Raw genomic sequence first — 56,629 nt, forward strand, 5'->3', positions numbered from 1 at the left:
GGCTGCGCGGCGAGCTGGCGGCCGGCGCGGCCGCGCCCGTGACCGCCGCGGTCGCGCACGCGGCGGAGCTGGCGCGGCTGCCCGAGAGCCACCGGCGCGCCAGCGACTGCCTGCGCCTGCTCGTCAACCTCGGCCGCGAGGGCACGACCGGCAGCGAGACGGAGCTGGCCCCGTACGCGCTGCTGCTGAGCGAGCAGGGCCGCGCGCAGGTGCAGGGCTTCGTCGCCGGCGCGCTCGCGCCGCTGGTCGCCTGGGACGAGCGGCGCGGCACCGAGCTGGTGCGCACGCTGCTGACGTACTTCGACTGCGGCCACAGCACGACCGCCGCCTCCGCCGCCCTGCACGTGCACCCCAACACGCTGCGCCAGCGGCTCGACAAGGCGACGACGCTGCTGCCGGGCTGGAACGACCCCGCGCGCACGCTCGAACTGCACCTGGCGCTGCGGCTGCACCTGCTCCAGTGAACGCGCGGATCGCGCGGACGCCAACCCGCGTCTGAGGACCGCCGATCGCGTTGCGCGCGTGGGGCACGAGGCGTAGCGTCGGCCGCCGCCGACCGCCATTCGCGCCGGCGATTCCGCCTGAGGAGGCGAGGCCACGATGCCAGGAACGCTGGGACGGCTCGCTGCCGTCTTCGGAGCGACGGTCGCGCTGTTGCTCACCACCTTCGCCACCGCGCACGCGCAGTCGGGCGAGCCGTGGAGGAACACGAGCCTCTCGCCGGACCGGCGCGCCGACCTCTTGTCCGACGCGATGACGCTGGAGCAGAAGCTGCGGCTGTTCGTCGCCAACCCGTCGCCGCCGAGTCCCGAGCTGGGGATCCCGTCGCGCAAGGAGAAGGACGGCTGCTGCGGCATCAGCCTCAGAACCGACCTCGGCGTGCCGACGACCAGCCTGCCGAAGGGCGTCGCGCTCGCCTCGACCTTCAGCGGCACGTTCGCGCGCCGCTTCGGCTTCCAGATCGGTCAGGAGTCGTGGCACACCGGCTTCGCCGGCTCGACCGCGCCGACCGCCGACCTCGTGCGCAGCCCGCACTTCGGCCGCCAGGGCGAGTCGTTCGGCGAGGATCCGCTGCTCGGCGGGCGGCTGCCGGCCGGGGTCGTCAGAGGGGTGCAGCGTCAGCCCGGCGTCTACTCGCTGGCGAAGCACTACATCGGCAACTACCAGGAGACCGCGCGCAGCGTCGTCAACGAGGTGCTCGACGAGCGGACACTGCGCGAGCTGTACGGGCGGCAGTGGGAGATCATCGTCAAGCAGGGCGATCCCGGCGCGGCGATGTGCGCCTTCCAGCGCGTCAACGGCACGTACGCCTGCGCCAGCCGCCACCTGCTGACGGACGTCCTGAAGGTCGACTGGGAGTTCCCCGGCTGGGTCTCCTCCGACTTCAACGCCTGCCCGGACTACGGCGCCTTCGAGCAGGGCGCCGACGTCTGCGCGCCCGACCTGGGCACGCTCGAAGGGCTGGCCGCGGCCGTCGCGGAGGGCACGATCTCGGCCGCGCGGCTGGACGACATGGTCCATCGCGTGCTGCGCACCTTCTTCGCACAGGGCGTCTACGACAACCCGCCGCCCGGCACGCTCGACACGCCTTCGCAGGACCTCCCGGCCGGCCAGGTGCCGGACCAGATCCTCGACCGCGGCGAGCGGCTCGCGCGCACGATCGCGCGCGAGGGCGCGGTGCTGCTGAAGAACGAGGGCGACGCGCTCCCGCTGGCCGAGGCGGAGGAGTCGATCGCCGTGATCGGCCCGGACGCCGACTGGTACATCGACATGTTCGGCAGCCCGTTCGTGCCCAACCCGGCACGGCTGACGACGCTGCTGGAAGGGATCGAGGACCGCGCCGGCGGTGACGTCTCCTACACGCCGGGCGCCGACCCGACGCGCTACGGCGACACCTTCGGCGGCCCCGCGCCGGTTCCCTCCGGCGTGCTGAGACCGGCCGACGGCTCCGCCGAGCAGGGCCTGAACGCCAGCTGGTACATCGGCTTCCGCGGCGACGATCCCCAGGGCGATCCCTTCCTGGCGCGCGTCGAGGACCAGGTCAACCTCCGCACCGGGACCGGCGGCCTGACAGCGTCGTTCGGCCTCAACCCGAGCCAGGCGCCGCTGTTGCCGCTGCCGCTGATCGTCAACCCGGTGACCGCGACATGGGAGGGCACGCTGACGCCGGCCCAGAGCGGCACGTACCAGCTCGGCATGCGGGCGATGGGCTCCTTCCGCGTCTTCGTCGACGGCCAGGAGCTGATCGCGCGCAACCAGGTCACGCTCGACAACTACCTCGCGCCGATCGAGCTGCAGGCGGGGGAGAGCTACGCGATCCGGATCGTCTACCGCACCGACGGGCCTTCGCAGTGCTGCGGTCCGCCGCGGCCGAACACGGCCGTGCGGTTCGCGTGGGTGCCGCCGAGCGCCGAGGCCTCGCCGCAGATCGAGGAGGCCGTCGAGGCGGCGCGCGATGCCGACGTCGCGGTTGTCGTCGCGAACACGTTCGAGGGCGAGGACGCCGACCGCCACTCACTGCAGCTGCCGCAGGACCAGGACCGCCTGATCAGCGCGGTCGCGGAGGCCAACCCGAACACGGTCGTGGTGCTGCTCAACGGCGGACCGGTGACGATGCCGTGGCTCGACGACGTGCCGGCCGTGCTGGAGGCGTGGTTCCCGGGCGAGGCGCAGGGCAGAGCGGTCGCCGACCTGCTGTTCGGCGACGTCAGCCCGTCGGGCAAGCTGCCTGTCACCTTCCCGGCGACCGAGGACCAGCCGGAGCAGCTCGGGATCGAGAACCCGTCGCTGCAGTTCGGCAACGAGGATCCGACGACGGTCTTCGACGAGGGCATCTTCATCGGTTACCGCGGCTACGACGAGCGCGGCCTCACGCCGCTGTTCCCGTTCGGGCATGGACTGTCGTACACGGAGTTCGGCTACAGCCGGCTGCAGGTCAGCAATCCGCGGCTGGCGACGAGAAGCCGCGCCGGGCGCGACGGGCGCGTGCGCGTGCTCGTGCGCAACGAGGGCGAGCGCACCGGCACCGAGATCGTGCAGGTCTACCACGGCGAGCTGCCGGCCCAGGTCGACACGCCGCCGCGGCAGCTGCTCGGCTGGGCGCGTGTGACGCTGCGGCCGGGCCAGCAGCGCTGGGCGACGATCCCGGTGCGGCTCGGGACCGCCGACCACCTGCTCAGCTACTGGAGAACGACCGCCGCCCCGCCGCGGTTCGGCGCCTGGGTGACGCCGAGCGGGAGCGTGCCGATCTACGTCGGCGCCTCCTCGCGCGACATCCGGCAGCAGGGGACGATGACGGTCAGATGACGGGGGACAGCGGAGCCGCGCGCACTCAGCGCGCGGCTCCGCGCATCACGCGTACGGCAATCGCGCGCGGACGTTGAAGGAGTCAACGTCCTTGGCGCCGGGCTCTGCGTTTCGGCTGGCGACGTGGGAAGTCACGCTCCAATTCCGCCCGCTCGCGGTCGCGAGCGGGCTTCTCACGACAGACACGAAACGCGTAGCTCATGGCAGCCATCAGCGCAACAGGCGTGGCAGAGACGTACGGGTCCGGGCACGGGCCGGCGCCGCCGTGGTGGCGCTGTAGGACATAGAGCCCCCTGGTTGGGTTCAGGCGCCGGAATGGAGCTGGGGGTGCGATCACGCTTGAGGTGACGCGACCGACCGCGGCTACTTTCGCGGCTTGATGGCAGATAAGGGCCCGCCGGAGCGCGCTCCGCACGAGCATCTCGCGCAGTGATCCCAGTGCGAGCACACCCGGATCATTCGCACCAGTAGGTGGGGTTTCGATGAACGGACAATGCTCGTCCCCACTTCAAGCGCCCGCGAGCTTCGGGCCGTCATTGCCGGTCTGGCATCAACAACGCGCCGGCCATCATCCTCATCTGCGGTCCTCGACGTAGACGAGACGGCCGTCGGCGAGGCGGTAGACCTCTCCGACCGCTCTGCCGCGGCCGCTGGCCGGCGGCGCGCTGGCGGGGCTGGGGAGGTCTCTCTGCTGCTGGGCGGCGCGCTGCGGTCTGCCGATCGCGGCTCTTCTCTGCGTCGAGGTGAGGCCGAGGCCGGCGATCAGGAAGGCGACGGCGAGCACGATGCCGACGTCGAAGAGGTTCACGAGGCCGTCGAGCGGGTCGCCGGCGGCGTCGTCGAGGTTGCCGTGGCGGCCGAGCCCGATCCGGCTCATGCGACGGCCTCGGCCGCGCGTTCGAGCGCGGTCAGGTCCTCGGTGTACATGCGCGTGCGCGTGAGCGTCAGCGCGAACGCGACGGTGCCGACGAGCAGGCCGACGACGGTTGCGGCGAAGGCGATCCGCAGATCGCTCGCAAGCTGGCCGATGTCGCCGTCGGAGAGCGCTTCGAGGCCCGGCGCGAGCGGGATCAGCGTCCCCATCAGGCCGATCGCCGGACCGGCGCGCACGAGCATGCGCGTGCGGTCGAGCCGCTTCTGCACCGCCAGCTCGAAGTCGGCGAGCGCGTGCTCGGCCGCCTGCGGTCGCGCGGCGCTGACGGCCGCCGCGAGCTGCGTGACCGCCGTCGCGGCGAACGACGACGGCGCGTGGGTCGCCAGCTGCGCCGCCTCGCCGGGGCTGGCGACGGCGCGTGCGGCGAGCGCCCGCAGCGGCCACCGCCGGCGGCGGCCGCGACGCTGCGATGCCTCCATCGCGAACCGCCCGCACTCCAGCGCGCACGCCAGCAGCGCGGCCAGCGCGAGCAGCAGCACCGGGATCGCGAGCACCGAGACGAGCTGCGCGAGCGCATCGCCGATGCGGTCGTGCAGCGAGACGGCGAAGGGGAGAGTCATCGGGGTTCGCTCCATCGGTCGGGTCGTCGCATCGGAGTCATGTGGTGAGCCGCCGCTCCCACAGGCCGCCGCCGGCGGCGGCCATCAGCAGGGCTGTCGCGATCGCAAGGGCGAGCTGCGGGCCGGTGTCGCCGCCGCGCTCGGCGCCGCGCAGCCCGTAGGCCCCGGCGAGCGCGCCGCCGTCCGCGCCGGCCGCGGTGCCGCCGCCGACGACGAGGCCGGTCACCCGCTCACCGCCGTCGCTGTCGCCGTGCTGCGACGCGTCGCGGCCGTCGCCGGGGCCGGGGGCAGCGCCGGGTTCATCGGCGCTCTCCGGCGCGGGCGCGGCGTCCGGCTCATCCGGCTCGTCCGCCACCCCCGGATCGCTGTCGGCGGCGTCGCGGTCCTGCTGCGCCTGGGTGCGCTCGCGGCCGCGTCTGGGCGTCGCGCGGGTCACGCGCGTCTGCCGCACGCCGCCGATCGTCGCGCCCTTGCTGTCCGGCCGCGGGCGGCTGAAGTTCGGCGCGCCCTCGCCGCCGCCGCCCGCCAGCACGCCGCCGCCGGGCGCGCGCTCGTCGCCGCCGCTGCCGCCGCCGGTCCCGCCGGCCGGTCTCTCGGGCGAGGGCGCGTTGCGCGGGTCGGGCGACCTGCCGCTCGGGGGGATCGCGGCGATCGGCAGGTAGCGGCCGCTGTATGCCGGCAGCGAGTACGACGTCATCCACATCGGGCTGGCGTCGTTGTCGGCCTTCCAGGCGATGTGGCCGTCGTCGCGCTGCAGCGAGGCGAGGAAGTCGAGCATGCTGCGGCCGGATCTGACCCACGCGCGAGGGTCTTCGCCGACCGCCCACAGCCCTTGGGCGACCCACGCGGTCGAGCCGGAGTTGCCGGTCTGCTCGCGCAGCAGCAGCGGGAAGCCGCCGTCATCGCGCTGCAGCGTGCGCAGCCACGCGAGCGCTCTGTCGACCGCCGCGCGCGAGGGCCCGTGCTCGGTGCCCGCACCCGCGCCGACCCGGCCGGCCGCGCGCAGCGCCTGCAGCGCCGCGCCGGTCATGTCCGTGCTCTCGTTCGTGTGCGCGGCGACGTCGGACCAGCTGCCGCTGTCGTTCTGCGCGGTCAGCAGCCAGTCGGCCGCGCGGCCGATCGCCGCCTCGACGGCCGGCTCTCTGACGAGCGAGAGCGAGAGGATCGCGAAGACCGTCGTGTTGACGGGGGAGTCGGCGCCGGCGCTGCCGAAGGTGCGCGAGAAGGCGCCGCTGTCCCGCTGCTGGCGCAGGATGCCCGCGACGAGGTCGACGCCGCCGAAGGCGCGCGGGTCGGTGCCGGCGGCGTTGACGACCAGCAGCGTGCGCTCGAGGTCGGTCGTGTTCGCGAGCTGGCCGGCGGCGGCCTCGATGCAGTCGAAGACCGAGCGGTAGCCGTCGGGGCGGAACTGCTCGCGCGGGTTGACCCCGGCAGCCGCGAGCGCCAGCGCCGTCCACGGGCTGGCCGTGACCGGGTCGGCCTCGCCGCCTGGAACCATCGGGAAGCAGCCGTCTCTGCGCTGGTGCTGCTGCATGTAGGCGACCGTGCCGTCGAGCACCCGGTCGCCCGACTGCGCCGGGGCGGGACCGCTCGCGAGCAGCGACAGCGCCGCGACCGTCGCGGCCAGCAGCACGAGCAGCAAGACGAGCGCCGACGGGCGTCGCGGGGCGGCACGCGCCCGCTGCGGGACCTGCGGATGAGGCGGCACGACTCGGTTCCTGCTCCTCTGCTCCGAACGGCCCGTTGCGCGAGGCCGCGTTGGCGGAACCCGCGCGGCCTATGGGCAGCGTGGGCCGAGTCGACAGGTTTTCGGGCTTGGATGCCTGCGGCGGCTCGCCTTCCCGGAGCATCGCTCCAGTGGCATGTCGAACCGTCGCCTCGCATCCCCACCGCTGCGCGCCAGCTCCGGATTCAGACCGGATTCCCTGACCCTTGTGCTTCGGGTGCGATCGACTCGCGGGCGGAACCCTACACCGGCCCGCCCGCGACCCGCGCCAGAGCGGCTAGGCCCGCGCCCCGATCGTCCAGCAGGCGGCGGTGAAGCGGACCGTGTCGCCGTCGACGTATGGGTCGAAGGCAGGGCGGACCGACTCGACGACCCGCGCGCGGGTCTGTTCGTCCTGCTCCTTCAGCGCGATGCCGACGGGGCCGAGCCGGGTCACGTAGGGGACGAGCTGCGATGCCGGCATCGTGAGCGTGACGTCGAGCGGCTGGAGGTCGATCGCGCTCCAACCGCCGTCGGCGAGGATCCCGCGGACGCGGTCGGGGTCGGCGAACCCGAACTGGCCCGGCGCATCCGGCTCGCTCACCGGCAGGTCCGGCAGCAGCGGCGCGGCGGCTCGCGCGGCGGTCGTCATGAAGGGGTTCTCGGCCGGGCCGCGCCAGGCGATGAAACGCAGCTCGGCGCCGTCAGCCGCCGCGCGCCGCAGGTTCGCGAACGCCGCGACCGGGTCAGCGAAGAACATCACGCCGAAACGGGAGATCAGCAGGTCGAAGCTCGCCGGCTCGAACGGATGGGTCTGGGCGTCCCCGAGCACGAAGCGCGCCGAGAGGCCCGCTGCCTCGGCCCGCTCTCTGGCGGCGGCGAGCATCGGAGCGGAGATGTCGATGCCAGTGCAGCTGCCGCGCGGCCCGAGCCGTCGCACCGCCGCGAGCGTCGTGGCGCCGGTTCCGCAGCCGACGTCGAGCACGCGGCTCTCCGGCCGCGCCGCGACCACATCCGCCAGCAGCTCCTCGAACGGCTGGAAGAGGCCGTCGAGCTGCTCCCGCGCGTCCACCCAGACGCATCCTGAGCGACCGTTCCACAGCGCCGCGTGCTCGTCCTCGGTCTGTCGCGTCTCGTTCATCGTCGTCGTCTCGCTTTCCTCGGGGCGGTACGGCTACAGTGCCAGCTCAAGTCGACTTGAGGTCAAGCGGATGAGCGAATTGGACATCGGCGAGGTGATGAAGCGCTCCGGTCTGCCCGCCTCGGCGCTGCGCTTCTACGAGCAGAAGGGCCTGATCGCCTCGATCGGCCGGCGCGGCCAGCGCCGCCAGTTCGACGCCGCCGTGGTCGAGCGCCTGGCGCTGATCGCGATGGGCCGCGCCGCCGGCTTCTCACTCGACGAGATCGCGCTCATGTTCGCCGCCGACGGCAGCCCGCGCCTCGATCGCGACATGCTCGCCGCGAAGGCCGCCGAGCTGGACGAGCGGATCCGCGAGCTGACCGTGATGCGCGACGCGATCGCCCACGCCGCCGACTGTCCCGCGCCGACCCACATGGAATGCCCGACGTTCCGCCGCCTGCTGCAGGCCGCCGCTTCCGGCGCGATCCGCCCGGCCCGCCCGCGGCGGCCCGGCGTCTGACGGACGCAGAAGCGGTCGCCGAGCCAGATCTCGACGTCTGCGCCGAGCGGTGGGCGATGCGCCGAAAACCATTCTTGACTAAACCGGTAGAGAATGTAGTATTGTTTTTCGAGCAAGTGGAGCGCTAGCTGCCACCGGCGTCGATCCGGGGTCGCGCTCCACACCGTCCGACCGCATCCGTCAGGAGCATGCACGTGCCGAGCCGTCTCCGAGTCCTGCTTGTCCTCGCGATCCTGAGCGCGCTGCCGCCGGCTGCCGCGATGGGCGCGTCACGTGCGGCGAGACCGGCGCCGGCGCGGCTGACGCTGACGCAGGTGAGAGCGAGCGGCGCGCGGCTGACGATCCAGGGCCGTGCGACGCTGCCGACGCTCAGCGCGAGACAGCGCCGCGGAACGCGGGTCGCGTTGACGCTGAAGGACGCGCGGCGCGGGGTGGAGCGGTTCAGCGCGCCGCTCGACGCCAGACGGGCCTTCAAGCTGACGCGGACGACGCGGCTCAGCGGCCGGCTGTCGCTGACGGCGCGCGTGACGATCGCGGGCAAGCCGTCGGGCAGAGCGCTCAGCCGCACGCTCACCGTCAGCGCGGCGTCGAGAGGGACGACGGGACCGGGCGCGGGCGGCGGCAGCGGCGGCGGCAGCGGCACGACGACGCCGGGCACGGGGCCGGGGGCAGGCCCCGCGCCGGGAGGCAGCCCGATCGACCCGGGGCCGAACGCTCCGCAGGGCACCCCGCTCCTCGGCACCTTCGCGATCGAGCCGGGCGTCTCCTACGTCAACGGAACGCACAGCGGCTCGTGGTTCCAGATGGTCACGCCGGTCGGCTCCAACTTCGTCAACGCCGACTCGAGATCGCGCAACAAGGAGTACACGCTGCTGGACCCCGGCACCGACGGCGGCCTGCGGACCGACGTCTACCAGCCGGCGCCGACGCCCGCGTTCGATCCGACCGGCGCCGCATTGGCAAATCGGATCGTGCAGCCGACGAAGTTCTTCGGTCAGTACTTCAGCATCGTCACCGCGCCGCAGGACGCGCAGCTCAGCGTCGCCGATCCGCTCCCCGCGATCACCGTCAACGGCGGCAGATTGAGCGGACAGGTGACGGCGTGGGCGGCGCAGTGGAACGGCAACTGGTTCAACCAGGGCACGCCGAAGCCCGACGGCTCGGTGCCGGGCGCATCGACGGCGGTGAGCGGCACCTACGACGCGGCGAGCGGCCGCTTCCTGCTCGAGTGGAAGAGCCTGATCGTCACGGGCCCGTTCGACAAATTCATAGGTTCCTGGCACCTCGCCGGAACGTTCAGACCTGCTCAGACGTCCCCATAGCAGTCACCTGTCACTCATCGGGGGTGGCGGGTCAATCACATACACATCGAAAGGATGTGATCGCAGTGAGCAAGTCGATCGACGGGCTCTGGCGCGCGCCGCTCAGGGTCCTGCTGTTCGCGGCGGCGCTCGTCGGCCTCGTGGCCGCCTTCGCGGCATCGGCGGCACATGCAACCGAGGTCCTACTCGGGAACACGCTCCTAATCACGCCCGGCTCGGCCGGTGCCACCCCGACGGGGTCGTGGTTCCGGCTCGGCGTCGCACCGAACTACTACTCCAACGCCAGCTCGACCAACACCCTCGACAGAACGTACACGCTGTTGTCGCCGGGGACGGACGGCCTCTCGCTGCTAGCGAACCAAGAGCCGCCGACGCCGACGTTCGACGGCTCCGGCAACGCGCTCGCCGATGCGATCATCGCTCCGACCGGGTTCGACGGCGTCGACTTCAGCGTCGCGACGCCGAGCATCGACCCGATAACGAGAGTCGCCAACGGTGCGCCGAGCATCGTCGTGAACCTACTAGCGAGACCGGCCACGATAGTCGCGAATCTGAGAGCGTGGACGGCGTACTGGAACAACCAGGCGTTCAACCAGGGCGCGGCGGTCATCAACGCGACCTCGTTCACCCTAACCAGAACGGGAGGCACGATCGTGCTCGACTGGGTCGCTCCCATAACGAGCGGTCCGTTCGCCGGCTACAACGGCTACTGGCACATCGAAGGAACGGTCTCAAACCTATGAGCCATCGCGGCTCCTGCAGTGAATTGCACTCTGCCTCGGGAGTGTGAAGCGGTGAGGGGGCGGCTCATGACGAGCCGTCCCTTCGCGCGTGTCATGTCCATACGCAAAAGGAACGTCATGCATCTCGTCTCCCTCCGTTCTGGTCCACACGTCCGCGCGCGCCGTTCGGCGGCGCGTGCAGACGCGCTCGCGGCGATCGCCGCCGCGGTCGTCGCGCTCACGCCGTCGGCGGCCGGCGCCGCGGACTCGCAGCTCGTGTCATGGGGGGAGGACACGGCCGGCAAGCTCGCCAACGGCAACTCGCCGTTCGTCCCGGCGCCGGTCCGCGGCGCCGACGGCGTCACCGTCACGGCAGCGGCGGTCACGCCCAACCAGACGTTCGTCGTCACCCCGTCCGGGGTCCTGGGAGCCGGGTCGGCGAGCAACGGCGGGCTCGGGCTCGTCACCTACAGAAGCGGCACGAGAGACGTGCTGACGCCGATCCCCGGAACCGAAGGCGCCAGAGCGGTCGCGGGCGGTCAGGACGCCGCGCTCGTGCTCCGCAACGACGGCACGGTGGTCGCGTTCGGCCGCAACCAGTCGCTCTCGGCCGGGCTCGACAATCGCGTCGGCGGCGTCGGGAACGGTCTGACGGTCTGGAGCGCGACGCCGATCGCCGGCCTCGCCGGCGTCAGGGCGGTCAGTGCCGGCAACCGCTCCGGGCTGGCGTTGAAGGAGGACGGCACGGTGTGGGCGTGGGGCCACAGAGAGACGCTCGGCAGCACGGCGGCGTTCAACGCCGGCAACACGGCCACGCCCGTGCAGGTGCCGCTGCCCGACAGCCGCGGAGCGGTCGCGATCTCCTCCGGCTATCGCCACGCGCTCGCGCTGCTCGACGACGGCAGCGTCGCGGCGTGGGGGCTGAACCCCGCCGGCGAGCTGGGAGACGGCTCGACCGATCCTCGCAACGACGCGGCGCGCGTGACGGGCCTTCCGTTGCCGTCAGGTCCCGCGGTCACGAGCATCTCGGCGGGGAGCAGCTCCAGCTACGCGCTGCTCGCGGACGGCACGGTGCTCGCGTGGGGCGCCAACGACGCCGGGCAGCTCGGGCTGGGCAACGGCGCGCAGGGGGTGAGCGTGCCGACGCCGGTCAATCCCGCAGCGCTGCCCTTGTTCCCGACGCGACCGAGATTCACGCAGATCGCGGCCGGCGCCAGCGGCGCGTACGCGATCGCCGAGGACGGCAGAGTGTTCGCCTGGGGCTACGGTGAGCTGGGCCAGCTCGGATCGACGACGTTCGCGTACGGCTTCCCGTACCCGGCCGCGACCGAGGATCCGCAGACGAGCACCGAGATCCCGCAGCGCGCCGGCAAGCTCAAGCAGGTGCCCTGGCTGGCCGCCGGCGGCAGCGCCAGCCACCAGGTCGTGCAGACGACGGTGACGCTGCAGCCGTCGAACTCCGAGCCGAGCTTCTTCGAGCAGCAGGTCGGGACGATCGGCAGACCGCGCGTCTCGAGCTTCGCCGCGGTCGGCGATCCCTCGACCGTCACGCGCGTACGGATCGTCGGGCCCGACGCGAGTGACTTCCTCGTCGTCGGCATCGGCGGCGATCCGGCCTTTCCGCTGACACTGACGCCGACCGGCGGTTCGCTCGCGGTCCAGATCCGCTTCGCCCCGTCCGACGTCGGCGAGCGCCACGCGACGCTCGTGGCGGAGGCCGACGGCGAGGTCGCGCAGATCCCGCTCGACGGCTTCGGCACGGCGCCGAGCGGCGGTCCCGCTGGGCCGGAAGGGCCTGCCGGACCGGCCGGCCAGCCCGCATTGAACGGCGTCAACGGGAGAGACGGGGTCAACGGCAGGGACGGCGCTCCCGGCAGAGACGGGAGAAACGGCAGGGATGGCAGAAACGGCAGAAACGGCGTCGTCACGTTCGCGGCGGCGCGCGCGACGACGGTCAAGCGCGGGAGGGTCGCGCTGCTGCGGTTCACGCTGCGCAACGGGACGAGCGGCACGCTGCCGCGGGCGACGGCGTCGCTGACGACGCCGAAGGCGCTGGCGGCCGCGCGGGCGCGGCCGGTCCACGTGCGCGCGCTGGCGCCCGGTCGCGGCCGCGAGGTCACGTTGCGCGTGGCCGTGGGTGCGAGAGCGCGGCTCGGGAGCCACCGCGCGGGCGTGCGGCTGAAGCTGCCCGGGACGACGCTCACGCGCGTCGTGAACGTCCGGATCGTGCGCTGAGCGCCGCCGCGGCGCGCCGTCGCCGGCGCGCCGCCGGTCCGTCTACATGTTGCGCCGGTACTCTCCGCCGACCTCGTAGAGGGCGGCGGAGATCTGGCCCAGCGACGCGAACTTGACGGCCTCCAGCAGCGCGTCGAAGACGTTCTCGCGCGCGAGCGCGACCTCGCGCAGGTGCGCCAGCGCGGCGTCGGCGTGGTCGGCGCCGTTGGCCTCGAAGGCGCGCACGTTGGTGATCTGGTCGCGCTTCTCCTGGTCGGTGGAGCGGGCCAGCTCGATCGTGTCGTGGGTCTCGCCGGCGCCCTCGCGCGGGAGGAAGGTGTTGACGCCGATCAGCGGCAGTGTGCCGTCGTGCTTGAGCCGCTCGTAGTGCAGCGACTCGTCCTGGATCTTGCCGCGCTGGTACATCGTGTCCATCGCGCCGAGCACGCCGCCGCGCTCTGAGATGCGGTCGAACTCGTCGTAGACGGCGGCTTCGACGAGGTCGGTCAGCTCGTTGATCGCGAACGAGCCCTGCCAGGGGTTCTCGGTGAAGTTGAGGCCGAGCTCGCGGTTGATGATCAGCTGGATCGCGACGGCGCGGCGGACCGAGGCCTCGGTCGGTGTCGTGATCGCTTCGTCGTAGGCGTTGGTGTGCAGCGAGTTGGTGTTGTCGAAGATCGCGTAGAGCGCTTGCAGGGTGGTGCGGATGTCGTTGAAGCTCATCTCCTGCGCGTGCAGAGAGCGGCCGGAGGTCTGCACGTGGTACTTGAGCATCTGGCTGCGCGCTGAGGCGCCGTAGCGCTCGCGCATCGCGCGCGCCCAGATCCGCCGCGCGACACGGCCGATCACGGCGTATTCCGGATCCATCCCGTTGGAGAAGAAGAACGACAGGTTGGGCGCGAAGCTGTCGATCTCCATCCCACGCGCGAGGTAGTACTCGACGATCGTGAAGCCGTTGGCGAGCGTGAAGGCGAGCTGCGAGATCGGGTTCGCCCCGGCCTCGGCGATGTGGTACCCGCTGATCGAGACGCTGTAGAAGTTGCGCACCTCGTGGTCGACGAAGTACTGCTGCACGTCGCCCATCAGCTTCAGCGCGAACTCGGTCGAGAAGATGCAGGTGTTCTGCGCCTGGTCCTCTTTGAGGATGTCGGCCTGCACCGTGCCGCGGACGGTCCGCAGCGTCTCGGCCTTGATCCGCTCGTAGGTCTCGCTGTCGACGACCTGGTTGCCGGAGACACCGAGCAGCCGCAGGCCGAGGCCGTCGCTGCCGGCCGGCAGCTCGCCGCCGTACGAGGGCCGCGTCTTGCCGGCGAAGATCTGGTCCAGCTTCCGCTCGGCCTCCGGCCAGCCGCCGGTCGCGTCGAGGTGGCGCTCGACCTGCTGGTCGATCGCGGCGTTGACGAAGAAGGCGAGCACGATCGGCGCCGGGCCGTTGATCGTCATCGACACCGACGTCGTCGGGGCGCAGAGGTCGAAGCCGGAGTAGAGCTTCTTGGCGTCGTCGACGGTCGCGATCGAGACGCCGGAGTTGCCGACCTTGCCATAGATGTCGGGCCGCTCGGCGGGATCCTCGCCGTAGAGCGTGACCGAGTCGAAGGCGGTCGACAGGCGCGCCGCCGGCTGGCCCTCGGAGAGGTAGTGGAAGCGGCGGTTGGTGCGCTCCGGGGTGCCCTCGCCGGCGAACATCCGCGTCGGGTCCTCGCCTTCGCGCCGGTACGGGAAGACGCCGCCGCTGTACGGGTAGCGGCCGGGCAGGTTCTCCTTCAGCAGGAAGCGCAGGCGGTCGCCCCAGCCGTCGAGGCGCGGCGGCGCCAGCTTCGGGATCGGCTGGCCGCTGAGCGAGGTGCGGTGGTTGCTGCCGGTGATCTCGCGCCCACGGACGGTGTAGGAGTAGGTCTCGGAGGTGATCCCCTCCAGCATCCGGTCCCAGCCGCGCAGCAGCCCGACCGCCTCGGCGCCGAGGCCGGTGAGCGCCGCGTCGTACTGCGCGCGCAGCGCGGCGTGATCCCCGGCCGACGCTTCCAGTTCGGCGGCGGCGTACGCCTCCAGCGGCCCCGGCAGGGCGGGGTCGCCGACCGCTCTGAGCGCCTCGTAGAGGTGCTGCGCGGTCGCCGCGAGCGCCGCGAGCCGCTCGGCGTCGGCGTTGATCCCGCGGCCCTGCTCGGCGATCTCGGCGAGGTAGCGGACGCGGCTGCCGGGGATCAGCATGTTGCCGAGCGGCTCGTGCCGCTCCAGCTCCAGCCGCGGATCCCAGCGCGCCGGATCGGCGCCCGGCCGCTTGCCGAGCATGCGGCAGAGGTTGACGAACATCCAGCTGACGCCGGGGTCGTTGAACTGGCTGGCGATCGTCGGGTAGACGGGCGTCCGCTCGTCGGCCAGCTCGAACGCGACGCGGTTGCGGCGCCACTGCTTGCGCACGTCGCGCAGCGCGTCCTGGGCGCCGCGCTTGTCGAACTTGTTGATCACGACCAGATCGGCGAGATCGAGCATGTCGATCTTCTCCAGCTGCGAGGCGGCGCCGAACTCGCTCGTCATCACGTACGTCGCCACGTCGACGAGGTCGACGATCTCCGAGTCGCTCTGGCCGATGCCGGCCGTCTCGACGATCACGAGGTCGAAGCCGGAGGCGCGCAGGAAGGCGATCGCGTCGTTCAGCATCGCGCTGGTCGCGCGGTTCTGCCGCCGCGTCGCCAGCGAGCGCATGTAGATCCGCTCGTGGCGCAGGCTGTTCATGCGGATGCGGTCGCCGAGCAGCGCGCCGCCGGTGCGGCGGCGCGTCGGATCGACCGCGAGCACCGCGACGCGCAGGTCGGGGAACTGGCGCATGAAGCGGGCGAGCAGCTCGTCGGTGACGGTGCTCTTGCCGGCGCCGCCGGTGCCGGTGATGCCGAGCACGGGGACGGCGGCGCCGCGCTCGCCCCAGGCGGCTCGCAGCTGCTCCAGCGTCGCGGCGTCGAGCGTCTCGTCCTCCAGCGCCGACAGCATCCGCGCGATCGCGAGATCGTCACCGGCGGCGGGGTCGGCCGGCGGCGTCGCCGACGACGGCAGCCGCAGCGCCGTCGCGCGCTCGACGAGGTCGTCGATCATGCCGACGAGGCCGAGCGACATCCCGTCGTCGGGGTGGTAGATCCGCTCGACGCCGTACTCCTGCAACGCGGCGATCTCAGCCGGCGTGATCGTCCCGCCGCCGCCGCCGAAGACGCGCACGTGGCCGGCGCCGTGCTCGGCGAGCATGTCGACCGCGTAGCGGAAGTACTCGGTGTGGCCGCCCTGGTAGGAGCTGATCGCGATCGCGTCGGCATCCTCCTGGATCGCCGCGCGCACGACGTCGCGCACGCTGCGGTTGTGACCGAGATGGACGACCTCCGCGCCGCTGTCCTGGATCAGCCGCCGCATCACGTTGATCGCCGCGTCATGGCCGTCGAACAGCGACGCCGCGGTCACGAACCGCAGCGGGACCTCCGCGACGCGGTCGGTCGCGGCGCTGGCGGCGACGCTGGTCTCGATGCTCACGACGACTCTCCTGGCGCTCGCGAAATGGACGGCATCCCAGAAGCTCGGAGATGCGATAGTAGGATTGTCTCATACTTCTGCGAGGCCGCAGAAGCGAACGGTCAGCGCTCGGTCAGCGCTCGGCCGTGAAGTCGCCGGCGTCCTGGCGCAGATCGCGCAGCGTGCCGGTCAGCGCTCTGAGGTCGGCGGCCCCCAGCGGGGCGGTGCCGAAGCGGGCGTCGTTGAGCGCTCTCGTCGCCTGCTCGGCGACGTCCCGGCCGCGCGCGGTGATCGTCGCCAGCGTCGCGCGGCGGTCGGTCGGGTGGGGCGAGCGGGTCGCGTAGCCGCGCTTCTCCAGGCCGTCGACGAGGCTCGTGACGCTCGTCGGATGGACCTGCAGCCGCGCGCCGATCTTCCCCAGCGGGAGCGAGCCCCTGCTGCTGAGGTAGAGCAGCATCAGCGCCTCGTAGCGCGAGAACGACAGCTCCAGCGGCGCCAGCAGCTCGTTCAGCCGCGCCAGCAGCAGCTGCTGCGCCCGCATCAGCGAGGTGACCGCCATCATCGGCGTCGCGGCGGTGCCGCCCCAGTGGCTGCGCCACTGGCGGCCGGCTTCCTCGATCGGGTCGAACGGCAGCGGATCGCTCACGGCTGGCGCGAGTCTTGCACACCCCGGCCGGGGCGGGCCCGGGTGTATCGCGATGCGCCAGCAAGCGCGACCACGCCGAGGAGAGTCATGCCAGGATCCAGTCCATGGGAAAGGCGATCGACTCTCGCTCGGCGTGGAGCCCCGCAACGTCAACATCAGTGAGCACCGAGCAGCTCGAGCTGGCAGCCCGCGCGGTCGCCTTCCCGCACGAGTCCGCCTTTCCGGTGCGCCGGGTGGTCGAGCGCCTCTCATTCGAGCAGGATGCGGTTCGTCACGAGGTTCGCATCGACGTCGATCTTCCGCTGCTCGAGACGCAGGGGGTCATCCCGCTGCACTCGCAGAGCAAGGAGACGCCGTCCCGTGGAGTGGAGGCGTCCGCTGAGACCGGCGTGCTGCTGCCGCTGGCGACCCGGCGAGAAGCCGGCGCGATCGCGGTGATCGCGCTGCAGCTCGCGCTCGCCGGCTGCGGTCGGTCGGTGTCGCGTGACGAAGAACGTCTGCTCACGCGTCTCGTCCTCGAGCGGACAGACGAGTCGTTGCAGATCGTGGAGGAGCTGAGCCGCGCACGTCCGGAGTGGTTCCGCGACGCCACCGTTCATCGTCTGATCGACCTCTTCTCCCGGCACGCGCTCCTCTGCGTCGTCGTGCCGTGTGACGGCCGACGTCGCGTCGTGAGCTTCCGCTGGTACAGCGAGGACAAACACACGGCTCGGCGAGGGTTCGCGCCGTGGCGCTCCTCCTCACGGCACGTCGTGTTGAACACGCCGACGCCGCCAGCCGATTCGTACCACTATTCGGTCGCGCCGCCTCCCGGGTTTCGTGTCGAGTCAACGCACCTCTCGTCGATGACGCCCGACGGCGTCCACGGTGTCCACCCGCACTCCGCGCTCGGCAGTCCCGCCGTGGAGACGACAACCGTCGTCCTGCGGCGCGAGAACGCATGGCTCAGGCCGGTTCTCCTGCTGTCCAGCGCGTACGCGCTGCTCGCCCTCCTGTTCCTCACGCCGATCCCGGCCGGCGCGCTCGCCGCGACGTTCGCCGCCTTGTTCGGGTACGCCGCGGGCACGACTCGTCTCTGGAGCGGCGATCGCGGGGGGACGGGGACCACCGCGTTGACGCCTGGTCGATCCCGCGCGCCCGCGTCACATCCGGAGGACTCCGCATGAGCGTCGAGGGCTGGGAACAGCAGAAGCTGGAGGACGAGATCCAGGCGGTCACGTCGCTCGCCAGCGGCTCGTTCCGGCGGATCGCCGCGCGCAGTCCCGAGATGGATCTCGACGAGCTCGACGGCTACACCGTCGAGGAGGCGGCGCGTCTGCTGAACCGCGAGGTGACGGCCATCCACGGTGACCTCGCGGCGCGGCGCATGCTCGTGTTCGAGTCTGAGGACGGCCCGGCCCTCCCGGCGTTTCAATTCTCCGATGGCGCACCGGCCGCGGTCCTTCCAGTCGTCGCTCAGATTCTCGACGTCCTCGGGCCCGTGTGCATCGATCCGCGAACGCTCACCGCGTGGTTCGTCGCGCCGAAAGAGGACCTCGACCACCGCCGCCCGATGGAGTGCCTCTCAACTCCGGAGCTTCACGACGCGATCGTGCTGGCCGCACGACGCGATGCGGCTCGGCTTGCGTGACGATGAACAACTTTCCGCAGCACGTCGTCGATCACGGCAGTCTCCTCTATCGCATCCACCATGCGGCGAACGGTGCGTGGTTCTTTCGCGCCGACGGACTGTTCCGTTTCGATCTGACGGATCGCCCCGGCCACGGGACCTGCTACTTCGCGGAGTCGCCGCTCGGCGCGTTCGTCGAGACGTTGCAGAGCTTTCGCAGCATTTCGCTGCCGCGAGCCGAGATCGCGGGCCGCAGACTGTTCGCTGTGAAGGCCGACTTCGCGTTGGTGCTCGCGGACGTTACGGACAACGCTGCCGGTCGCTACGGGATCGACGCGTCCGTCGGGGCGAGCTCCGCCAGCGACTACGCGCATAGTCAGGCGCTCGCGACGAGAGCATTCGACGCGGGCTTCGCCGGTATTCGGTATCACGTCCGCAACGATCTCTCGCAGAGATTGGTCGGTGTCGCGCTGTTCGGGCCGACGGGTCCGCATGGCGACGACCTCTGGCCCGGCGACGACCAGGCGATCGGGGAAGAGATCGTGGCGCTGGCATGCCGCGACCTCTACTTCCGGACGCGCGGGCCGCTGCTCGATCCGGCGTAGCCTCAACCCCCGTCGAACCGCGGCAGCACCTCGGCCGCCCACGTCTCGAAGAAGGCGTCCTGCAGCGGGCCGACCTGCTGCACGTACAACTCGTCGACGCCCGCGTCGGCGTACGCCTGCAGCGCGGCGACGTGCTCGTCGATGTCGGGGCCGCAGGGGGTCGGCGAGTCGGCGATCATCTGCTCGGAGACCAGCTCGACCGCCTGCTCGAAGTGCGGCGGGGTGGGGAGGACCTGCGCCAGCTCGCCCGGCAGCGCCTCGTTGGGCCAGAGACGGTGGACGGTCTTGACGGCGTCGCCCTTGTCGGGCCCGAAGCAGACCTTCGTGCCGGCCTGGACCGGACCTCTTCCGCCCTCGCGGCGGAACTGGTCGATCAGCTGCTGGTCGGGGCTGGTGGTCGCGAAGCCGTCGCCGACGCGCGCCGCCAGCGACGCGGCCTTCGGCCCGAAGGCGGAGACGATCACCGGCGGCGGCTCGTCCGGCACGTCGTAGAGGCGCGCGTGCTCGACGGCGTAGTGGGTGCCGTCGTGGTGGACGACGCTGCCGGTCCACAGCTCGCGCATCACCGCGATCGCCTCCTCGAGCATCTCGATCCGCTCGTCGGCACCGGGCCAGCGGTCGCCGAGGATGTGCTCGTTGAGCGCCTCGCCGCTGCCGACGCCGAACGTGAAGCGGCCGCCGAGCAACAGCGCGCTGGTCGCCGCCGCCTGCGCGGTCACGGCCGGGTGGATCCGCATCGTCGGGCAGGTGACGCCCGTGCCGAGCGGCAGGTCGGTCGCCTGCGCGATCGCGCCGATCACCGACCAGACGAACGGGCTGTGGCCCTGCTCGTCGATCCACGGGTGGTAGTGGTCGGAGATCCACAGCGCGCTGAAGCCGGCCTGCTCGGCGCGGATCGCCTGCGCGACGAGGTCTCTGGGCCCGAACTCTTCGCTGGAGAGGAAGCAGCCGATTCTCATGGCAGATCCGTTACCCGCCGGGTCGGCTCGCTAACAACGAGCGGCACCGCTACAGCTCCCGTCGCGGCAGCGGCTCGGCGGCGGGACCGGCGAGGACGGTGCCGTCGGGGTCGAAGCGGGAGCCGTGGCAGGGGCAGTCCCAGCTGCGCTCGGCGCCGTTCCAGTGCAGCAGGCAGCCGAGGTGGGTGCAGCGCAGCGAGACGGCGTGGAGCGTGCCGTCGTCGTCGCGGAAGGCGCCGACCTTGCCGAGGCCGGAGCGGACGACGCGCGCCTCGCCGGCCGGGACCTCGTCGGGCGACGCCTCCGCGGGCGTGAGGCGGTCGCCGATCAGGTGTGCGCCGACGTGCAGCTGCGCCTTCGCGAACTGCGGCGCGGCGCTCAGCGTCAGCCGGTTGGGGTCCAGCAGCTCTGCGAACGCGGGCGTGCGGCCGGCGATCAGGTCGGCGACGACGCGCGCGCCGGCGGTCGCGTTCGTCATGCCCCACTTCTGGTGGCCGGCGTTGACGAAGAGGTGCCTGGAGTGCGGCGTGTAGGGGCCGGCGTACGGCAGTCTGTCGACCGGCGAGCCGTCCTGGGTCGACCAGCGGTGGGGGATGTCGATCACGTCGAACTGCTCGCGCGCGAACCGTTCCAGCGCCTCGTAGCGCTGCGGCTGCGCGTCGCCGGAGCCGGTCGCGTGACCCTCGCCGCCGACAAGCACCCAGCGCTCGCCGCCCGCGTCGCTGTAGGGCCGGATCGAGCGGGTCGGCTCGCCGGCGCTGATTGCCATCGTCGCGGGCAGCTCGCCGCGCACGCGCGCGGCGACGAGGTACGAGCGGACCGCCTCGGTGCGCGTGAAGAAGAGGCCGCGGTCGAGCAGCGGGTAGTTGGTCGCGACGACGACCGCCCCGGCCGTGACGGAGCGGCCGTCGTCGGTCGTGATCGTGCAGGGCGAGCCGTCGTCGACGTGGACGACGGCGCTCTGCTCGAAGACGTGGCACTCCTCGCCCGGGATCGCGGCCGCGAGCGCGCGCAGGTAGCGGACGGGGTGGAACTGGGCCTGCTCGTCGAGCCGCACCGCGCCCGCGGCCGCGAACGGCAGCGCCGCCTCGGCGCCGTTGGTCGTGACGGGCAGGCCGGCGGCGCGGGCGGCCTCGGCCGTCCGCTGCACCGCGTCGAGCTGCTCGGCGTCGGCGGCGTAGGTGATGTCGGGCAGCCGCTCCCAGGCGCAGTCGATCGCCCGCTCGCGCACAGTCGCGGCGATCCACTCGATCGCCTCCGACGACGCCCGCGCGTAGGCGGCGACCGTCTCGTCGCCGTGCAGCCGGCGGATCTCGGCGAGCTTGGTCTGCTGCAGCGCGCTCGCCTTCGCGGTCGTGAAGCCGCTCGCGCCGCCCGCGACCCGGCCCCGTTCCAACAGCGCGACGCGCGCGCCGTCCTGCTTGCACAGCAGCGCGGTCGTGACGCCGGAGATCCCGCCGCCGATCACCGCGACGTCGACCGTCAGGTCCTCGGCCAGGCGCGGGAAGCCGGCGCCCGGCTCCTCACCGGCGATCCAGATCGGTTCGTTCGGACTCACAACGCCTCCTCGGTCGCATGGCCGACACCTACCCCGTGACGGCGTCGCGATCTCGGCGGGTCAGATCAGACAGGGGGAACGAGGATGTCGGCCAGGCCGAAGGCGCCGGCGCGGCGGGCCGGCAGCGTCGGCATCCAACCGGGATCGAGCGAGCGGAACGAGGCGGGATCGGCGTCGATGATCCCGACCAGCACCTCGCCGACGATCCGGCCTCCGACGGGGCCCAGCTGCTCGCCCTCGTGCAGGGCGTCGGCCTCCTTGAGGATGTAGAACCACAGCGGCGTCTCGCCGTCCCAGCCGTACTGCGCGAGCCCGACCTGCTCGGCGCTCAGCGCCGGCACGCCGAGCCGGTCGGCGATCGCCTCGCCCGAGGCGAGGCCGACGGCCTGGCCGCGTTGCAGGTCGCGGGTGGCGAGCGACGCGTAGTCGCTGCCGGGCTCGGAGCCGGAGACCTGAGTCGGGAGCGCGATCAGCGGCGCCGGCAGCCGCCCGTCGATGCGCTCGGAGCGCTGGGCCGGGGCGTGGCCGGCGACGTCGATCTGCAGCGTCCAGTCGACGGCGTGCTCGGGCGGGACCGGGCCGAAGCCCATCAGGTCCGGGAACAGCGGACGGGCGCCGAGCCGCTCGTTGACGCGATAGCGGTTGCGGATCTGCGCGTGGCCGTAGCGGTAGGCGGCGTCGGCGAACTCGAACGGGATGTAGGGGTCGCTGTCGATCCGGAACAGCCGCGGGCCGCTCTCCAGCAGCTCGGCGGTCAGCTCGGCGCCGATCAGCCCGGGCAGGAACTCGCGCAGGATCACGTGCTGGTAATGCCACGTGGCGGCCTGGCGCGCCGCGTCGAAGAGCTGCTCGTCGGCGACCCCGTCGTCGCGCAGGCGATCGACGAGCCGGTTGTGCAGCTTGACGAAGGCGACCGCGAGCTGGCTGGTGAAGAGCTGCACGTCGTTGCGCGGATCGCCGACGAGGGCGATCCCCTCGTGGTTGCGCGGGAGGTCGCTGCCGTTCGGCGCGAGCAGGAGCTTCGCGGGGTCGTCGCTGCGGTAGAGATACGGCATGCCGACCGGGCCCGCGCCGTAGAGGCCCTCGAGGTCGGCCTTCGGGGCGCGGGCGTTGCGCAGCTCGGCGGTCGCGGCGCGATCGACCAACGGCGAGCGGTCGGCCGTGATGTCGTGGGCGATGAACTGCCCGAAGAACGGCCACACCGCCGCGACCGCGGAGTCGGCGTCGTCGGTGACGTCGGCGCCGTCGCAGGGGCCGCCGGGACGGCCGAGCGCGTGCAGCGCCGTCTCGTCGGCGGTCAGCGGCGGCAGGTCGTCGAACAGCAGGCGGTAGCGCCCGCCGAAGATCGGCGCGTCGACGCGCGCAGGAGCGAGGCAGTGGTCTCGGGCGATGTCCATGGCGGTGGTCCTCTCGGGTCGAGCGTCAGGGCGACGCGTTCTGCCATTGCGATGCGAACAGCTCATGTCCGATGCGCCAGCGCAGCAGCTGCTCGCCCGCCGTCAGGCTGTCGCTGTCGTGCACGTCGAGGCGCACGCCGTCGCGCGCCGTTCGCAGCTGCGGGTGGGCCGCGACGATCGGGCTCACCAGCTCGGCGCTGAGGAAGATCGTCAGCGCGCCCGACTCGAGGTCGAGCGTCGCGATGCGGGCACCGGCGCGGCGGATCGTCGCGCGGTCGCGACGCTGGTCGACGTCGACGTACGGCGAGGACTCGGCGTGCCGCAGGAGCGCCTGCGCGTCGCTCAGCGCGCTGCTCATGCGCGCGCCGCCCGCAGGATCAGCTTCGTGACGGTCGGCAGCGCGAGGCTCACGCAGGCGACGGCGACGGTCGCGGTCGCGGTCTTGCGCGGAAAGGCCATGGGAACCAGCTCCTTCGGGTCGGGTCAGATCGGGTCGTGGGGGAGGGCGCCGGCCGCGCCGCGCCCCCGCGAAGGGGCACGGCGCGGCGGTGAAACGCGCGGTCAGGCGGGGTGCAGCGCCGTCCGCAGCGTGGCGACGGCCTGGGCGACCGCGGCCCGCGTCGCGCGCGTGCCGCTGAGCGGGTTGAGCATCATGAAGTCGTGCGTGATGCCGTCGTAGCGCACGGTCGTGACCGCCACACCGGCCGCGCGCAGGCGACTCGCGTACGCCTCGCCCTCGTCGCGCAGGACGTCGGCCTCGTCGACGATCAGCAGCGCCGGCGGCAGGCCGCGCAGCTGCGCGTCGGTCGCCCGCAGCGGCGCGGCGAACGGCTCGGAGCGCTGCTCGACGTCGGGCGCGTAGGCGTCCCAGAACCACGCCATCGCCTTCGCGGTGAGGTAGTAGCCCTCGGCGAACTGCTCGTAGGAGCCGGTGTCCATCGCGGCGTCGGTGACCGGGTAGTACATCGACTGGTGCACGAAGCGCACGTCGCCGCGCTCCTGCGCCATCAGCGCGATCGCCGCGGTCATGCAGCCGCCGACCGAATCGCCGGCGATCGCGATCCGCTCCGGGTCGAGCCCGTTGGCCGCGCCCTCGCCGACGATCCACCGTGCCGTCGCGTAGCCCTGCTCGATCGCGACCGGGTAGCGGGCCTCGGGCGAGCGGTCGTACTCGACGAACGCGACGGCCGCACCGGCGCCGACCGCCAGCTCGCGCACGAGCCGGTCGTGTGTGCCGGCGTTGCCGAGCACCCAGCCGCCGCCGTGGATGTAGAGGATCACGGGCAGCGTGCCCTCGGCGCCGGCCGGGCGCACGATCCGCACGCGCACGTCGCCGACGTCGGCGGGGACGGTGATCCAGCGCTCGCCGACCGGCAGCTTCTCGATCGGCGCCGCCTGCACGTCGTCGAGCACGGCGCGGGCCGCGTCCGGCGTCAGCTCGTAGAGGAACGGCGGCGTCGAGGTCGCCTCGGCGAACTGCTGCGCGGCCGGCTCCAGCACGACCGGCGTGTGTGTCGTCGTGGCGGACATCACGCCGCCGCCGCGTGCAGGTGCGCGGCCTCCAGGATCAGGCCCGCGGTCTCGTCCGGGCGCGAGACGGCGATCGCGTGCGAGGCGCCGTAGATCTCGACCGTGCGATGGGCGTTCGCGCGCTCGGCCAGCGAGCGCTGCAGGGTCGCGGGGATGTTGTGGTCCTCGGTGCCGAAGATGAAGAACGACGGCAGCTGCTGCCACAGCGGGTTCGGTCCCGTCGGCTCCTCCAGCGCGGCCTTCGCGATCGGGCGCTGGGTCGCGCCCATCAGCCCGGCCTCGTGCTTGGGGACGTCGGAGCAGAACTGCGCGTGGAAGCGGTCGCGGGCGATCAGCAGGTCGACCGACCCGTCGCGGCGCGGGACCGGGTTCAGCGCGGCGCCGAGCGTGCTGCCGGCGAAGCGCTGTGACAGCTCGATGCAGCTCTCGCCGGTCGCGGGCGCGAAGGCGCCGACGTAGACGAGCGCGGTGATGTCGCCGGCGTCGGCGTCGACGTTGGAGATCACCGCGCCGCCGTAGGAGTGGCCGGCGAGCACGACCGGTCCCTCGATCGTGCGGACGAGGTCGCTGATCGCGCTCGCGTCCTCGGCGAGGCCGCGCAGCGGATTCGCGGCGGCGACGACCGGGTGGCCGGCGGCGTACAGGCGCTCGGCGACGCCGTTCCAGCTGGCGGACTCGGCGAAGGCGCCGTGGACGAGAACGATGGTGGGCTGCATGCGGCGGTCCTTTCGGGTGGGCTTTCAGTGACCGCACCACCGTCGCCGCTCCCGCCGCGGATCGCTTCGGTCGGGATGCCCAGTCAGATGCCCGGGCGTGGTGACTGGGGACGATCCCGCCCGCGGGTCCCTGGGCATCCGACTGGGGATGCCGACGGACGCGCCCCGGGGCACCCGTCGGCGATCTTCGACAGCGTCAACAACACCAGGAGGCAACGTCATGAAGATCGTGGTCATCGGAGGCAGCGGGCGGGTCGGCAGCAACGTGGTGCGGCGGCTGGCCGCACTGGGGCACGACGCGGTGCCGGCATCGCCCGACACGGGCGTCGACACGATCAGCGGCGATGGGCTCGCGGACGTGATGGCGGGCGCCGACGCCGTCGTCGACGTCTCCAACGCGCCGCTCTGGGACGACGACGCGGTGCGGGAGTTCTTCGTCACCTCGACGCGCAACCTGCTCGAGGCCGAGCAGGCGGCCGGCGTCGGCCACCACGTCGCGGTCTCGATCGTCGGCGCCGAGCGCCTGCCCGACAGCGGCTACCTGCGGGCGAAGGTCGCCCAGGAGGCCGAGATCGAGGCCGGGGCGGTCCCGTACACGATCCTGCGCTCCACGCAGTTCTTCGAGTTCCTGCCGCAGATCGCCGAGGCGGGCGCCGACGGTGAGAGCGTCCGGCTCCCGACCGGGCTGATGCAGCTCGTCGCCGCCGACGACGTCGCCGCGACCGTCGCGGAGCTGGCTGCCGGCGCGCCGGTCGGCGGCCGCGTCGAGCTGGGCGGGCCCGAGCAGCTGGGCGTCGACGCGTGGGCGCGGCGCCTGTTCGCCGCCACGGGCGACGCGCGGACGGTCGTCGGCGACCCCCGCGCGCGCTACTTCGGCACCGAGCTGGCGGGCGGCGAGCTGACGGCCGGCGACGGCGCGCGGATCGGCGCGACCGACTTCGAGGCGTGGTTCGCCGCGCACCGCCAGGGAGCCGGGCGATGAACGCGATCAAGGCGATCGTCACCGGCCCCGAGGAGGCATACAACTACGAGGCCGAGCTGTGGTGCGCGAACGAGCTGATGGCCGTCACCGTCGTGCATGACGGTCGCCTGCACCTGCGTATAGACCCGCGCCCCGACGGCTCGCCGTGGCTGGCCGACACGACCACGCTCGCGCGCGCCCTGGCCGAGGCCGAGCAGCGCCTCGCGGCCTACTGAGGAAGAGCGGTGCACCCGCAGTGGACGACGATCACGGCCCGCAGGCAGCACAGGCTGCTGCTGCAGCTGTGGGAGGAGATGTACCCGCTCCCGGAGTCGGTGGCGAACTGAACGCGGCGTGGAGCGGCGCGGGCCCAATGTCCGCGCCGCGCCGGTCCCCGACGACGAGGTGACGTCGAGATGGCAGGTCGAGACGACAGCGCCGGTCAGCTGGCGCCGAAGATGGAGGAGAGGTCGCGTGCGGTCGCGCGAGCAGCGGGCGCGCTGACCGCGCAGACCGGCAGCGCCCCCAGCGTCGCGCAGCTCGCGCGGCGGACGGGGCTCGACCTCGAACAGGTCGCCGAGGCGCTGCAGGCGAGCGACGCATGGGACGCGACGCCGAGCGACGAGCTGTCCGAGCAGGACCGCACGGTCCTGCGGCTGCGCTTCGTCTGCGAGCTGACGCCGACGGAGATCGCCGAGCGGCTCGGCGCCTCGCAGCCGCAGGTCGCTCGCGCGCTGCGGCGCGCCGCCGCCGCGGCCGCGCGGGGCGCGGAGGTCGAGCTTCGAAACGACAACGCCGTACTGGAAGGAACATGGTCATGAAGAGCACGGACACGATCGCCGACGAGGGCTTCGCGGAGTTCCTCGACGCGCCGCTCTCGTTCTCGCCGTTGCGGCCGCTCCCGCCGCTGCCGCCGGGATCGGCGCGGCGACCGGTCGAGGTCTTTCCGACGTGGTCGGAGGCGCAGCGCGTCGCCGCGCGCCATGCGGCCGGCCCGCTGCCGGCGATCGCGTCGCTGCGCTCCGTCGGCTTCCTCCCGCTGGCGCGCGCGGAGCGCATCATGGAGTGGTACATCGACCCGCCCGCGTCCGACGCGCATGCGCTGGAGGGCGCGTACAGCGCGCTTGCCGAGGAGCTGATCGCGCTCGACCGCGCCGTCACCGCGGCGCCCGCGGCGGGCGGGCTCGGCGTTCGCGTGACGCTCGTCGCGACGCCGGAGGAGCCGTACGCCGATGCCGCCGACCTCTGCGACGACGTGCGTCAGCGCGGGGCGATCAAGCTGCGGGCCGCGGCGGCCGACGCGCCCCACCCGCTGCTGCCCAACGCCGCGGTCGATCGGCTTCGCACCGTCCACGACGTGCTCGGGCACGCCGCGCTCGGGCTCGGGTTCGACCTGCAGTCGGAGTACGCCGCGTGGCTGTACTGCCGTCCGCTCTTCTCGCGCGCGGCGCGCCCCGCCGCCTTCTGCGAGCTGGTCGGCCGCGTGACCGCGCACGTGCTGACGGGGACCAAGCCGGCGTTCCGGGCCGACCTCCCGCCGGCGGGGCTGTGAGGCGCGGCGCTAGGAGCCGATGCCGGCCGGCGCGAGCTCGGGCAGCGCCGTGCGGAGATCCTTGCGCGAGCTGATGCTGAGCTTGTCGAAGACCTTGCGCAGGTGGTACTCGACCGTGCGCGGGCTGATGAACAGCTGCGCGCCGATCTCCGGGTTCGTTTGCCCGTCGGCCGCCAGACGGGCGATCTGCGACTCCTGCGGCGTCAGCTCCACGCGAATCTCCGGGATCCGCTTGCGCACCGTCTCGCCGAGCGCCGTCAGCTCGCGGCGAGCGCGGTCGGCGAACGCCTCGGCGCCGATCGCGACGAACCTGTCGTGCGCGACGCGCAGCTGCTCGCGGGCGTCGGCGCGGCGCTGCTCGCGCCGCAGCCACTCGCCGTAGACGAGGCGGGCGCGCGCCAGCTCGACGTGCATGCGGGTGCGTTCGAGCCGCTCGATCGCTTCGCGGTACAGCTCCTCGGCCGCCGCGCCCTCGCTCGTCAGCGCCCGTGCGCGGGCGAGCATCCCGAGCGCCCAGTCGGTGCCCGCGGCACGTGCGCGCACGTCGAGCCGCCGCAGCGCGGCGGCCGCCAGGTCGGGCCTGCCGACCCGCGTCGCCGCCTCGACCAGCTCGGCGAGCGAGCCGCCGGCGTAGCCCTGGTCGTCGTCCTCCGCGCCGCGCTGGGCGCCCTCGATCGACTCCTCGTGGCGACCGAGGCCGTTGTAGAGCACGCTGCTGGCGTAGCCGGCCAGCGCCAGCACGCGGCCCTCGCCGCGCGCGGTCGCGCTCTCGACGCCCGCTTCGATGACCTCCAGCGCCTCCGCCGGCGCGCCGCGCCACGCGCCGAGCAGGATCCAGGCGTACACGAGCGCCGCGTTGCCGGTCGCGGCGGTGATCGTGTCGGCCTCGTGGTTCAGCGCGGCCGCCGTCGCGTACTCCCCGCTGAAGAGGTGCACGCCCGCCAGGTACGGCAGCGTCACGGGCAGCATCGTCAGCGCGCCGGTGTCGCGCGCGAGCCGCACCGCGCGCGTGGCGAGCGCGTGGAAGGCGTCGTCGTCCCACAGCTCGAACACCACCAGCGACTGGACGACCGGGCACAGCATCAGCCAGCGCATGGTCGCTTCGTGGCCGTCCAGCACCTCGTTCCTGAACGCCTCGACCGCGAGCCGCAACGGCGCCACGCCGGCGCCCGGTCCCTCGGAGAAGCGCGTCGCCATCCCGTCGAGGACGAGGTCGATCGAGCGCGGCGGCTGCGGCGCCGGGGGCGCGTTGCGGGCGGCCGCAGCGGCCTCGTGCACGCCGGAGCCGCTCGAGCAGCGGCCCGCGTACATCGCCGCACCGAGCGCCTCGACGTAGGTCTCGCGCGCCAGCGCCGGATCGAGCGCCGCGAGCTGTCCGGCCGCGGCCAGCAGCAGCGGCGGCGCGTCTCTTCCGCGCCGCTGCGCGAAGACGATCTCGGCGCGCAGCCGCGCGTGACGAGCGCGCTGGAGGTCGTCGAGCGGGCACATCTCCGCGACCTCCAGCAGCCCCAGCGCGGCCTCGGGGGAGGCCGACTCGAACTTCGCCTGCGCGGCGGCGAGCGCCCGCGCGCCGCGAACGGCCGGATCGGGCGTCAGCTCCGCCGCGCGCTGGAGGAACGCGGCTGCCGCGGCGACGCCGCCGCGTCCGCGCGCCCGCCCGGCCGAGCGCTCCAGCTCGGCGGCGACCGCTTCGTCGGCGCCGACGACGGCGTGCGCCCGGTGCCATGCGCGGCGATCGGGGTCGATCTCCGCGTCGGTCACGTCCGCGAGGACCCTGTGCACGGCCCGCTTCTCCTCCGGCGAGGCCGACCGGTAGACGGACGAGCGCACGAGCGGATGCCGGAAGCGCACGCGGACGCCCAGCTCGACGAGGCCGGCCGCTTCGGCGGGCGCGACGGCGTCGGGCGCGATCTCGAGCCGGTCGGCGGCGCGCCACAGCAGCGCGACGTCCCCGACGGGCTCGGCCGCCGCCGCGAGCAGCAGCCGGCGCGTCTCGACCGGAAGCGGCGCGAGCCGCCGCACGAAGCCCTGCTCGATGCGGGCGGCCAGCGGGATCCCGCTCGGCAGCCCGAAACCGCCCGCGACGGCGGCCGGCGGCTGCCCGCGCGGCAGCTCCAGCAGCGCGAGCGGGTTCCCGTGCGCCTCGGCGAGGATCCGGTCGCGCACGCGATGGTCGAGCGGGCCCGGGATCGTCGCCTCCAGCAGCGTGCGGGCATCGGCGTGCTCGAGCCCTTCGACGACCAGCTCCGGAAGCCCGGCGAGGGCGTGCTGGTCGTCGTCGGCGCGCAGCGCGAAGACGAACGCGACGCGCTCGGCCAGCAGCCGGCGCGCGACGAACGCCAGCGTCTGCACCGACTCCCGATCGAGCCACTGCGCGTCGTCGACGACGCAGACGAGCGGCTTCGTCTCGGCGACCTCGGCCAGCAGGCCGAGCACCGCCAGCCCGACGAGGAAGCGGTCCGGCGGCTTGCCCGTGCCGAGGCCGAACGCCGTGCTGAGCGCGTCGCGCTGCGGGCCCGGCAGCCCGTCGATGCGCCCGAGCATCGGCGCGCACAGCTGATGCAGGCCGGCGAACGCCAGCTCCATCTCGGACTCGACGCCGGCCGCGCGCGCGACCTGGCACCCCGACGTGCCGTCCAGCAGGTACTTCAGCAGCGCGGTCTTGCCGACGCCCGCCTCGCCGCGCAGGACCAGCACTCGGCTGCGGCCCGCGCGCACGTCGGCGACGAGGCGGTCGACCTGCTCGCGTTCGCGATGGCGGTCGACCAATCCTGACGGTTGAGGGGTCGTTGCGGCCATCGCGCCATGCAGTATCCCGGGCGCGGCCATTGCGCGGCAAACACCCCTGATCGAGCGCGCGATCTGGCGTCGCCGCAGGGTGTGGAGCGGCGCAGGCGCGCACCGGATCGCGGTAGAACCGTCGCATGAAGATCGCCTACGTCGTCTATCCGGAGTTCACCGCGCTGGATCTGATCGGGCCGTACGAGGTGATCAGCCTGTGGCCGGACGTGGAGCTGCACTGGGTCGCGACGACGCCGGGGCCGATCCGCACCGACCACGGCCTCGCGGTGATGCCGACGACGACGCCCGCGCAGCTGCCGGATCCGGACGTCGTCGTGATCCCCGGGTCGAGCAAGCCGCTCGGGCCGCTCGACGACGAGGTCCTGCTCGACTGGGTGCGGCAGGTGACGCCGCGCGCGCAGTGGCTCGCCTCGGCCTGCACCGGCGCCGCCGTCTACGGGGCGGCCGGAGTGCTGGCGGGGCGACGCGCCACGACGCACTGGGGCTTTCGCGAGAACCTGCGCGCGATGGGGGTCGACGTCGTCGGCGACCGCGTCGTCTTCGATCCGCCGTTCGTGACCGGCGCCGGCGTCTCGGCCGGGATCGACATGGCGCTCGCGCTGACGGCGCGCGTCCACGGCGAGGAGCTGGCGAAGGCGATCCAGCTGGGGATCGAGTACGACCCGCAGCCGCCGTTCGACGCCGGAGCGCCGCAGAAGGCGGACGCTTCGACGCTGCGGCTGACGATGCGGATGCTGCTCGGCGACGCGCCGCTGCGCACGACGGCCGCGTACGGATCGCGCCTGCTCGGCGATCGGATCCGCGGGCTGCGCCGCCCCGCGCCGCCGGTCTGAAGCGCGCCGCTACTCCTCGCCCGGCGCCGGCAGCTCGCCGCCCGGCCCGGGATAGGAGATGCCGGTCTCCTCGCGGCGGGCGCGGAAGCGCGCGCGGGCGGCGTCGATCGAGGCGAGCGCCTCGGTGTGCGAGCGCCAGCCGCCGACGTCGACCCGCTTGCCCTCGAGGTCCTTGTAGATCGCGAAGAACTGGGCGATCTCGTTGCGCAGCAGCAGCGGCAGCTCGTCGAGCGTGTCGTAGCCGCCCCAGTTGGGATCGTGGAGCGGGACGCAGATCACCTTGTCGTCGATCCCCTGGTCGTCGGCCATCTTGAAGAGGCCGACCGGCTTGACGGGGATCAGGCAGCCGGGGAAGGTCGGCTCGGAGAGGCAGACGAGCACGTCGAGCGGGTCGCCGTCCTCGCCGAGCGTGCCGGGGAAGTAGCCGTAGTCCGCCGGGTACGCGGCCGCCGTCATCAGCAGCCGGTCGAAGGTGAAGCCGCCGAGGATCGGGTCGTACTCGTACTTGTTGCGCGTGCCCTTCGGGATCTCGACGACGGCGACGAGGCGGTCGTCGGGCACCTGGACCGTCGCCGCCACGCCGCGGCAGACGACCTCCAGCTCGTGCCCGTCGGGGTCGACCAGCGTTGCGGAGTACGCGGGGTTGCCGCCCGGGCCGGGCGCGCCGCCGTTGTCGGCCTCGCCTGGCGCGAGCAGCGCCGGCGCCGTGTGGGCGGTCGCGGCGCCGTTCGCGTCCGCGGTCGGCACCGCCGGCGCCAGCGCCAGCGCGCCCGCGTGGCAGGCCTCGACCTCCGCGCGCGTCCGCGCCGACAGCGCGATCCGCAGCGGCGCCGGCCGCGCCTGCACCTCGACCAGCTCGACGACGACCGCGCCGCCGCGTCCGAAGCGCGCGGCCGCGCCATCGTCGCCGTTCAACTCGGCGATCCCGAGCGGGGCGAGCGCGCTCGCGTAGAAGGCGCGGCTGCGCTCGAGGTCGCTCACGCCGAAGCGGAGCCGTTCGATCACGACGGTGCGGGCAGAGGTCACCTCCCGGATATCGACCCGCCGCGGCGCGAACATGAGCGCGTCGTCTACGCCTCCCCGACGACCGCTCTCCCGGCGGCCGCCCACGCGCGCTGGCGCTCGCGCGGGCGGCCGATGACGACGTTCGTGCCGTCGTCGAGGATCGGCCGCTGCAGCAGCGCGGGGTGCTCGAGGAGGATCGCGACGACCTCGTCGAGCGGCAGGCCGTCCGCGTCGAGGCCGAGGTCTCTGTACTTCTTGTCGCGCCGGATCAGCGCGTCGACCGGATCGCCCTGCACGCGCTCGGCGAGCGACCGCACCTCTGACTCGGACAGCCGCTCGGCGACGAGCAGGTACTTGCGCACGGTCACGTCGTGACCGGCGTCGGTGAGGGCGTCCAGCGCGTGGACCGAGGTGGGGCAGTGGGGGTTGTGCATGAGTGTCAGAGCCATGCGGCGGATCCTAGGCGCGCGGGCCGCCTGCGCGCCTCACGCGCATCTCGTCGGCTCCGGCTCCGGCTCGTGGTCGGGCGCGAGGTGATCGAGCAGCGCGCGATGGCGAAACTCGTACATGTCCGATGCTCGCAGCCAGAAGCGCGGCGACTCCGAGCACCAGGTCAGAAACCTCCCGAGATTGAGCGGGAGCGTGCCGTCGCGTCCGCGGCGACGGCGCAGCCAGTGGTGGCAGAGCCAGAAACCAAGGCCGTTGAACAACGCTGCGGTCAGCGCGAACGCCGGAAGCGCGGCGACGAATCCGATCTGGGTCCGCAGATGGTCCTCCCGCGTGATCGCCGCGGGATCGTCTGCTGTCACGGTCGTGAGGAAGTAGGCGGTCGTGCCGATGAGCGGTGCGAAGAGGATGCCGCGCACGACGCCTGTGCGGAGCGTCTCCCGCAGCACGCCATCGTCGGCCGGGCCGCTCGCCGCCGTCTCGGGATGCGTCCCGCCCGCCGCGGAGCGGAGCCCCGGTGCGAGCATCACCGCCGCGGCGAGCAGCACGATCCCCCAGATGGCGCCGACCGTTCCGGCCAGCAGGTACTCGAGCGCTGACGCGTCGGTGCGGGATATGGTCCCGAGCAGGAAACCGCCGCCGATCGCGGGACCGATCCCGCGCTTCGCGAGTCGCGTCCGCTCGTCGCGCCGCGCTCTGACTCTCACGTAGGGGCCGTCGAGGCTCACGATGCCGGCCAGCCACCCGATCGGAGCCACGAGCACCGAGGTGATCCCGACGAAGATCAGCGTCGTGCCGACACCGTGCCGACTCACGCCGCTGAGGAGCGCCATCGACGTCCAGATCGCCGCCACCAGAACGGCGACGAGGACCTTGAAGTGCCGTTGCTCTCGCGTCGAGGCGGGCGCCAACGCGTAGAGGTGGTGCGACCCGAAGCGCTGCAGCGAGCACCGCTTCACGCCGCTGGCCAAGGCCGCCAGCCAGCCCCGCACCTGAGCGGTGCCGGCCGATCCGAAGGAGTGGTCGGAGCTGATCAGCCGCTCCCACAGTCGTTGGTCAGCGGCGCCGGGGGAGAGGGCCAGCAGCTCTTGAGGATCCTCTCGGGCATACGACTGCAGCGCGATCGAAAGGCGCAGCGGGCTGCTCAGCAGCCGCGCGGCGCCGCTGTCCCCGCTCGCGAGCCGCCGGCTCATGGCGCGCCAGCCGGTCTGCCCCGCCGTCTCGGTCGCGAGCAGCTGAAGCACGCCGTCCGCCGCGAGACCGCGGAGCACGAGCGGAGGCCGATCGGTCACAGCCCATCTGGGCGCCAGCCGGACGTACTCCTCCGCACGCGAGGTCAGCAGATACGGCCGGTGCCGCGAGACGCGGCCGCCGTAGCGGTCGATCGCCTCGAGACAGGCGAGCTGCCCTCCCGTCGTGGGGATCTCGTCGAGCCCGTCGAACACCGGCAGCACCAGATCCGACGCCACGAGCGCCGCGGCGACGTCCGTGCCGAGCTCCGGATAGCGTTCGGCGAGCGAGCTGGCGAGCCACGTCTCGAGCGGCTCGGTCGCGTGGCGGCTGCTCCAGGTGTCCCATCTGGAGAGCGGGAACAGTTCGGCGACCGGTCTGCCACCGCTTGCGCTTGCGTTCACCTCCGCGATCAGCGTCAACGCAGCGATGGTCTTGCCCATCCCCGGCTCGCCGAGCAGCACGGTCCGTTGCGGCGATGCTGCCCACGACGCGACGATCGCGCTCCATGACAGCGTCGGACCGCGCAGGACGATGCGAGCGCTGGAGGCGTCCCGGTGCAGCTCGCGGACGGTGTTGGAGATGACGGGATAGGCGAGCATGCGGTCGAGCTGCGAGCCCGCGCGCACTCGTGCCGCGAGCACGTGGAGGCGCAGCGCCGCGCGCCACGGCTCGAGCTCCTGCGCCGTCGGCATGGCCGGAGCGACCGGGGTGTGTCGCGCGGTCATGTGCTGGGCCACGACGGCCTGCAGCGAGGCGCCGAACCCTCCGCAGATGCCGCCGATCGCGCCGACGGCTCTCCAGTCCCCCGTCAGGAGCCACGCGATGCCGCCGCCGACGAGGCCGCAGACCGCCAACGCCAAAGAGAGCGCCAGCCAGCTTCCGCTGGACATGTCGCGTGCTGCAGCGCGATAGCGGCGGCGGGACATGCCGAGACTCTACGGAATGGTTTTTCAGCTCCGGCCACTAACCTGCCGCGCATGAGCGAACGGGAAGCGCTGCACGCCGCGGTCGTCGAGACCGCACTCGGACCGGTCGAGCACGCGGTCCTCGGCGACGGGCCGCCGGTGCTCGTCGTCCATGGCAGCCCCGGCGGGATCGACCAGGCCGCGATCATGGCCCGCTTCCTCGTCGCCGCCGGCTGCCGCGCGATCGTGCTGTCGCGGCCCGGCTACCTCGGCAGCGAGCTGGGGGAACGGACGACGATCGACCAGCAGGCCGACCTGCTGGCCGCGCTGCTCGACGCGCTCGGGATCGAGCGCGCCGGCGTGCTCGCCTGGTCGGGCGGCGGTCCCAGCAGCTACCGGCTCGCGATCGGCCACCCGCGGCGGGTCGCCGGGCTCGTCGTGCTGGCCGGCGTCAGCGGCGCGATCGCGCGGCCGGCGGAAGGGCTGTCGGAGAAGCTGATGTTCTCGACCCGCTTCGGCGACTGGCTGCTGCGGGTGCTCGCCGCGCACGCGCCCGAGCAGCTGATCTCGGCGACGCTCGACTCCGAGGGCTCGCTCGACGAGGAGCAGCTGAAGCAGCGTGCGAGCGAGGTCTTCGCCGACGCGGACAAGCGCGCCTTCGTCGTCGACCTCGCGAGCACCGTCACCCACCGAGACCGCGACGCCGGGCTCGACAACGACTGGGCCCGGTTCGCGGCGATCGAGTCGCTGGAGCTGGAGCGGGTCGCCGTCCCGGCGCTGCTGGTGCAGGGCAGCGCCGACACCGACGTCACCCCCGACCACAGCGACCGCGCCGCGGCCGCGATCCCCGGCGCCGAGCTGCTGACGCTCGACGGCGGCACCCACCTCGCCTTCTGGACGCATCCGGAGGCCGCGGCGGCGCAGGCGCGCGCGCTCGACGTGCTGCGCGGCTGAGGAGAAGCGGATCGGCGCGCGCTGCGCGAGCCGGCTCGCTGCGCGAGCCGCGCGGTATGCCGACGCTGCCGGCATATCGTAAAAAGATACATATGTATTCTCTCGTCATGTCCGATCGCTTCCGTCGGCGGAATGACGCCGATCACCACCGCCGCATCAAGGCCGGCCGATGACGCGGCCGCTTCTCGTCACCGGCGCGGGCGGCGGCATCGGGGCCGCCGTCGTCGAGCAGCTCGCCGCCGCCGGTCACCCGCTCGTCCTCGCCGATCGTGATGCGGCCGCCGCCGAGCGCGTCGCCGCCGCGCTGCCGCCCGGCAGGCCTGCGGTCGTCGTCGCCGAGATGGACGTCACCAGCACCGCCTCCGTGCGCGCGGCGATCGCGCGCGGCGTCGAACAGCTCGGCGCGCTCGGCGGCGTCGTCAACAACGCCGGCTGGATGGAGCCGCGGCCGCTGGCCGAGACCGACGACGAGCTGCTGCGACGGACGCTGGAGGTCAACCTCGAGGGGCCGCTGCGGGTCGCGCGCGAGGCGCTGCCCGAGCTGATTCGCTTCGGCTCGGGCCGGATCGTCAACGTCGCCTCCGACGGGGCGCTCTCCGGCATGTCGAACATCGCCGCCTACGCCGCCGCGAAGGGCGGCGTGATCGCGCTCACGCGCGCGCTGACGCTGGAGCTGGCGCGCCATCAGATCACCGTCAACACGGTCTCGCCGGGGCCGACCGACACGCCGCTGCTCGGCGCGACCGCCGATGCGGAGGACGGCGCCGCCGTCGTCGCGCGGATCGCGCGCGCGATCCCGCTGCGGCGGGTCGCGCTGCCCGACGACGTCGCCACCGCGATCGCCTTCTTCTGCGGCGACGGCGCCGGCTACCTGTCGGGTCAGATCCTCTCCGTCAGCGGCGGGCTGACACGTCCGTAGGCGACCGGGTCGCCAGGAGAAAAATATGCACTTCGGTCGAATCATATGTATGATTCATTTCATGTTCCGGAGGGAGGAGCACGGAGCCTCGCGGTGGGTCGCCGGGGAGGGCAGCGCATGAGCCTGCTCGTCACGGCACTCGCGATCGGCTCCGTCTACGCATTGGTCGCGTTGGCCTACAACGTGATCTATCTGACGACCAACATGTTCAACTTCGCCCAGGGCGGAGTGATCGCGGTCGCGTCGCTGATCGCCTACTCGGCGCTGTCGGAGTGGGGGCTGGGGCTGTTGCCGACGCTGCTGCTGTGCGGCGTCGCCGGCCTGCTGATCACCGGCGTCCAGTACTACGTCTCGGTGCTGCCGGTGACCGCGCGCGCCCCGAAGGAGGGCGAGATCTGGCTCGTCAGCACCGTCGGCGCGTTCGTGATGATCGAGGCCGGCGCACAGCTGATCTGGGGCTCGGAGCCGGTCGGCACGCAGATCCCGACGCTCGACGACCTCGTCTGGCTCGGCGACGGCTCGGTCAAGGTCGCCGCCTTCGTCGCGATCGGCTCGGCGATCCTCGCCACCGTCGGCCTCGACCTCTGGTATGGCGTGACGCGCCTGGGCAAGATCTTCCGCGCGACCGCCGCCGACGCCGACGCCGCCGAGGTGCGCGGGATCGACACCCGCCGCGTCGCGGTCGCCTCGTTCGCGATCGCCGGCGTGCTCGCCGGCATCGCCGGCCTGATCATCCTGCCGCTGACCTTCGCGCGCGCCGACCTCGGCTCGCTGCTCGTCATCAAGGCGTTCGTCGCGATGGCGATCGGCGGCTTCGGCTCGATCCGCGGCGCGCTGCTCGGCGGCTGGTCGATCGGCCTCGTCGAGACCTACGGCGCCCAATGGGTCGGCGCGCAGTACGAGCCGATCCTCGTCTTCGTCCTGCTGATCGCGGTGCTGCTGGTGCTGCCGCGCGGCGTCTTCGGCCCACCGGAAGGGCGGCAGGTGTGAGCGCGCTGCGCATGACCGCGAGAACGACCTGGCGGCCGGGACCGGCCGCGCGCGGCGGGCTGCTGGCCGCCTGCTTCGCGGTCGCCTTCTTCGGCCCCGAGCTGTTCTCGGAGGCGACCGTCCGGACGCTGATGATGGCGACCGTGATGGGCCTCGTCGCGCTCGGGCTCAACCTGATGATGGGCTACGCCGGCCAGCTCGCGCTCGGCCACGTCTTCTTCTACGGCGCGGCGGCGTACGTGACCGGCATCCTCGCCGTCGAGGGCACCTCCACGAACCTCTTCGCGCTGCTGGCGGCCGGCATCGCCGTCGCCGTCCTGGCGGCGCTGGTGACCGGCATCCCCGGGCTGCGGCTGTCGCGCTGGGCGCTCGTGATCACCTCGTTCTTCCTCGTCGAGCTGATGCCGTCGCTCGTCGACCTGTGGCCGGAGAAGACCGGCGGCCTCGCCGGCCTCGTCGGCATCCCGCGGATCTCGCTCGGCGGCACGCCGCTGGAGACCGCCGACCTCTACCGCGTCGCCGTCGTGCTGCTGTTCCTGTGGCTGCTGTTCCAACGTGCCTTCGTCTACTCCGCCTACGGCCGCATCCTCGCCGTGCTGCGCCACGACGAGGTGCAGCTGCAGGCGGTCGGCGTCTCGCCCTACCGGCTGAAGCTCGTCTGCTACCTGCTCAGCGCCGTCCCGGCGGCGCTCGCCGGCGTCATGATCGCGACGCTCGACGGGCTCGTCACCTACGAGGCGTTCGGCTTCGACACGGTGATCCTCGTGCTCGCCGCGGTGATCCTCGGCGGCCAGCGGACGCTCTACGGGCCGCTGCTCGGCGCGCTGATCCTCGTCTACGCCCAGCAGGAGACGCTGAGCCTGCAGAACTACACGCTGCTCGGCTACGGCGCCTTCCTCGTGCTGGCGGCGATCCTGCTGCCGCGCGGCCTGGTCGGCACCGCGATCGAGCGGCTCCCGCGCTGGCGCACGCCGTACCTGATCGACGCCGGCGAGCGCGGCGAGCGCGCGGCCGCGGCGCTCGGGCCGGAGCAGCCGGCGGCGCTGACCGTCTGCGGCGCCGCGAAGCGGTTCGGCGGCAACCAGGCGCTCGGCGGCGTCGAGCTGACCGCGGAGCCGGGCGCGATCACCGCGCTGATCGGCCCCAACGGCTCCGGCAAGACGACGATGCTCAACTCGGTCTCCGGCTTCGCCCGCCTCGACGAGGGATCGGTCACGCTCGGGACGACCGAGCTGGCCGGCAGCGCGAGCGCGAAGATCGCCCGCAGCGGCGTCGGGCGGACCTTCCAGACGCCGAGCGTCCCGGCCGGGCTGACCGTCCGCGAGGCGGTCTCCGTCGCCGCCTTCGCGGGTCGGCGCGCCGGCCTGATCAGCACCGTCCTGCGGCTGCCGCGGTGGCGGGCCGAGGAGCGCGCGATCGCCGCCCGCGCCGCCGACGTGCTCGATGAGCTGGGCCTCGGCGCGGTCGCCGACGAGCAGGCGCTCGACCTGCCGCTCGGCAGAAAGCGGCTGCTGGAGATCGCGCGCGCCGTGGCGATGCGCCCGGCGCTGCTGCTGCTCGACGAGCCGGCCTCCGGCCTCAGCCCCGACGAGACCGAGCGGCTCGGCCACCTGCTGCGACGGCTCGCCGGCGAGGGGACGACCGTCCTGCTCGTCGAGCACAACATGGACCTCGTCCTCGGCAACGCCGACACCGTCTTCGTGCTCGCCTCCGGGCGCATGATCGCGTCGGGTCCGCCGGAGCAGGTCGCCAACGACCCCGGGGTGCTCAGCGTCTACCTCGGCGCCGAGACGACCGACGAGGACGAGGTGATCGCATGACCGCCGAGCCGCTTCTGCGCGTGCGCGGGCTGACCGCCGGCTACGGCGAGATCCAGGCCGTGCGCGAGGTCGACGTCGAGGTTCGCGCCGGTGAGATCGTCACCGTGCTCGGCGGCAACGGCGCCGGCAAGACGACGCTGCTGGGCGCCGTCGCGGGGCTCGTCGACGTCTTCGACGGCGAGATCTCGCTCGCCGATCGGCCGCTCGGCGGCCTGCGCCCGCATGCGCGCGCCCGCCGCGGGCTGGCGCTCGTGCAGGAGAACAAGCGCGTCTTCCGCGCGCTCTCGGTGCGCGACAACCTCGTCGTCGCGACGCCGCGCCTCGGCCGTGCCGAGTTCGACGCGCGCGAGCAGAACGTCTACGAGCTGTTCCCCGTGCTCGCCGAGAAGCGGCGCGACCCGGCCGGCTCGCTCAGCGGCGGGCAGCAGCAGATGCTGGCGATCGGCCAGGCGCTGATGGCCGGCCCGAGCGTGCTGATGCTCGACGAGCCCTCCGCGGGCCTCGCGCCGAGACTGGTCGCGGAGGTGATGGACCGGGTCGCGACGATCGCGAGCCGGGGGATGGCGGTGCTGCTCGTCGAGCAGGCGGTCCACCAGGCGCTGCGCGTCGCCTCGCGCGTCTACGTGCTGCGGCTCGGCCGCTGCTCCGAGCAGGAGGACTTCCGCGGCGCCGACAAGCAGCGCCTGCTCGACCACATCTACTTGGGAGCGGCCGCCGACGGCAGCCGCACTTGACGAGGAGGAGGAGAGGGATGATGGGAAGGATCACGGGTGGGTTCGCCACCGGTGCGGTGATCGCCGCACTCGTCTTCGCGGGCTGCGGCAGTGACGGCGACAGCGGCGACTCGGCCAGCACCAGCACCAGCGGAGGAGGCGGCGGCTCGAGCGAGCCGTACCGCGTCTACGCGAGCCTGTCGCTGAGCGGCCCGCTCGCCGGGATCGGCACCGCCGAGCAGCACGGGTTGGAGGCCGCCGCCGAGGTGCTGAACGCGGGTGGCGGGATCGACGGCCGCAGAGTCGAGCTGGACATAAACGACGACGGCTCGGACCCGACGCAGGCGGTCTCGCTGCTGCAGCGCAAGCTGACCGGCGGCGACAAGCCCGACCTCGTGTGGCCGGGCTCGACCAGCAACGTGACGCTGGCGCTCTGCCCGCTGCTGATGCAGCAGAGAGTGCTGGCGCTCGGCATCACCGCGTCGAGCGACATCGGCGACCTCGATCGCTGCGGCTACAACTTCGTGATGGGGCCGGCGCCGGCCGACTCGCAGAGAGCGGTCGCCGAGCAGCTGGTCCAGCGCGGCTACAGAAGAGTCGCCGTGCTGCTCTCCAACGACGCCTACGGCGAGGCCGTGCAGAAGGCGGTCGAGGAGACCTTCCCGGAGGCCGGGATCGAGATCACGCAGATCGAGAACTTCGCGCCGGACGCGCTCGACGCCTCGCCGCAGCTGCGCAGACTGCGCGACACGAACCCCGACGCGCTCTTCATCGAGGGGCAGGGCGCGGCGCTCGGCAAGGTGCTCGAGAGCCGCCAGCAGCTCGGCTGGGACGTCCCGGTCGTCGGCGGCACCGGCTTCGGCGGCTCCAACGTCGCCGCGCTCGTCGGCCCCGACGCGCTCAGAGACGTGGTCATGTGGCAGTGGGGCGTCGGCGTCAGAGGTTCCGAGCCCGTGCCCGAGCTGTACGAGCAGACGGCGCTGCCGGCGATCCAGAGAGCGGCCGACGGCGAGCTGAGAGTCGCCTCGAACCTCTACGCCGGCGGCTACGACGCGCTGATGGTCGCCGACGCCGCGGCGAGAGCGGCGAGATCGGTCGACGCCGACGCGATGCGCGACGCGCTGCGCGGCTTCGCCGAGACGCCGCCGAGTGATCCCCAGTGGGTGATGCTGAGCGAGTACCCGTACACGGCCGAGAAGAACTTCTCCGGCCTGCCGCCCGGAGACTTCGCGCTCGCCCTGCCGGAGAGACTGGACGATCACGGCCAGGTGCCGCCGGCCAGAGCGGCCGGGTAGTCCCGCCAGTCCCTTCACACCGGTGGACGCCGACCTGCTCGCGCTGCAGCGCGGCGTCCACCGGATCGCGCTGCCGACCCCGATGGTCGCGAGCGTCAACTGCTACCTGATCGTCGACCGGCCGCTGACGCTCGTCGACAGCGGCCTCAACTGGGGCGGCACGCTCGACGCGCTGGAGCGCGCCCTGCGCCAGCTCGGGTTCGCGCTGGAGGAGATCGACCTCGTGCTGCTGACGCACGAGCACGTCGACCACATCGGCCTCGCGGAGGCGGTCGCGCGCCGGGCCGGCGCTGACGTCGCCTGCCACGAGCGGCTCGCCGGCTGGCTCGGCGAGCTGCCCGGATCGCTGGAGGCCGACGACGCGTGGACGGCCGCCCGCATCGCCGCGCACGGCGCGCCACCGCTGGTGGTCGCCGCCTTCGAGGCGCGGATGGAGATGATGCGGATGCTCGGCAGCCGGCCGCGGCCGTCGGTCGTGCTGCGCGAGGGGGAGGAGCTGCGGCTGCGCGACCGCACGTTGCGCGCGACGCTGCGACCGGGCCATTCGCCGACCGACACCGTCTTCGCCGACCGCGGTCACGACCTGCAGTTCACCGGCGACCATCTGATGCCGGAGGCGCGCACGACGCCGTATCTGGTCCCCGGGCCGGCCGGCGGCTGGCGCGACGACCTCGCGCCGGCGCGGCGGCTGCGCGAGTCGCTGGGGAAGACCGCGATCGAGGCGCCGACCGGGCTCGGCCTGCCCGGCCACGGGCGGCCGTTCACCGACGTGGCGGCGCATGCCCGCGAGCAGCTCGACGCCCAGCGGCGCCGGGCGCTGCGGCTGCTGGATGCGCTCGACGCGACGCCGCGCACGCTCTTCGAGCTGGTGCGGCGGACCCATTCGGAGCTGTCGCCGGCGCGGACCTTCCTCGGCATGCTGGAGCTGCTCGCGCGGCTGGAGCTGCTGCTCGACGAAGGCCTCGTCGAGGCCCACGAGGACGAGCGCGGCTGCCGCTTCAGCCGGCCGGCTGCGTGACGACGTCGACGGCGATCTCGCCGGGCGAGACGTACGTCTGCGAGGTGTGCAGGTGGGCGGCCATCGCTCTCTGGGCCTGTTCGGCTCTGCCGGCGCGAATGTGCCTCACGACGGCGCGATGGGCTCTGTTGACCGCGCGCTGGTCCTCGACGCTCGGGTAGCGGCCGGCGTCGCGCGCCTCCAGCGCCCAGCGGCGCTCCTGCGATCCCCAGACGCTCTCCAGCGCGCCCGCCAGCAGCCGCAGCGTCGTGCTGCCGCAGCGGTCGACGATCGCGGTGTGGAAGCGCAGCGCGTCGGCGGTGAAGTCCGACGAGTCGCCGGCGGAGGGGTCGGAGCTGTCGATCACCGCGTCGAGCTCGTCGGCGATCCGCTCGCGCTCGGCATGACCGGCGCAGAGCGCGGCGCAGAGCGGCTCCAGCAGGCCGCGCGCCTCCGCCAGGTCGGCCATCGTCGTGCCCTCTGCCTGCAGCGCGAGGCCGAGGTGGTAGGCCGCGCTCTGGGCGTTGGGGCGCAGGACCGTCGCGCCGCCGAAGCGGCCGCGGCGGATGCGGATCAGGCCCTCGGTCTCGAGGATGCGGAAGGCGTCGCGGATGCTCGGGCGGCTGACGCCGAACTCGGCCAGCAGCTCAGGCTCGGGCGGGATCTCGTCGCCGTCGCGCAGGTCGCCGGTGATGATCCGCTTGCGCAGCTTTGCGGCGACCAGCTCGCCGGTGCGCGGCGTGCGGATCTGCGATGGCGCGTCCCTCACGAGCGCCGGTCCCCTGATGGTGCCTCTACGAGCATCGGTCGATAAAGGACCATATCATTTCTCCTTACGGTCGCTCCAGGTGATGGTCATTCGACACGGCCGCCCGGACGCCTCCGCGCGAACGGGCCTTTCGTGACGGCGCGGAGCTGCAGATCGCGCATCACGAGATCGGGCGGCAGCGCCGCCAGCTGGGCGATCACGTCGGCGACCTGCTCGGGGTCGAGCTGGAACGGCGAGACCCCCGGGCGGTCGAGCATCGGCGTCGCGACGGGACCGAGCGCCAGCACGTGGACGCCGATCCCGTCCTGCTCGTGCTCTGCCTGCAGCGCCTCGGCGAGGCGGTCCAGCCCGCTCTTGGAGGCGGAGTAGGCGGCGAGGCCGCGGGCGCCCTTGCGCGCGCTCACCGACGAGGTGAAGACGATCCGGCTGCCGGCCCCGAGCGACGGCAGCAGCGCCTGCGCGAAGAGGAAGCCGCCGGTCAGATTGACGGCGATCGTCCGCTCCCACACGTCGAGCGGGTGGTCGGCGATCTCGGCCGGCTCCAGCACGCCGGCGGCGTAGATCGCCAGCTTGGCCGGGGTGCCGAGCGCGGCGACGTCGTCGGCCAGCCGCCGTGCGTCAGCGGCCTGCGAGAGGTCGGCGACCGTGCAGCTGCCGGAGATCTCCCGCGCGAGCGCGCGGAGCGGCTCCGCGCGCCGCGCGGCGACGTGGACGTTCCAGCCGTCGGCGGCGAGCCGGCGGGCGGTCGCGGCGCCGATCCCGGAGGAGGCGCCGGCGATCACGGCGAGCGGGGCGGGGGCGGGCGTGGTCATCGCTGCACCCAGCGCGGCGCGCGGCGCTCCTGGAAGGCGGCCGGGCCCTCGGCGGCGTCGGGGTGGGACCAGTGCGCGTGGATCGCCTCCCAGCCGGCCTGCAGGTGGCGCTCCAGCAGCTCGTCCTCGAAGTCGCGCAGGGCGGCGCGCGAGATGCGGATCGCCTCCGGCGAGCCCTCGGCGACGCGCGCCGCCAGCTCCAGCGCGCGCGGCAGCAGCGCGTCAGGCTCGACGACCTCGGAGACCAGCCCCGCCGCCTGCGCCGCGGCGGCGTCGATCCGTTCGCCGCGACCGAGCAGGACCATCCGCATCAGCGCGTCTGGGCGCATCCGCAGGCGCAGCGTCAGCGGCTCCAGCGCCGTCACCTGGCCGACCGAGACGTGCGGGTCGAGGAAGGTCGCGGCGCTGCTGGCGAGGACGATGTCGGCGTCGGCGACGAAGTGCAGCCCGCCGCCGGCGCAGACGCCGTTGATCGCGGCGATCACGGGGACGTCGATCCGCCGGCCGGGGAGGAAGGCCAGCTCGTCCTCGAACCGCTCGACCGGGGTGCGGTCGCTCGCGAGCAGGTCGACGTCGGCGCCGGCGCAGAAGCCGGGGCCGGCGCCGGTCACGACGACGCAGCGGGCGCCGTCGAGCAGCGCGTGGCCGCTCCACAGCGCGGCCAGCTCGCGCATCATCGTCGCGTCGAGCGCGTTGCGCCGCTGCGGGCGGTCGAGCGTCACGACGACGATCGCGCCCTCGCGCGTGACGTTCAGCGCCGCGAACGACGCCATCGAAGTTCTCTCCATGGCGCAATCATATAGATGATTCTGTAAGGTACCTGCCATGGCGTTCGAGTTGTCCGAGGAGCAACGCGAGCTGGCAGGCACGGTTGACCGCCTGCTCGCTGACACTACCGGCGGCCCGCGCGGCCGTCAGCTGCTGGCGCGGCCAGACGGCTGGAGGGAGCTGTGGGAGGCGCTCGCCGACCTCGGCGTGCTGGCGATGGGCGTACCGGAGGAGGCCGGCGGCCTCGGGCTGGGGCCGGTCGAGCTGGTCGCGGTCGCCGAGGCGGTCGGGCGTCATCTCGCGCCCGCGCCGATCGTCGCGACCGCCGGCGCCTTCGTCCCGACGGTGGCGCTGGTCGCCGGCGAGACGGCGGCCGGCACGGCCGCCCTGCGCGCGGTCGCGGAGCAGCAGGAGACAGGCGCGCTGGCATGGCCCGATCCGCGCACGGCGGGCGCGGATGCCGCAGCGGGCGGTGACGCCGCGACTCCGCGGGTGCGCGACGGGCGTCTGACCGCGTCGCTGGTCGTACCCGACGCCGCGCTGCTCGACCGGCTCGCGCTCGTCGTCGCCGACGACGACCGCGGCGGCGCGGAAGCGATCGTGCTGCTCGACAGAGCCGACCTCGCGCTGGAGCCGGCGGCGGCGATCGACGAGACGCACCCGCTCGCGCGCGTGACCGTCGCGGACGCCGACGTCGCCGGACGGCGCTTCCCGGCGCCGCCCGGCGCGCTCGCGACCGCGTTCGCGACGGCGGCCGCCGAGCTGGTCGGGCTGGCCGACGCGCTGCTGCGGATGAGCGTCGACTACGCCGGCGAACGGCAGCAGTTCGGCGCCCCGATCGGCAGCTTCCAGGCGCTCAAGCACCGTCTCGCGGACACGCTGATCGCCGTCGAGCGGGCGCGCTCGCTGACCTGGCACGCCGCGGTGCTGGCCGCGGAGCAGCCGCTGGAGCCGGCGACCGCGGCGGCCGCCCACTTCGCCAAGGCGGCCGCGAGCGACGCCGCGACGATCGCGGCGCGCGCGGCGGTGCAGGTCCACGGCGGGATCGGGATCACGCGCGAGCACGACGTCAGCCTGCTCTACCTGCGCGCCCGGCAGGCGTCGTTCCAGCTCGGCGGCGCCGACGCGCACCAGCTCGCCGCCGTCGCGGAGGAGCTTGCCGATGCCCGCTGAGCGGACACCCTTCAACCAGATCCGGCGCATGGTGATCGCATGTCACCTCGGTCGCGCCGGCGCTGGCGGCAGAGAGAGATCACGGTCGTGAGGAGAGCGTCCATGGGACTGAGCGCAGAGCTGTTCGCCCGCTATCGACAGCCGGCCGAGCTGCTGGAGGAGTGGCGCCGCGTCGGCTACCACACCGACGCGCTCGTCGGGCCGCTGATCTTCGCGCGGCTGGCGCAGACGCCGCGGCGCGTCGCGGTGGTGGACGGCGAGCGGCGGATCACCTGCGGCGAGCTGGTCGCGCAGGCGGGCTCGCTCGCCGCGGCCTTCCGCGCCGCGGGCGTCGGACGCGGCGACGTCGTCTCGTGGCAGGTGCCGAACTGGTGGGAGGCGCTCGTCGTGGCGCTCGCGACGTGGCGGGTCGGGGCGGTCAACAACCCGGTCCTGATGATCTACCGCGAGCACGAGCTGCGCCAGATCTTCAGCGACCTGCGCCCGGCTGTGGTCGTCGCGCCACCGCGCTTCCGCCGCCACGAGCACCAGGAGATGCTCGACTCCGTCCTCGCCGAGCTGGGCCACGAGCCGCGGCTGCGCGTCGGCGTGCGCGGCGGCGATCGCCGCTGGACGCCGCTGGAGGACCTGCTCGTCGGCCGCGCCGCGCCGTTCGCCGAGGGCGTCGCGCCCGGCGATCCCTGCGTCGTCGCCTACACCTCCGGCACGACCGCCGGCGCCAAGGGCGTCGTCGTCGACCATCGCGGGCTGGTCGCCGAGACGCGCCAGATGCGCGACGTGTGGGGGCTCGCGTGGCAGGACCGCACCTTCATGCCGGCGCCGCTGGCCCACCTGACGGGGCTGACGGTCGGCCTGACGGTTCCGTTCAGCGCCGGCGCCTCGGTCGCGCTGATGGACATCTGGGATCCCGAGCAGGCCGTGCCGCTGATCGAGCGGGAGCAGTGCGTGCTGTCGTCGGGCACGCCGACCTTCCTGGAGGAGATCGTCAGCCAGTACGAGGGCCGCGGCGAGCGGACGACCGCGCTGCGGCAGTACTCGGTCGGCGGCGCCGCGGTGCCGCCGAGCCTGATCGAGCGCTCCGAGGCGGTCGGCGTCGGCGCCTTCCGCTGCTACGGGATGACCGAGCACCTCAGCGCGACGATCCCCAACCGCGGGATGCCGATCGAGGTGCGGCGCGACACCGACGGGCCGATCGCGCCCGGGACCGAGATCAGCTGCGTCGACGAGGAGGGCCGCGTGCTGGCGCCCGGCGTCCCCGGCGAGATCCGCGTGCGCGGGCCGGAGCGGATGCTCGCCTACGTCAGCCCGGACGACAACGTGGGCGTGCTCGACCCGGTCGAGGGCTGGTTCTCGACCGGCGACATCGGCGCCGTCGACGACGATGGCTGCCTGCGGATCATGGGCCGGATCAAGGACATCATCAACCGCGGCGGCGAGAAGTTCTCCGCGCGCGAGATGGAGGACATCATCTGCCGCCACCCGGCGGTGCGGCAGGCGGCGGTCGTGCCGGTGCCCGACGCCCGCTACGGCGAGGTGCCGGTCGCCTTCGTCGTGCTCGCCGACGGCGCCGAGCTGCCGGCCGCGGCGGTCCTCGCCGAGTTCGTCCAGGGCCAGGGGCTCGCGAAGCAGAAGACGCCGACCGGCTGGAGCCGCATCGACGCGCTGCCGACGACACCGTTCGGCAAGGTCAAGAAGCACGAGCTGGTCGAGCGCCACAGCAGCTCCGGGGCGGCCGCGTGAGCGACTTCCTCGGCTTCGAGGCCGGTGAGCCGCTGGTCGTCACCGGCGCCGGCAGCGGCATCGGCCGCGCGCTCGCGCTGCGGGCGGCGGCGGTCGGGCTGAGCGTCGCCGCGTGGGACCTCGACGGCGACGCGGCCCGCGCCTGCGCAGAGGAGATCGAGGCCGCCGGCGGTCGCGCGCTCGCGCTCGCGGTCGATGCCGCCGATCGTGGCGGCTGCGCCGAGGCGTGGCGACGCACGGTCGCGGCGCTCGGCCCGGTGCGTCTGCTGGCGGCGGTCGCGGGGCCGCCGAGCTTCCTCAGACGCGAGTTCAGCGACGGCGTCACGCTCGCGATCGACTGCATGCGCGTGCCGACCGAGAGCTGGCTGGAGGTGGTCGACCTGCCCGAGCGCGCGGTCGTCTACTTCTCCTCGGTGCAGGGGCCGCGCTACGGCGCCGGCGTGCCCTGGTACACGGTCGCCAAGAGCGCGATCGACGGCTACATGCGCGCGCAGGCGGCGCTGCGGCCCGGCGGCATTCGCGCCAACGCGGTGCTGCCCGACTGGACGCTGACGCCGCGCACCGAGCCGCACGTGAGCGCCGCCGACGGCGAGCGCTGGGAGGCCAACCCGATGGGCCGCGTGGGGCGGGCGGAGGACCAGGCGAACGCCGCGCTCTTCCTGCTCTCGCCGGCGGCCGGCTACGTCAACGGCGTCTCGCTCGAGGTCGACGGCGGCGCGCGGCTGCGCTCGCTCGCCTGGATGCGGATGCGGGAGGGATGAGATGGACCTGAGACCGAGCGACGCCGACGCGGCGGTGCGAGCGGAGGCCGGCGCCTGGCTGGAGGCGTGGCTGTCCGCGCCCGAGCACCGCACCGACGATCCCCGCCTCGACCTCGAGTGGCGCTCCGCCTACCAGCGCGACGCGTACGACGCCGGCTGGCTGGTGCCGTCGTGGCCGCTCGGCGAAGGCGGCCGCGGCGTCGGGCCGGAGGCCGAGCTGTGGATCAAGCTCGACTTCGCCCGCCGCGGCGCGCCGAAGCTGCCGAACGTCCAGGGACCCGGGGTCGTCGCGCACGCGCTGAACACCTTCGGCAGCGACGAGCAGCGCGCCCACGTGCGCGCGGTCGCGCGCGGCGACGTCTGGTGGTGCCTGGGGATGTCGGAGCCGCAGGCCGGCTCCGACCTCGCCTCGATGCGCACCCGCGCGAGACGAACCGACGGCGGCTTCACGATCGACGGTCAGAAGGTCTGGACGTCGCACGCGCGCGACTCGTCGCACTGCCTGCTGTTCGCGCGGACCGCGAGCGAGGGGCCGCCGCACCGCGGCATCTCGGCCTTCGTCGTGCCGATGGAGACGCCCGGCATCACCGTCGTCCCGATCGAGAAGATCGGCGTCCAGGACGAGGAGTTCTGCGAGGTCTTCTTCGACGACGTGCAGGTGCCCGAGAGCGCGCTGCTCGGCCCCGAGCACCAGGGCTGGAAGGTCGCGATGGAGTCGCTCGGTCACGAGCGGGACATGATCTGGATCATGAACCTGGTCGAGATCGAGGCGGCCAACGAGCTGACGCGGGAGGCGCTGCGCGCGCGGCCGCGACCCGAGCTGACGCTGGAGTACGCGGCGGTGCGCGGCGACGCGGACGCGATCTGGCTGACCGGCCTGCGCGGGCTCGCCAGCCGCGTCGCGGGGCGGCCCGACCTGCAGACCCCGCTGCTGAAGCTGTTCTCGACCGAGACCGCCCAGCGGGCCTTCCTGCTGGCGCGCCGGGCGGCCGGGCTGGACGCGCCCGAGCGCGTCGGCAGCGAGCTGCTGGCCGGCGAGATCGAGGCGCTCGGCGCGACGCTCTACGGCGGCACGTCGGAGATCCAGCGCAACATCGTCGGCGAGCGGATCCTCGGCCTGCCGCGCTAGGGGCCGGCGCGGCGCGCGCGGCGGTCGTAGCCCGGCTCGCCGGCGCTCCGGCAGTTGCATTTTAATCCTACATATGATTATATAACTGCAAATGGATTTCGCATTTGGGGACAGAGCCGAGAGCCTCCGCGCGCGGCTGCGAGAACTGATCGGCGAGCATCTTCCGCCCGACTTCCTCTCGCCGTTCACCGACGACCCGGAGGACTTCGCGCTGACCGAGCGCTTCTGCCGCGTGCTCGGCGAGGAGCAGCTGCTCGCGCTCGCCTGGCCGCGCGAGCACGGCGGCGGGGGCGGGGACGTCTGGGAGCAGACGGTCGTGCGCGAGGAGATGTGGGCCCACTACGAGCCGCGCGGGCCGCAGTACATGGGCCTCAACTGGGTCGGTCCGGCGCTGATGCGCTTCGGCACGCCGGAGCAGCAGGAGCGCTTCCTGCCGCGGATCGCGCAGGGCGAGATCGTCTGGTGCCAGGGCTTCAGCGAGCCCGACGCCGGCTCCGACCTCGCCTCGCTGACGACGCATGCGCGCCCCGACGGCGACGGCTGGCGCGTCAGCGGGCAGAAGATCTGGACCTCGTACGCGCAGATGGCCGAGGTCTGCGTGCTGCTGGCGCGCACCTCGCGCGACGGTCGCCCGCAGCAGGGCCTGACGCTCTTCCTGCTGCCGATGGACCGGCCCGGGATCGAGGTCCGCGGGATCGACAGCCTGTTGGGGGCTCACCACGTCAACGAGGTCTTCCTGACCGACGTCGTGCTCGAGCCCGGCGACGTGCTCGGCGAGCTGGACCAGGGCTGGCGGATCGTGCGCGAGATGCTCGCCTACGAGCGCGTCGGGATCGCCCGCTATGCCCGCTGCGACCGGCTGCTCGTGCGCCACCGCGAGGCGCTCGCGGAGCGCTGGGAGGAGCTGCCGCAGGCGCTGCGGGCGCGCTACGTGCGCGCGCTCGTCCACGCCCGCGTCGCCCGTCTGCTCGCCTACCAGGTGATCGACGAGCAGTCGCGCGCGGTCGTCGACGACGCCGACACAGCCGCTGCTCGGCTGGCGACGACGCGGCTGGACCAGGAGGTCGCCGAGGTGCTGATGGAGGGCGCCGGCGTGACCGCGCTGGCGCCGACCGGCCACCTCGGCGCGCCGCTGCACGGCGCGGTCGAGGACCACTACCGCTACGCCTTCGCCTCGACGATCGCCTCGGGCACCTCCGAAGTGATGTCGATCCTGATGGCGCGGGCGATCTTCGGAGGGAACGATGGATCCGCGACTGCCGGCTGAGATCGACGAGTTCGGCCGCTCCACCGCCGAGATGCTGCGCCGGCGCACCGGCTTCGCGCTCGCGCGCGCCGCGCAGACCGGCGCGGCCGAGGGCGGCGGGGCGGAGGCCGGCGGGGAGGACCCGCGCGCGGCAGCGGCCGAGCTGCTCAGCGCGATCGACGCCGACGGGATCGACCCGCGCGCGACCGTCGAGGAGGCGCTCGCGGCCGCCGAGCTGTGCCGCGCCGCCGGCGCGGTCGTGCTGCCGGCGCCGGTCGCGCAGCGGCTCTGCCGCGACGAGGACGGCGGCGGCTTCGCGGTCGTGGCGAGCCTCGACGCGCCGGTCGTCGTCGACCACGCCGACCTGCTCGACCGGGTCGTGACGCTCGACGGCCGTCGCGGGCGGATCGCCGCGCGCACGCCGATCGCCGGCAAGCTGTCGCGCTACGCGGCGGAGGTGACGGTCGAGCCGCTCGACGGCGAGGCCGCGCCGCTCGACGTCGCGCTGTGGCTGAACCTGCAGGCGGCCTACGTCAACGGCGCGCTGGAGACGGCGGTCGCGCTGACGGTCGAGCACACGAGCCAGCGGCGCCAGTTCGGCAAGCCGCTCAGCTCCTTTCAGTCGTTGCGCTTCCAGGTCGTGGAGGCGTCGCTCGCCTGTCGCGGGCTGCTGCAGCTGCTGCGCTTCTCGCTGTGGCGCCTGCACGAGGCGCCGGATGACACGCTCGTCGACGCGCTCGGCCTGCGACTGCAGGCGCAGGAGGCGGCGAGACGGGTGCTGGCCGTCGCCCATCAGCTGCACGGCGCGATGGGCTTCGCCAACGAGCACGACCTGCCGTTCGTGACGCGCGGCATCCAGACCGCGCTGCGCCTCCCGCTCGACTACGAGGCGACGACCGACGCGCTGCTGCGGCGCGTCGACGCCGGCGGCTTCGACACGCTCTACGGCCGCTTCACCCCCGGCGTCGTCGGAGCGCCCGCGCCGACGACGCCCGTGTGAACGCGGGTTCGGCCCCGTCGCTCCCGTCGGCGCGATCGGTTCGCGACGGCCGCTGAACTCGCACGACGCGGAACGGGCGATGCTCATCGTCGTCCGTCCCGAGATAATCGTCGGCATGGCGGCGGCCGCGTGATACTCGAGATCTTCGTGCTCGCGCTCGCCAGCACGATTCGTCCCACGAGTCTCGCGGCCGTCTGCGCGCTGCTGTCGCACGACTCGCGTCGCACGCTGCTGTGGGCGTACGTGGCGGCGGGCCTCGCGTTCACGATCGGCTTCGGCCTGCTCGTCGTCTTCGCGTTCCACGGCATCCACATCGAGGCCGGCGCCGATCGCACGAAAGGGATCGCCGACATCGTCGGCGGCGCGGTTGCCGTGACCTTCGGCATCGCGATCCTGACCGGTCATGTCCGCTCGCACGACGCCGGTGACGCTCCCCGCGTCAGCACTGGTCGCAAGGCGCTCGTCAACCAGCACCTCACGCTGCGGACCGCCGCGCTGGCCGGCCCGCTCACCCACCTTCCGGGCCTGTTCTACCTGATCGCGTTGAACGTCATCGTCGCCCACGACCCGCGCGTGCCGCGCGGGCTGCTCGCGGTCGCGACGTACAACGCGATCTGGTTCGCGCTCCCGATCGTCGCGCTGGCGGCCTGCATCGTGCGCCCGGCCGAGGCGGTGGCGATCGTCGGCTCGATCGAGCGGTGGGCACGGGACCATTCACGTGCGGTCCTGCTCGTGGTCTCGCTGGTCGTCGGGACCGCGCTCGTCGTCCGCGGCGTGCTCACGATCTGACGGACCGCCGACGTCGGGCGCGGGTTGGCCCTGAGGGCAAGCGCGGGACGGCGTGGGACGAGGTGCTGCGGCAGACGCGACGCGCACGGGCGGAGCAGCCGTCCTGATCGCGTTTCTCGACACCAACGTCATCATCCGTCACCTCACGGGCGACCCGCCGGAGCAGGCCGCTCGCGCGACGGCAGCGCTGGCGAACGCCGAGCGATTGCTGCTCGCGGATCTCGTCGTCGCCGAGTGCGTCTACGTGCTGCAGTCGTTCTACGAGGTCGAGAGAGCCCGGATCGCGGAGCTGATGCGGGCGGCGATCGCGCTGCCGGCGATCAGCGTGATCGATGCTTCGCTCATACGCCGGGCCTTGGAGGTCTACGAGCACGATCGGCTGGACTTCGCGGAGGCATGCCTCGTCGCGCAGGCGGAGGCGACCGGCACCGGCGCGGTGCTGACGTTCGACAGAGCTGTCGACCGCGTCGCGAGCGTCGAGCGAATCGCACCGTAGCGGCGACGCTGGCCGGCACCCGCCGCTCAGCTCACGATCGCCGCCAGCCGGCCGGCGATCAGCTTCTCGGACTCGCCGACGATCCGCGCGACGAGCGCGGCGACCGTCGGGATGTCGTCGATCAGCCCTTGCGACTGGCCGGCCCACCAGATGCCGTGCTCGGGGTCGCCGGTCTCGTAGACCTTCGCGCCGCGTCTGCCGGCGACCAGCTCGCGCACGTCCGCGAAGGCGCCGCCGTCGGCGAGTCGCTGCACGACCTCGTCGGAGACGCCGTTGCGCGCGACGCGGGCGGTGTTGCCGAGCGAGCGGAAGATCAGGTTGGTGGCGCGCTCGTCGTTGGCGACGATCTGCTGCTTGATCCGCTGGTGGATCGGCGACTCGACGGTGCACATGAAGCGCGTGCCCATGTTCGCGCCGTCGGCGCCCAGCGCCAGCGCCGCGACCAAGCCGCGCGCGTCGGCGATGCCGCCGGAGGCGATCATCGGGATGCGCACGCGTGAGGCGGCGGCGGCGATCAGGATCAGGCCGGGGACGTCGTCCTCGCCGGGGTGGCCGGCGCACTCGAAGCCGTCGATCGAGACGGCGTCGACGCCGAGCGACTCGGCCTTCAGCGCATGCCGGACCGAGGTCGCCTTGTGGATCACCTTGACGCCGGCCGGCTGCAGGTGGGCGAGGTGCTCGGCCGGGTTGGCGCCGGCCGTCTCGACGATCTTCACGCCCGACTCGACGATCGCCTGGCGGTACTCGGCGTACGGCGGCGGCGTGATCGACGGCAGGATCGTCAGGTTGACGCCGAACGGCCGGTCGGTCAGCTCGCGGCAGTGCGCGATCTCGGCCGCCAGCGCCTCCGGCGTCGGCTGCGTCAGCGCGGTGATGCAGCCGAGCGCGCCGGCGTTGGCGACGGCGGCGACCAGCTCGGCGCGGCCGACCCACTGCATCCCGCCCTGCATCAGCGGGTGGTCGATCTCGAACAGCTCGGTGAAGCGCGTTCTCATCGCGGGGCCATCCGCAGCGCGCCGTCGAGCCGGATCACTTCGCCGTTGAGCATCCGGTTGGCCGCGACGTGCGCGACCAGCTCGGCGTACTCGGCCGGGTCACCGAGCCGGGCGGGGAAGGGGACGGTGCCGGCCAGCGACGCGCGCGCCGCCTCCGGCAGCCCGGCCATCATCGGCGTGTCGAACAGACCCGGCGCGATCGTCACGACGCGAACCCCCGCGCGCGCAAGCTCGCGCGCGGCCGGCAGCGTCACGGCGGCGACGCCGCCCTTGGAGGCGGCGTAGGCGATCTGCCCGATCTGCCCGTCGTAGGCGGCGATCGAGGCGGTGTTGACGCAGAGGCCGCGCTCGCCGCCGGCATCGGGCTCGTTCGCCGTCATCGCCGCCGCGGCGAGGCGCAGGCAGTTGAGCGTGCCGAGCAGGTTGACCTCGATCACCCGCGCGAAGCTCTCCAGCGGCGTCGCCCCGTCGCGCCCGACCAGCTTGGCCGGCGTGCCGACGCCGGCGCAGACGACCGAGATCCGCAGGCCGCCGGGGCCGGCGGCCGCGCTCGCGACGGCGGCCTCCACCGACGCCGGATCGGTGACGTCGGTCGTCACCGCGGCGGCGCCGAGCTCCCGCGCCAGCGCGCGGGCGCGCTCCTCGTCGCGGTCGGCGATCGTCACGTCGGCGCCGGCTGCCGCCAGCCGCCGCGCCGTCGCCGCGCCCAGTCCCGAAGCGCCGCCGAAGACGATCGCGCCTGCTCCTCGAATCTCCATCAGCCGCTCTTCTCCGTTCGCTCGCGTTAGAGGGTGGAATGAGAAAAGTATATATAGGATTAAGCTGCTGGTGTGCCGTCACAGCCGCGCCAGCAGCTCGAGCGGGAACGGCGGCTGCGCCAGCGGTCGCACCGCCAGCCGCGTCAGCAGCAGCGGGTTGTCGTCGCCGGCGATGCGGTTGAGGTCGAGCTCGCCGCAGCCGCCGCAGCGGTGGACGAGGACCCATTCGCCGTCACCCCGCACCGAGACGGCGATCGGCTCCATCGCCGCGCCGCAGTCGGCGGCGCGGTCGCCGGGCGTCGCGTCGTCGAGGTGCCGGCTCCAGAGGCAGCTGGGACAGTGGTTGCGGTGGCTGGTGCCGGGTGCGTCGGCTGGGATGTCGAGGCCGCAGTGGCGGCATCGGAACGGACGTGGCACGCGGCGCGCGCCGCGCTGTCGCTGATCGCGCGACAAGGGGACCTCCGGATGAGATGTGCGGACGGGAGCGTCGTGTCGCGCGCGTCTGGATCCGATCAGGGATCCACGAACCGTCGCCGCGTCAGGGCGGCGGCGGACCGGCACGAGATCGGGTGGCGATCAGGCGGCCGGGAGCTGCGCGACGATGTCCGCACGGGCAGTCATCAGCGGTCGACCATACCGGAACGGGGCGTGTGGAAGGCGAGCAGCAGCGCCCCGGCGGCGGTCAGCCCGCCGCGCTGATCAGCGGCTCGCGCGCGGAGCTGCCGGCCGGGTCGTTGGCGAAGGCGCCGGGCGGCAGCGGGACGGGGCCGTCGAGCAGCGGGTCGTCGGTCGCCGTCATCCACTGGCGCAGGCGCGTGTCGAGCTGGTCGCGCACGTCGGCGAAGCTCGCCGTCTCCGCGAGGTTGCGCATCTCGCCGGGGTCGGCGAGCAGGTCGTACAGCTCGACCTCGGGGCGCGGCTGCCGGCCCCAGCCGGCGGCGACGAGCAGGTCCTTGGAGGGCGAGTCGTCGACGTTCGGGAGGACCGGCTCGCGGCGGTCGCCCCAGTGGCGGATCAGCTTGTGGCGGCGGGTCCGGATCGCGCGCTGCGGGTCATAGGCGGCGTGGTAGGTCAGCTCGGCGAACAGCTCGTCGCGGATCTCCGACTTCTCCTTGCGCACCAGCGGCAGCAGCGAGCGGCCGTGCAGGCCGCCGGGGCTCGGCGCGCCGGCCAGCTCGCAGAGCGTCGGGTAGATGTCGAGCTGGGAGATCAGCGCGTCGCTGACGTGACCGCCGAGGAAGCCGCCGGGACCGCGCAGGATGCACAGGACGCCGAGGCCGCGGTCGGTCAGGGTGCCCTTGGCGCCGGGGAAGGGGAGGCCGTGGTCGGTCGTCAGCACGACCAGTGTGTCGTCGGCGAAGCCCTGCTCGTCGAGCGTCTGCAGGATGGCGCCGACGCCCTGGTCGAACGAGCGCGCGCTCGCCTTGAAGGCGGCCATGTCGGCGCGCGTCTCCGGCGTGTCGGGCAGGTGCGCCGGGGGCATGCCGTAGAGCGCGTCGCGGACCGAGCTGGGCTCGAAGAACTCGCGGTGGGTCTCGAAGAAGCCGATCGAGAGGAAGAACGGCTGCGGCGGGCGGCTGCGCAGCAGCTGCTGGGCGGCGGGCGCGATCGAATGGACCTTCGTCGTGCCGATGTCGACGACGTGGTCGTAGCCGAGCACGCTCGGATCGTCGGAGAGGTGCTGCTCGCCTATCAGCGCCGACCAGTAGCCGGCGGCGCGCAGCGGGTGGACGATGTGGCGGCCGTAGTCGTTCAGCTTCCAACCGCGGTGGGCGAGCCCGGTCATGCCGTTGACGTGCGGGTATTGGCCGGTCAGCAGCGCGGCGCGGCTGCCCGAGCAGGTCGGCGCCGC

At 73.2% G+C, this 56,629-nt stretch carries 52 protein-coding genes and 1 riboswitch (1 of these 53 cut by a window edge); of the genes, 29 read left to right on the forward strand and 23 right to left on the reverse strand.

The window, feature by feature from the left end; all coding sequences use genetic code 11:
• Together R7226_RS07710 and R7226_RS07715 are read left to right on the forward strand one after the other, a co-directional pair.
• A partial coding sequence (locus tag R7226_RS07710) for a PucR family transcriptional regulator (RefSeq protein ID WP_318596485.1) occupies positions 1-464 on the forward strand: 464 nt, incomplete at its 5' end.
• 136 nt (positions 465-600) lie between these two features.
• Positions 601-3,306: a glycoside hydrolase family 3 C-terminal domain-containing protein gene (locus R7226_RS07715; protein WP_318596486.1), complete on the forward strand. Its 2,706-nt coding sequence runs from the start codon at positions 601-603 to the stop codon at positions 3,304-3,306.
• Between the two features lie 574 nt (positions 3,307-3,880).
• Here R7226_RS07715 and R7226_RS07720 read toward each other — a convergent pair.
• The 4 genes from R7226_RS07720 to R7226_RS07735 all read right to left on the reverse strand — a co-directional run bounded on the left by R7226_RS07720 (position 3,881) and on the right by R7226_RS07735 (position 7,646).
• Positions 3,881-4,183: a DUF2149 domain-containing protein gene (locus tag R7226_RS07720; protein ID WP_318596487.1), complete on the reverse strand. Its 303-nt coding sequence runs from the start codon at positions 4,181-4,183 to the stop codon at positions 3,881-3,883.
• Complete coding sequence (locus R7226_RS07725) at positions 4,180-4,800, reverse strand: MotA/TolQ/ExbB proton channel family protein (protein ID WP_318596488.1); 621 nt, start codon at positions 4,798-4,800, stop codon at positions 4,180-4,182. The genes R7226_RS07720 and R7226_RS07725 overlap by 4 nt, the downstream gene beginning before the upstream one ends.
• Before the next feature lie 37 nt (positions 4,801-4,837).
• On the reverse strand, positions 4,838-6,508 hold the full coding sequence (locus tag R7226_RS07730) for a prenyltransferase/squalene oxidase repeat-containing protein (protein WP_318596489.1): 1,671 nt from the start codon (positions 6,506-6,508) through the stop codon (positions 4,838-4,840).
• Between the two features lie 87 nt (positions 6,509-6,595).
• Positions 6,596-6,756: riboswitch (cobalamin riboswitch) on the reverse strand.
• A 47-nt stretch (positions 6,757-6,803) separates the two neighbouring features.
• Entirely contained in the window at positions 6,804-7,646 is an 843-nt protein-coding gene (locus tag R7226_RS07735) for a class I SAM-dependent methyltransferase (RefSeq protein WP_318596490.1), read from the reverse strand.
• A 70-nt stretch (positions 7,647-7,716) separates the two neighbouring features.
• On the opposite strand from R7226_RS07735, the gene R7226_RS07740 reads away from it, so the two are divergent.
• The 4 genes from R7226_RS07740 to R7226_RS07755 all read left to right on the forward strand — a co-directional run bounded on the left by R7226_RS07740 (position 7,717) and on the right by R7226_RS07755 (position 12,424).
• On the forward strand, positions 7,717-8,145 hold the full coding sequence (locus R7226_RS07740) for a helix-turn-helix domain-containing protein (protein ID WP_318596491.1): 429 nt from the start codon (positions 7,717-7,719) through the stop codon (positions 8,143-8,145).
• A gap of 194 nt (positions 8,146-8,339) precedes the next feature.
• Positions 8,340-9,467: a hypothetical protein gene (locus R7226_RS07745; protein ID WP_318596492.1), complete on the forward strand. Its 1,128-nt coding sequence runs from the start codon at positions 8,340-8,342 to the stop codon at positions 9,465-9,467.
• Between the two features lie 65 nt (positions 9,468-9,532).
• Complete coding sequence (locus R7226_RS07750) at positions 9,533-10,210, forward strand: hypothetical protein (RefSeq protein ID WP_318596493.1); 678 nt, start codon at positions 9,533-9,535, stop codon at positions 10,208-10,210.
• Positions 10,211-10,327: 117 nt separating this feature from the next.
• Complete coding sequence (locus tag R7226_RS07755) at positions 10,328-12,424, forward strand: RCC1 domain-containing protein (RefSeq protein ID WP_318596494.1); 2,097 nt, start codon at positions 10,328-10,330, stop codon at positions 12,422-12,424.
• A gap of 42 nt (positions 12,425-12,466) precedes the next feature.
• On the opposite strand, the gene R7226_RS07760 is transcribed toward R7226_RS07755, so the two are convergent.
• Together R7226_RS07760 and R7226_RS07765 are read right to left on the reverse strand one after the other, a co-directional pair.
• The gene (locus R7226_RS07760; protein ID WP_318596495.1) at positions 12,467-15,916 is read right to left on the reverse strand and encodes a methylmalonyl-CoA mutase family protein; all 3,450 of its coding nucleotides are present in this window, start codon (positions 15,914-15,916) and stop codon (positions 12,467-12,469) included.
• Between the two features lie 112 nt (positions 15,917-16,028).
• Complete coding sequence (locus R7226_RS07765) at positions 16,029-16,541, reverse strand: MarR family winged helix-turn-helix transcriptional regulator (RefSeq protein ID WP_318596496.1); 513 nt, start codon at positions 16,539-16,541, stop codon at positions 16,029-16,031.
• A gap of 158 nt (positions 16,542-16,699) precedes the next feature.
• Here R7226_RS07765 and R7226_RS07770 point away from each other — a divergent pair, with 158 nt between their 5' ends.
• The 3 genes from R7226_RS07770 to R7226_RS07780 are packed head-to-tail and all read left to right on the forward strand — an operon-like array spanning position 16,700 to position 18,755.
• Positions 16,700-17,707, forward strand: a complete 1,008-nt coding sequence (locus R7226_RS07770; protein WP_318596497.1) for a hypothetical protein — start codon at positions 16,700-16,702, stop codon at positions 17,705-17,707.
• A complete protein-coding gene (locus R7226_RS07775; protein ID WP_318596498.1) occupies positions 17,704-18,171 on the forward strand; it encodes a hypothetical protein in 468 nt (155 codons plus the stop codon). The genes R7226_RS07770 and R7226_RS07775 overlap by 4 nt, the downstream gene beginning before the upstream one ends.
• Before the next feature lie 2 nt (positions 18,172-18,173).
• On the forward strand, positions 18,174-18,755 hold the full coding sequence (locus R7226_RS07780) for an RES family NAD+ phosphorylase (RefSeq protein ID WP_318596499.1): 582 nt from the start codon (positions 18,174-18,176) through the stop codon (positions 18,753-18,755).
• 2 nt (positions 18,756-18,757) lie between these two features.
• Here the strand turns inward: R7226_RS07780 and R7226_RS07785 are convergent, their stop codons facing one another.
• The 6 genes from R7226_RS07785 to R7226_RS07810 all read right to left on the reverse strand — a co-directional run bounded on the left by R7226_RS07785 (position 18,758) and on the right by R7226_RS07810 (position 24,915).
• Positions 18,758-19,714, reverse strand: a complete 957-nt coding sequence (locus R7226_RS07785; protein ID WP_318596500.1) for a TIGR03557 family F420-dependent LLM class oxidoreductase — start codon at positions 19,712-19,714, stop codon at positions 18,758-18,760.
• A 49-nt stretch (positions 19,715-19,763) separates the two neighbouring features.
• Positions 19,764-21,272 carry an FAD-dependent oxidoreductase gene (locus R7226_RS07790; RefSeq protein WP_318596501.1) on the reverse strand — a complete coding sequence of 503 codons (1,509 nt, stop codon included), beginning with the start codon at positions 21,270-21,272 and terminating at the stop codon, positions 19,764-19,766.
• Positions 21,273-21,337: 65 nt separating this feature from the next.
• Entirely contained in the window at positions 21,338-22,669 is a 1,332-nt protein-coding gene (locus tag R7226_RS07795) for a peroxidase family protein (protein ID WP_318596502.1), read from the reverse strand.
• 25 nt (positions 22,670-22,694) lie between these two features.
• Complete coding sequence (locus R7226_RS07800; protein ID WP_318596503.1) at positions 22,695-23,027, reverse strand: hypothetical protein; 333 nt, start codon at positions 23,025-23,027, stop codon at positions 22,695-22,697.
• Between the two features lie 203 nt (positions 23,028-23,230).
• Complete coding sequence (locus R7226_RS07805; RefSeq protein ID WP_318596504.1) at positions 23,231-24,199, reverse strand: alpha/beta hydrolase; 969 nt, start codon at positions 24,197-24,199, stop codon at positions 23,231-23,233.
• The gene (locus tag R7226_RS07810) at positions 24,199-24,915 is read right to left on the reverse strand and encodes an alpha/beta fold hydrolase (RefSeq protein WP_318596505.1); all 717 of its coding nucleotides are present in this window, start codon (positions 24,913-24,915) and stop codon (positions 24,199-24,201) included. Before R7226_RS07810 ends, R7226_RS07805 begins: the two co-directional genes overlap by 1 nt.
• A 220-nt stretch (positions 24,916-25,135) precedes the next feature.
• Between R7226_RS07810 and R7226_RS07815 the strand changes: the two genes are divergently transcribed.
• The 4 genes from R7226_RS07815 to R7226_RS07830 all read left to right on the forward strand — a co-directional run bounded on the left by R7226_RS07815 (position 25,136) and on the right by R7226_RS07830 (position 27,428).
• Positions 25,136-25,897, forward strand: coding sequence for an SDR family oxidoreductase (locus R7226_RS07815; protein ID WP_318596506.1), 762 nt, complete (start codon positions 25,136-25,138; stop codon positions 25,895-25,897).
• Entirely contained in the window at positions 25,894-26,112 is a 219-nt protein-coding gene (locus R7226_RS07820; protein ID WP_318596507.1) for a hypothetical protein, read from the forward strand. The genes R7226_RS07815 and R7226_RS07820 overlap by 4 nt, the downstream gene beginning before the upstream one ends.
• 180 nt (positions 26,113-26,292) lie before the next feature.
• Positions 26,293-26,697: a sigma-70 family RNA polymerase sigma factor gene (locus tag R7226_RS07825; protein ID WP_318596508.1), complete on the forward strand. Its 405-nt coding sequence runs from the start codon at positions 26,293-26,295 to the stop codon at positions 26,695-26,697.
• Positions 26,694-27,428: an NAD(P)/FAD-dependent oxidoreductase gene (locus tag R7226_RS07830; protein WP_318596509.1), complete on the forward strand. Its 735-nt coding sequence runs from the start codon at positions 26,694-26,696 to the stop codon at positions 27,426-27,428. Before R7226_RS07825 ends, R7226_RS07830 begins: the two co-directional genes overlap by 4 nt.
• Before the next feature lie 9 nt (positions 27,429-27,437).
• On the opposite strand, the gene R7226_RS07835 is transcribed toward R7226_RS07830, so the two are convergent.
• Positions 27,438-30,227 carry a helix-turn-helix transcriptional regulator gene (locus R7226_RS07835; protein WP_318596510.1) on the reverse strand — a complete coding sequence of 930 codons (2,790 nt, stop codon included), beginning with the start codon at positions 30,225-30,227 and terminating at the stop codon, positions 27,438-27,440.
• 125 nt (positions 30,228-30,352) lie between these two features.
• On the opposite strand from R7226_RS07835, the gene R7226_RS07840 reads away from it, so the two are divergent.
• Complete coding sequence (locus tag R7226_RS07840; RefSeq protein ID WP_318596511.1) at positions 30,353-31,063, forward strand: DJ-1/PfpI family protein; 711 nt, start codon at positions 30,353-30,355, stop codon at positions 31,061-31,063.
• A gap of 9 nt (positions 31,064-31,072) precedes the next feature.
• Here R7226_RS07840 and R7226_RS07845 read toward each other — a convergent pair whose 3' ends face one another.
• Genes R7226_RS07845 through R7226_RS07855 form a run of 3 tightly spaced genes read right to left on the reverse strand, consistent with a single transcriptional unit; the run spans position 31,073 to position 34,674 of the window.
• On the reverse strand, positions 31,073-32,089 hold the full coding sequence (locus R7226_RS07845) for an inorganic diphosphatase (protein WP_318596512.1): 1,017 nt from the start codon (positions 32,087-32,089) through the stop codon (positions 31,073-31,075).
• 44 nt (positions 32,090-32,133) lie between these two features.
• A complete protein-coding gene (locus tag R7226_RS07850) occupies positions 32,134-32,517 on the reverse strand; it encodes an arsenate reductase family protein (protein ID WP_318596513.1) in 384 nt (127 codons plus the stop codon).
• Positions 32,518-32,553: 36 nt separating this feature from the next.
• Positions 32,554-34,674: a hypothetical protein gene (locus tag R7226_RS07855; RefSeq protein ID WP_318596514.1), complete on the reverse strand. Its 2,121-nt coding sequence runs from the start codon at positions 34,672-34,674 to the stop codon at positions 32,554-32,556.
• Positions 34,675-34,725: 51 nt separating this feature from the next.
• Between R7226_RS07855 and R7226_RS07860 the strand changes: the two genes are divergently transcribed.
• The 7 genes from R7226_RS07860 to R7226_RS07890 all read left to right on the forward strand — a co-directional run bounded on the left by R7226_RS07860 (position 34,726) and on the right by R7226_RS07890 (position 42,362).
• Entirely contained in the window at positions 34,726-35,607 is an 882-nt protein-coding gene (locus R7226_RS07860; RefSeq protein ID WP_318596515.1) for an alpha/beta fold hydrolase, read from the forward strand.
• Positions 35,608-35,776: 169 nt separating this feature from the next.
• Positions 35,777-36,526, forward strand: coding sequence for an SDR family NAD(P)-dependent oxidoreductase (locus R7226_RS07865; protein WP_318596516.1), 750 nt, complete (start codon positions 35,777-35,779; stop codon positions 36,524-36,526).
• Positions 36,527-36,643: 117 nt separating this feature from the next.
• Positions 36,644-37,516, forward strand: a complete 873-nt coding sequence (locus R7226_RS07870; protein ID WP_318596517.1) for a branched-chain amino acid ABC transporter permease — start codon at positions 36,644-36,646, stop codon at positions 37,514-37,516.
• Entirely contained in the window at positions 37,513-39,336 is a 1,824-nt protein-coding gene (locus R7226_RS07875) for a branched-chain amino acid ABC transporter ATP-binding protein/permease (RefSeq protein ID WP_318596518.1), read from the forward strand. The genes R7226_RS07870 and R7226_RS07875 overlap by 4 nt, the downstream gene beginning before the upstream one ends.
• The gene (locus R7226_RS07880) at positions 39,333-40,070 is read left to right on the forward strand and encodes an ABC transporter ATP-binding protein (protein WP_318596519.1); all 738 of its coding nucleotides are present in this window, start codon (positions 39,333-39,335) and stop codon (positions 40,068-40,070) included. Before R7226_RS07875 ends, R7226_RS07880 begins: the two co-directional genes overlap by 4 nt.
• Positions 40,071-40,090: 20 nt before the next feature.
• The gene (locus R7226_RS07885; RefSeq protein ID WP_318596520.1) at positions 40,091-41,344 is read left to right on the forward strand and encodes an ABC transporter substrate-binding protein; all 1,254 of its coding nucleotides are present in this window, start codon (positions 40,091-40,093) and stop codon (positions 41,342-41,344) included.
• Positions 41,345-41,366: 22 nt separating this feature from the next.
• Positions 41,367-42,362, forward strand: a complete 996-nt coding sequence (locus R7226_RS07890; protein ID WP_318596521.1) for an MBL fold metallo-hydrolase — start codon at positions 41,367-41,369, stop codon at positions 42,360-42,362.
• Here R7226_RS07890 and R7226_RS07895 read toward each other — a convergent pair.
• The 3 genes from R7226_RS07895 to R7226_RS07905 form a co-directional block, all read right to left on the reverse strand.
• Positions 42,343-43,110: a FadR/GntR family transcriptional regulator gene (locus R7226_RS07895; protein ID WP_318596522.1), complete on the reverse strand. Its 768-nt coding sequence runs from the start codon at positions 43,108-43,110 to the stop codon at positions 42,343-42,345. The genes R7226_RS07890 and R7226_RS07895 overlap by 20 nt on opposite strands.
• An 86-nt stretch (positions 43,111-43,196) precedes the next feature.
• Positions 43,197-43,922, reverse strand: a complete 726-nt coding sequence (locus tag R7226_RS07900) for an SDR family oxidoreductase (RefSeq protein WP_318596523.1) — start codon at positions 43,920-43,922, stop codon at positions 43,197-43,199.
• On the reverse strand, positions 43,919-44,710 hold the full coding sequence (locus R7226_RS07905; protein WP_318596524.1) for an enoyl-CoA hydratase/isomerase family protein: 792 nt from the start codon (positions 44,708-44,710) through the stop codon (positions 43,919-43,921). The genes R7226_RS07900 and R7226_RS07905 overlap by 4 nt, the downstream gene beginning before the upstream one ends.
• A 37-nt stretch (positions 44,711-44,747) precedes the next feature.
• On the opposite strand from R7226_RS07905, the gene R7226_RS07910 reads away from it, so the two are divergent.
• From R7226_RS07910 to R7226_RS07945, 8 genes are all read left to right on the forward strand, one after another.
• Positions 44,748-45,863 (forward strand): acyl-CoA dehydrogenase family protein, encoded by a 1,116-nt coding sequence (locus R7226_RS07910; RefSeq protein ID WP_318596525.1) that lies wholly within the window; start codon positions 44,748-44,750, stop codon positions 45,861-45,863.
• 102 nt (positions 45,864-45,965) lie between these two features.
• Entirely contained in the window at positions 45,966-47,603 is a 1,638-nt protein-coding gene (locus tag R7226_RS07915) for an AMP-binding protein (RefSeq protein WP_318596526.1), read from the forward strand.
• Positions 47,600-48,364 (forward strand): SDR family NAD(P)-dependent oxidoreductase, encoded by a 765-nt coding sequence (locus tag R7226_RS07920; protein WP_318596527.1) that lies wholly within the window; start codon positions 47,600-47,602, stop codon positions 48,362-48,364. Before R7226_RS07915 ends, R7226_RS07920 begins: the two co-directional genes overlap by 4 nt.
• Position 48,365: 1 nt before the next feature.
• Positions 48,366-49,493 (forward strand): acyl-CoA dehydrogenase family protein, encoded by a 1,128-nt coding sequence (locus tag R7226_RS07925; protein ID WP_318596528.1) that lies wholly within the window; start codon positions 48,366-48,368, stop codon positions 49,491-49,493.
• A gap of 91 nt (positions 49,494-49,584) precedes the next feature.
• A complete protein-coding gene (locus tag R7226_RS07930; protein ID WP_318596529.1) occupies positions 49,585-50,760 on the forward strand; it encodes an acyl-CoA dehydrogenase family protein in 1,176 nt (391 codons plus the stop codon).
• The gene (locus R7226_RS07935; protein ID WP_318596530.1) at positions 50,738-51,739 is read left to right on the forward strand and encodes an acyl-CoA dehydrogenase family protein; all 1,002 of its coding nucleotides are present in this window, start codon (positions 50,738-50,740) and stop codon (positions 51,737-51,739) included. The genes R7226_RS07930 and R7226_RS07935 overlap by 23 nt, the downstream gene beginning before the upstream one ends.
• A 129-nt stretch (positions 51,740-51,868) precedes the next feature.
• On the forward strand, positions 51,869-52,528 hold the full coding sequence (locus tag R7226_RS07940) for a GAP family protein (protein ID WP_318596531.1): 660 nt from the start codon (positions 51,869-51,871) through the stop codon (positions 52,526-52,528).
• 52 nt (positions 52,529-52,580) lie between these two features.
• Entirely contained in the window at positions 52,581-53,024 is a 444-nt protein-coding gene (locus R7226_RS07945) for a PIN domain-containing protein (protein ID WP_318596532.1), read from the forward strand.
• A gap of 26 nt (positions 53,025-53,050) precedes the next feature.
• On the opposite strand, the gene R7226_RS07950 is transcribed toward R7226_RS07945, so the two are convergent.
• From R7226_RS07950 to R7226_RS07965, 4 genes are all read right to left on the reverse strand, one after another.
• Positions 53,051-54,019: an NAD(P)H-dependent flavin oxidoreductase gene (locus R7226_RS07950; protein WP_318596533.1), complete on the reverse strand. Its 969-nt coding sequence runs from the start codon at positions 54,017-54,019 to the stop codon at positions 53,051-53,053.
• Positions 54,016-54,777, reverse strand: a complete 762-nt coding sequence (locus R7226_RS07955) for an SDR family NAD(P)-dependent oxidoreductase (protein WP_318596534.1) — start codon at positions 54,775-54,777, stop codon at positions 54,016-54,018. Before R7226_RS07955 ends, R7226_RS07950 begins: the two co-directional genes overlap by 4 nt.
• Before the next feature lie 78 nt (positions 54,778-54,855).
• Complete coding sequence (locus tag R7226_RS07960; protein WP_404827794.1) at positions 54,856-55,230, reverse strand: RNHCP domain-containing protein; 375 nt, start codon at positions 55,228-55,230, stop codon at positions 54,856-54,858.
• A gap of 229 nt (positions 55,231-55,459) precedes the next feature.
• Positions 55,460-56,629: the 3' portion of a sulfatase family protein gene (locus R7226_RS07965; RefSeq protein ID WP_318596536.1), read on the reverse strand. The gene runs 135 nt beyond the window's last position; 1,170 of the gene's 1,305 nt are visible here — the last part of the coding sequence; the start codon falls outside the window, past its right edge; it ends in the stop codon at positions 55,460-55,462.

It is taken from the genome of Conexibacter stalactiti, assembly GCF_033542075.1.
Classification (GTDB): Bacteria; Actinomycetota; Thermoleophilia; order Solirubrobacterales; family Solirubrobacteraceae; genus Conexibacter; species Conexibacter stalactiti.

Coding starts and splice junctions, on each gene's coding strand:
- R7226_RS07715 (WP_318596486.1), top strand. CDS start 601: ATGCCAGGAACGCTGGGACGGCTCGCTGCCGTCTTCGGAGCGACGGTC.
- R7226_RS07720 (WP_318596487.1), bottom strand. CDS start 4,183: ATGAGCCGGATCGGGCTCGGCCGCCACGGCAACCTCGACGACGCCGCC.
- R7226_RS07725 (WP_318596488.1), bottom strand. CDS start 4,800: ATGACTCTCCCCTTCGCCGTCTCGCTGCACGACCGCATCGGCGATGCG.
- R7226_RS07735 (WP_318596490.1), bottom strand. CDS start 7,646: ATGAACGAGACGCGACAGACCGAGGACGAGCACGCGGCGCTGTGGAAC.
- R7226_RS07740 (WP_318596491.1), top strand. CDS start 7,717: ATGAGCGAATTGGACATCGGCGAGGTGATGAAGCGCTCCGGTCTGCCC.
- R7226_RS07755 (WP_318596494.1), top strand. CDS start 10,328: ATGCATCTCGTCTCCCTCCGTTCTGGTCCACACGTCCGCGCGCGCCGT.
- R7226_RS07775 (WP_318596498.1), top strand. CDS start 17,704: ATGAGCGTCGAGGGCTGGGAACAGCAGAAGCTGGAGGACGAGATCCAG.
- R7226_RS07780 (WP_318596499.1), top strand. CDS start 18,174: ATGAACAACTTTCCGCAGCACGTCGTCGATCACGGCAGTCTCCTCTAT.
- R7226_RS07785 (WP_318596500.1), bottom strand. CDS start 19,714: ATGAGAATCGGCTGCTTCCTCTCCAGCGAAGAGTTCGGGCCCAGAGAC.
- R7226_RS07795 (WP_318596502.1), bottom strand. CDS start 22,669: ATGGACATCGCCCGAGACCACTGCCTCGCTCCTGCGCGCGTCGACGCG.
- R7226_RS07800 (WP_318596503.1), bottom strand. CDS start 23,027: ATGAGCAGCGCGCTGAGCGACGCGCAGGCGCTCCTGCGGCACGCCGAG.
- R7226_RS07805 (WP_318596504.1), bottom strand. CDS start 24,199: ATGTCCGCCACGACGACACACACGCCGGTCGTGCTGGAGCCGGCCGCG.
- R7226_RS07810 (WP_318596505.1), bottom strand. CDS start 24,915: ATGCAGCCCACCATCGTTCTCGTCCACGGCGCCTTCGCCGAGTCCGCC.
- R7226_RS07815 (WP_318596506.1), top strand. CDS start 25,136: ATGAAGATCGTGGTCATCGGAGGCAGCGGGCGGGTCGGCAGCAACGTG.
- R7226_RS07820 (WP_318596507.1), top strand. CDS start 25,894: ATGAACGCGATCAAGGCGATCGTCACCGGCCCCGAGGAGGCATACAAC.
- R7226_RS07825 (WP_318596508.1), top strand. CDS start 26,293: ATGGCAGGTCGAGACGACAGCGCCGGTCAGCTGGCGCCGAAGATGGAG.
- R7226_RS07830 (WP_318596509.1), top strand. CDS start 26,694: ATGAAGAGCACGGACACGATCGCCGACGAGGGCTTCGCGGAGTTCCTC.
- R7226_RS07835 (WP_318596510.1), bottom strand. CDS start 30,227: ATGGCCGCAACGACCCCTCAACCGTCAGGATTGGTCGACCGCCATCGC.
- R7226_RS07840 (WP_318596511.1), top strand. CDS start 30,353: ATGAAGATCGCCTACGTCGTCTATCCGGAGTTCACCGCGCTGGATCTG.
- R7226_RS07850 (WP_318596513.1), bottom strand. CDS start 32,517: ATGGCTCTGACACTCATGCACAACCCCCACTGCCCCACCTCGGTCCAC.
- R7226_RS07855 (WP_318596514.1), bottom strand. CDS start 34,674: ATGTCCCGCCGCCGCTATCGCGCTGCAGCACGCGACATGTCCAGCGGA.
- R7226_RS07860 (WP_318596515.1), top strand. CDS start 34,726: ATGAGCGAACGGGAAGCGCTGCACGCCGCGGTCGTCGAGACCGCACTC.
- R7226_RS07865 (WP_318596516.1), top strand. CDS start 35,777: ATGACGCGGCCGCTTCTCGTCACCGGCGCGGGCGGCGGCATCGGGGCC.
- R7226_RS07870 (WP_318596517.1), top strand. CDS start 36,644: ATGAGCCTGCTCGTCACGGCACTCGCGATCGGCTCCGTCTACGCATTG.
- R7226_RS07880 (WP_318596519.1), top strand. CDS start 39,333: ATGACCGCCGAGCCGCTTCTGCGCGTGCGCGGGCTGACCGCCGGCTAC.
- R7226_RS07885 (WP_318596520.1), top strand. CDS start 40,091: ATGGGAAGGATCACGGGTGGGTTCGCCACCGGTGCGGTGATCGCCGCA.
- R7226_RS07900 (WP_318596523.1), bottom strand. CDS start 43,922: ATGACCACGCCCGCCCCCGCCCCGCTCGCCGTGATCGCCGGCGCCTCC.
- R7226_RS07905 (WP_318596524.1), bottom strand. CDS start 44,710: ATGGAGAGAACTTCGATGGCGTCGTTCGCGGCGCTGAACGTCACGCGC.
- R7226_RS07910 (WP_318596525.1), top strand. CDS start 44,748: ATGGCGTTCGAGTTGTCCGAGGAGCAACGCGAGCTGGCAGGCACGGTT.
- R7226_RS07915 (WP_318596526.1), top strand. CDS start 45,966: ATGGGACTGAGCGCAGAGCTGTTCGCCCGCTATCGACAGCCGGCCGAG.
- R7226_RS07925 (WP_318596528.1), top strand. CDS start 48,366: ATGGACCTGAGACCGAGCGACGCCGACGCGGCGGTGCGAGCGGAGGCC.
- R7226_RS07930 (WP_318596529.1), top strand. CDS start 49,585: ATGGATTTCGCATTTGGGGACAGAGCCGAGAGCCTCCGCGCGCGGCTG.
- R7226_RS07935 (WP_318596530.1), top strand. CDS start 50,738: ATGGATCCGCGACTGCCGGCTGAGATCGACGAGTTCGGCCGCTCCACC.
- R7226_RS07950 (WP_318596533.1), bottom strand. CDS start 54,019: ATGAGAACGCGCTTCACCGAGCTGTTCGAGATCGACCACCCGCTGATG.
- R7226_RS07955 (WP_318596534.1), bottom strand. CDS start 54,777: ATGGAGATTCGAGGAGCAGGCGCGATCGTCTTCGGCGGCGCTTCGGGA.